At 29.7% G+C, this 56,358-nt stretch carries 62 protein-coding genes; 5 read left to right on the top strand and 57 right to left on the bottom strand.

Annotation, left to right across the window (positions count from 1 at the left end; all coding sequences use genetic code 11):
- The first annotated feature begins 309 nt into the window (after positions 1–309).
- Positions 310–1,071, top strand: a complete 762-nt coding sequence (locus L21TH_RS13130) for an EFR1 family ferrodoxin (protein ID WP_006317394.1) — start codon at positions 310–312, stop codon at positions 1,069–1,071.
- A 44-nt stretch (positions 1,072–1,115) separates the two neighbouring features.
- Here the strand turns inward: L21TH_RS13130 and L21TH_RS13125 are convergent, their stop codons facing one another.
- From L21TH_RS13125 to L21TH_RS13005, 27 genes are all read right to left on the bottom strand, one after another.
- Positions 1,116–1,400 (bottom strand): hypothetical protein, encoded by a 285-nt coding sequence (locus L21TH_RS13125; protein WP_006317393.1) that lies wholly within the window; start codon positions 1,398–1,400, stop codon positions 1,116–1,118.
- Positions 1,401–1,508: 108 nt separating this feature from the next.
- Positions 1,509–4,745: a DEAD/DEAH box helicase gene (locus L21TH_RS13120; protein WP_006317392.1), complete on the bottom strand. Its 3,237-nt coding sequence runs from the start codon at positions 4,743–4,745 to the stop codon at positions 1,509–1,511.
- Positions 4,746–4,890: 145 nt separating this feature from the next.
- Positions 4,891–5,628, bottom strand: coding sequence for an HI0074 family nucleotidyltransferase substrate-binding subunit (locus tag L21TH_RS14995; protein ID WP_006317391.1), 738 nt, complete (start codon positions 5,626–5,628; stop codon positions 4,891–4,893).
- Between the two features lie 196 nt (positions 5,629–5,824).
- Positions 5,825–6,166 (bottom strand): hypothetical protein, encoded by a 342-nt coding sequence (locus tag L21TH_RS13110; RefSeq protein ID WP_006317390.1) that lies wholly within the window; start codon positions 6,164–6,166, stop codon positions 5,825–5,827.
- The gene (locus tag L21TH_RS14400) at positions 6,159–6,374 is read right to left on the bottom strand and encodes a DUF6036 family nucleotidyltransferase (RefSeq protein WP_278244316.1); all 216 of its coding nucleotides are present in this window, start codon (positions 6,372–6,374) and stop codon (positions 6,159–6,161) included. The genes L21TH_RS13110 and L21TH_RS14400 overlap by 8 nt, the downstream gene beginning before the upstream one ends.
- Before the next feature lie 365 nt (positions 6,375–6,739).
- A complete protein-coding gene (locus tag L21TH_RS13100) occupies positions 6,740–7,036 on the bottom strand; it encodes a hypothetical protein (protein ID WP_006317387.1) in 297 nt (98 codons plus the stop codon).
- 113 nt (positions 7,037–7,149) lie between these two features.
- Positions 7,150–9,042 carry a hypothetical protein gene (locus tag L21TH_RS13095; RefSeq protein ID WP_006317386.1) on the bottom strand — a complete coding sequence of 631 codons (1,893 nt, stop codon included), beginning with the start codon at positions 9,040–9,042 and terminating at the stop codon, positions 7,150–7,152.
- A gap of 55 nt (positions 9,043–9,097) precedes the next feature.
- A complete protein-coding gene (locus L21TH_RS13090; protein WP_034430251.1) occupies positions 9,098–9,865 on the bottom strand; it encodes a transposase in 768 nt (255 codons plus the stop codon).
- Positions 9,866–10,051: 186 nt separating this feature from the next.
- On the bottom strand, positions 10,052–11,815 hold the full coding sequence (locus L21TH_RS13085; protein WP_006317382.1) for a hypothetical protein: 1,764 nt from the start codon (positions 11,813–11,815) through the stop codon (positions 10,052–10,054).
- Positions 11,812–14,478 carry a zinc ribbon domain-containing protein gene (locus tag L21TH_RS13080; RefSeq protein ID WP_006317380.1) on the bottom strand — a complete coding sequence of 889 codons (2,667 nt, stop codon included), beginning with the start codon at positions 14,476–14,478 and terminating at the stop codon, positions 11,812–11,814. The genes L21TH_RS13085 and L21TH_RS13080 overlap by 4 nt, the downstream gene beginning before the upstream one ends.
- 12 nt (positions 14,479–14,490) lie before the next feature.
- The gene (locus L21TH_RS13075) at positions 14,491–14,856 is read right to left on the bottom strand and encodes a zinc ribbon domain-containing protein (protein WP_006317379.1); all 366 of its coding nucleotides are present in this window, start codon (positions 14,854–14,856) and stop codon (positions 14,491–14,493) included.
- A gap of 147 nt (positions 14,857–15,003) precedes the next feature.
- Positions 15,004–16,089, bottom strand: coding sequence for a Fic family protein (locus L21TH_RS13070; RefSeq protein ID WP_006317378.1), 1,086 nt, complete (start codon positions 16,087–16,089; stop codon positions 15,004–15,006).
- A 260-nt stretch (positions 16,090–16,349) separates the two neighbouring features.
- Complete coding sequence (locus tag L21TH_RS13065) at positions 16,350–16,550, bottom strand: hypothetical protein (protein ID WP_034430249.1); 201 nt, start codon at positions 16,548–16,550, stop codon at positions 16,350–16,352.
- A gap of 66 nt (positions 16,551–16,616) precedes the next feature.
- Positions 16,617–17,174, bottom strand: coding sequence for a hypothetical protein (locus L21TH_RS13060; protein ID WP_162138503.1), 558 nt, complete (start codon positions 17,172–17,174; stop codon positions 16,617–16,619).
- A gap of 331 nt (positions 17,175–17,505) precedes the next feature.
- On the bottom strand, positions 17,506–18,153 hold the full coding sequence (locus L21TH_RS13055; RefSeq protein ID WP_006317375.1) for a hypothetical protein: 648 nt from the start codon (positions 18,151–18,153) through the stop codon (positions 17,506–17,508).
- Positions 18,150–18,389, bottom strand: coding sequence for a hypothetical protein (locus L21TH_RS13050; RefSeq protein ID WP_006317374.1), 240 nt, complete (start codon positions 18,387–18,389; stop codon positions 18,150–18,152). Before L21TH_RS13050 ends, L21TH_RS13055 begins: the two co-directional genes overlap by 4 nt.
- Positions 18,390–18,439: 50 nt before the next feature.
- Positions 18,440–18,586 (bottom strand): hypothetical protein, encoded by a 147-nt coding sequence (locus tag L21TH_RS14665; protein ID WP_162138502.1) that lies wholly within the window; start codon positions 18,584–18,586, stop codon positions 18,440–18,442.
- Between the two features lie 95 nt (positions 18,587–18,681).
- Positions 18,682–18,804, bottom strand: a complete 123-nt coding sequence (locus L21TH_RS14990; RefSeq protein WP_006317372.1) for a VanZ family protein — start codon at positions 18,802–18,804, stop codon at positions 18,682–18,684.
- A complete protein-coding gene (locus L21TH_RS13045; RefSeq protein ID WP_242826532.1) occupies positions 18,805–19,140 on the bottom strand; it encodes a VanZ family protein in 336 nt (111 codons plus the stop codon). It abuts the gene before it with no gap.
- A 9-nt stretch (positions 19,141–19,149) separates the two neighbouring features.
- The gene (locus L21TH_RS13040; protein ID WP_006317369.1) at positions 19,150–20,124 is read right to left on the bottom strand and encodes an Rpn family recombination-promoting nuclease/putative transposase; all 975 of its coding nucleotides are present in this window, start codon (positions 20,122–20,124) and stop codon (positions 19,150–19,152) included.
- A gap of 466 nt (positions 20,125–20,590) precedes the next feature.
- Positions 20,591–21,496: a hypothetical protein gene (locus L21TH_RS13035; protein ID WP_006317368.1), complete on the bottom strand. Its 906-nt coding sequence runs from the start codon at positions 21,494–21,496 to the stop codon at positions 20,591–20,593.
- A gap of 116 nt (positions 21,497–21,612) precedes the next feature.
- Complete coding sequence (locus L21TH_RS13030) at positions 21,613–22,617, bottom strand: hypothetical protein (protein ID WP_006317367.1); 1,005 nt, start codon at positions 22,615–22,617, stop codon at positions 21,613–21,615.
- Positions 22,618–22,906: 289 nt separating this feature from the next.
- Entirely contained in the window at positions 22,907–24,016 is a 1,110-nt protein-coding gene (locus L21TH_RS13025) for an FRG domain-containing protein (protein ID WP_006317366.1), read from the bottom strand.
- Positions 24,017–24,241: 225 nt separating this feature from the next.
- On the bottom strand, positions 24,242–24,745 hold the full coding sequence (locus L21TH_RS13020; RefSeq protein WP_006317365.1) for a hypothetical protein: 504 nt from the start codon (positions 24,743–24,745) through the stop codon (positions 24,242–24,244).
- Between the two features lie 217 nt (positions 24,746–24,962).
- Positions 24,963–25,598, bottom strand: a complete 636-nt coding sequence (locus L21TH_RS13015; RefSeq protein ID WP_006317364.1) for a YdcF family protein — start codon at positions 25,596–25,598, stop codon at positions 24,963–24,965.
- A gap of 98 nt (positions 25,599–25,696) precedes the next feature.
- On the bottom strand, positions 25,697–26,350 hold the full coding sequence (locus L21TH_RS13010) for a hypothetical protein (RefSeq protein WP_006317363.1): 654 nt from the start codon (positions 26,348–26,350) through the stop codon (positions 25,697–25,699).
- Between the two features lie 66 nt (positions 26,351–26,416).
- On the bottom strand, positions 26,417–27,658 hold the full coding sequence (locus L21TH_RS13005; RefSeq protein ID WP_006317362.1) for a site-specific DNA-methyltransferase: 1,242 nt from the start codon (positions 27,656–27,658) through the stop codon (positions 26,417–26,419).
- A 125-nt stretch (positions 27,659–27,783) separates the two neighbouring features.
- On the opposite strand from L21TH_RS13005, the gene L21TH_RS13000 reads away from it, so the two are divergent.
- Together L21TH_RS13000 and L21TH_RS12995 are read left to right on the top strand one after the other, a co-directional pair.
- Positions 27,784–28,152, top strand: coding sequence for an AbrB/MazE/SpoVT family DNA-binding domain-containing protein (locus L21TH_RS13000; protein ID WP_034430246.1), 369 nt, complete (start codon positions 27,784–27,786; stop codon positions 28,150–28,152).
- Positions 28,153–28,154: 2 nt separating this feature from the next.
- Positions 28,155–28,445 (top strand): type II toxin-antitoxin system RelE/ParE family toxin, encoded by a 291-nt coding sequence (locus L21TH_RS12995; RefSeq protein ID WP_006317359.1) that lies wholly within the window; start codon positions 28,155–28,157, stop codon positions 28,443–28,445.
- Positions 28,446–28,742: 297 nt separating this feature from the next.
- Here the strand turns inward: L21TH_RS12995 and L21TH_RS15155 are convergent, their stop codons facing one another.
- From L21TH_RS15155 to L21TH_RS15150, 17 genes are all read right to left on the bottom strand, one after another.
- Entirely contained in the window at positions 28,743–28,955 is a 213-nt protein-coding gene (locus L21TH_RS15155) for an HNH endonuclease (protein WP_278244315.1), read from the bottom strand.
- Between the two features lie 61 nt (positions 28,956–29,016).
- The gene (locus L21TH_RS14660) at positions 29,017–29,226 is read right to left on the bottom strand and encodes a hypothetical protein (RefSeq protein WP_162138501.1); all 210 of its coding nucleotides are present in this window, start codon (positions 29,224–29,226) and stop codon (positions 29,017–29,019) included.
- Positions 29,227–29,559: 333 nt separating this feature from the next.
- The gene (locus L21TH_RS12985) at positions 29,560–30,201 is read right to left on the bottom strand and encodes a type II toxin-antitoxin system PemK/MazF family toxin (RefSeq protein ID WP_006317357.1); all 642 of its coding nucleotides are present in this window, start codon (positions 30,199–30,201) and stop codon (positions 29,560–29,562) included.
- A gap of 346 nt (positions 30,202–30,547) precedes the next feature.
- The gene (locus tag L21TH_RS12980) at positions 30,548–30,964 is read right to left on the bottom strand and encodes a DUF1492 domain-containing protein (protein WP_006317356.1); all 417 of its coding nucleotides are present in this window, start codon (positions 30,962–30,964) and stop codon (positions 30,548–30,550) included.
- A gap of 2 nt (positions 30,965–30,966) precedes the next feature.
- Positions 30,967–31,179 (bottom strand): hypothetical protein, encoded by a 213-nt coding sequence (locus L21TH_RS12975; RefSeq protein ID WP_006317355.1) that lies wholly within the window; start codon positions 31,177–31,179, stop codon positions 30,967–30,969.
- Positions 31,179–31,565, bottom strand: a complete 387-nt coding sequence (locus L21TH_RS12970) for a DUF7768 domain-containing protein (protein ID WP_006317350.1) — start codon at positions 31,563–31,565, stop codon at positions 31,179–31,181. The genes L21TH_RS12975 and L21TH_RS12970 overlap by 1 nt, the downstream gene beginning before the upstream one ends.
- Positions 31,566–31,774: 209 nt before the next feature.
- Positions 31,775–33,664, bottom strand: coding sequence for a DNA primase family protein (locus tag L21TH_RS12965; RefSeq protein WP_006317348.1), 1,890 nt, complete (start codon positions 33,662–33,664; stop codon positions 31,775–31,777).
- A gap of 272 nt (positions 33,665–33,936) precedes the next feature.
- Entirely contained in the window at positions 33,937–35,628 is a 1,692-nt protein-coding gene (locus tag L21TH_RS12960) for a DNA polymerase domain-containing protein (RefSeq protein ID WP_081627985.1), read from the bottom strand.
- A gap of 2 nt (positions 35,629–35,630) precedes the next feature.
- Complete coding sequence (locus L21TH_RS12955; protein ID WP_006317346.1) at positions 35,631–36,083, bottom strand: DUF669 domain-containing protein; 453 nt, start codon at positions 36,081–36,083, stop codon at positions 35,631–35,633.
- A 32-nt stretch (positions 36,084–36,115) separates the two neighbouring features.
- Positions 36,116–37,714, bottom strand: coding sequence for an AAA family ATPase (locus L21TH_RS12950; RefSeq protein WP_034430241.1), 1,599 nt, complete (start codon positions 37,712–37,714; stop codon positions 36,116–36,118).
- The gene (locus L21TH_RS12945) at positions 37,636–38,001 is read right to left on the bottom strand and encodes a VRR-NUC domain-containing protein (RefSeq protein WP_006317342.1); all 366 of its coding nucleotides are present in this window, start codon (positions 37,999–38,001) and stop codon (positions 37,636–37,638) included. Before L21TH_RS12945 ends, L21TH_RS12950 begins: the two co-directional genes overlap by 79 nt.
- The gene (locus tag L21TH_RS12940; RefSeq protein ID WP_081627986.1) at positions 37,998–39,125 is read right to left on the bottom strand and encodes an SNF2-related protein; all 1,128 of its coding nucleotides are present in this window, start codon (positions 39,123–39,125) and stop codon (positions 37,998–38,000) included. The genes L21TH_RS12945 and L21TH_RS12940 overlap by 4 nt, the downstream gene beginning before the upstream one ends.
- A 116-nt stretch (positions 39,126–39,241) precedes the next feature.
- The gene (locus L21TH_RS12935) at positions 39,242–39,472 is read right to left on the bottom strand and encodes a helix-turn-helix domain-containing protein (protein WP_006317340.1); all 231 of its coding nucleotides are present in this window, start codon (positions 39,470–39,472) and stop codon (positions 39,242–39,244) included.
- Positions 39,473–39,501: 29 nt separating this feature from the next.
- On the bottom strand, positions 39,502–40,296 hold the full coding sequence (locus tag L21TH_RS12930; RefSeq protein ID WP_006317339.1) for a BRO-N domain-containing protein: 795 nt from the start codon (positions 40,294–40,296) through the stop codon (positions 39,502–39,504).
- A gap of 14 nt (positions 40,297–40,310) precedes the next feature.
- Positions 40,311–40,556: a hypothetical protein gene (locus tag L21TH_RS12925; protein ID WP_006317338.1), complete on the bottom strand. Its 246-nt coding sequence runs from the start codon at positions 40,554–40,556 to the stop codon at positions 40,311–40,313.
- 20 nt (positions 40,557–40,576) lie between these two features.
- Positions 40,577–40,900: an HTH domain-containing protein gene (locus tag L21TH_RS12920; RefSeq protein ID WP_006317337.1), complete on the bottom strand. Its 324-nt coding sequence runs from the start codon at positions 40,898–40,900 to the stop codon at positions 40,577–40,579.
- A gap of 199 nt (positions 40,901–41,099) precedes the next feature.
- The gene (locus L21TH_RS15150) at positions 41,100–41,228 is read right to left on the bottom strand and encodes a hypothetical protein (protein ID WP_006317336.1); all 129 of its coding nucleotides are present in this window, start codon (positions 41,226–41,228) and stop codon (positions 41,100–41,102) included.
- 519 nt (positions 41,229–41,747) lie between these two features.
- On the opposite strand from L21TH_RS15150, the gene L21TH_RS13925 reads away from it, so the two are divergent.
- On the top strand, positions 41,748–42,443 hold the full coding sequence (locus L21TH_RS13925; RefSeq protein ID WP_006317335.1) for a hypothetical protein: 696 nt from the start codon (positions 41,748–41,750) through the stop codon (positions 42,441–42,443).
- Positions 42,444–42,470: 27 nt separating this feature from the next.
- Here the strand turns inward: L21TH_RS13925 and L21TH_RS12905 are convergent, their stop codons facing one another.
- The 7 genes from L21TH_RS12905 to L21TH_RS14395 all read right to left on the bottom strand — a co-directional run bounded on the left by L21TH_RS12905 (position 42,471) and on the right by L21TH_RS14395 (position 48,837).
- Positions 42,471–42,953, bottom strand: coding sequence for a VanZ family protein (locus tag L21TH_RS12905; RefSeq protein WP_052002723.1), 483 nt, complete (start codon positions 42,951–42,953; stop codon positions 42,471–42,473).
- A gap of 309 nt (positions 42,954–43,262) precedes the next feature.
- Positions 43,263–44,543, bottom strand: coding sequence for a hypothetical protein (locus L21TH_RS12900; protein WP_006317333.1), 1,281 nt, complete (start codon positions 44,541–44,543; stop codon positions 43,263–43,265).
- Positions 44,544–44,547: 4 nt separating this feature from the next.
- Positions 44,548–44,730 (bottom strand): hypothetical protein, encoded by a 183-nt coding sequence (locus L21TH_RS12895; protein WP_006317332.1) that lies wholly within the window; start codon positions 44,728–44,730, stop codon positions 44,548–44,550.
- A 26-nt stretch (positions 44,731–44,756) separates the two neighbouring features.
- Entirely contained in the window at positions 44,757–46,016 is a 1,260-nt protein-coding gene (locus tag L21TH_RS13920; protein WP_006317331.1) for a hypothetical protein, read from the bottom strand.
- A 243-nt stretch (positions 46,017–46,259) separates the two neighbouring features.
- Complete coding sequence (locus tag L21TH_RS12885) at positions 46,260–47,621, bottom strand: ApeA N-terminal domain 1-containing protein (RefSeq protein ID WP_006317330.1); 1,362 nt, start codon at positions 47,619–47,621, stop codon at positions 46,260–46,262.
- A 39-nt stretch (positions 47,622–47,660) separates the two neighbouring features.
- Positions 47,661–48,626 (bottom strand): restriction endonuclease, encoded by a 966-nt coding sequence (locus L21TH_RS12880; RefSeq protein WP_006317329.1) that lies wholly within the window; start codon positions 48,624–48,626, stop codon positions 47,661–47,663.
- A gap of 55 nt (positions 48,627–48,681) precedes the next feature.
- The gene (locus L21TH_RS14395; RefSeq protein WP_006317328.1) at positions 48,682–48,837 is read right to left on the bottom strand and encodes a hypothetical protein; all 156 of its coding nucleotides are present in this window, start codon (positions 48,835–48,837) and stop codon (positions 48,682–48,684) included.
- Positions 48,838–49,698: 861 nt separating this feature from the next.
- Here L21TH_RS14395 and L21TH_RS12875 point away from each other — a divergent pair.
- Positions 49,699–50,229: a Pycsar system effector family protein gene (locus tag L21TH_RS12875; RefSeq protein ID WP_006317324.1), complete on the top strand. Its 531-nt coding sequence runs from the start codon at positions 49,699–49,701 to the stop codon at positions 50,227–50,229.
- Between the two features lie 35 nt (positions 50,230–50,264).
- On the opposite strand, the gene L21TH_RS12870 is transcribed toward L21TH_RS12875, so the two are convergent.
- From L21TH_RS12870 to L21TH_RS12845, 6 genes are all read right to left on the bottom strand, one after another.
- Positions 50,265–51,659 carry a hypothetical protein gene (locus L21TH_RS12870; protein ID WP_006317322.1) on the bottom strand — a complete coding sequence of 465 codons (1,395 nt, stop codon included), beginning with the start codon at positions 51,657–51,659 and terminating at the stop codon, positions 50,265–50,267.
- A gap of 5 nt (positions 51,660–51,664) precedes the next feature.
- A complete protein-coding gene (locus L21TH_RS12865) occupies positions 51,665–52,195 on the bottom strand; it encodes an ImmA/IrrE family metallo-endopeptidase (RefSeq protein ID WP_006317319.1) in 531 nt (176 codons plus the stop codon).
- Positions 52,196–52,491: 296 nt separating this feature from the next.
- On the bottom strand, positions 52,492–52,974 hold the full coding sequence (locus L21TH_RS12860) for a VanZ family protein (RefSeq protein WP_006317317.1): 483 nt from the start codon (positions 52,972–52,974) through the stop codon (positions 52,492–52,494).
- 54 nt (positions 52,975–53,028) lie between these two features.
- Positions 53,029–53,904, bottom strand: a complete 876-nt coding sequence (gene galU, locus L21TH_RS12855) for a UTP--glucose-1-phosphate uridylyltransferase GalU (protein ID WP_006317316.1) — start codon at positions 53,902–53,904, stop codon at positions 53,029–53,031.
- A 108-nt stretch (positions 53,905–54,012) separates the two neighbouring features.
- Positions 54,013–55,026, bottom strand: coding sequence for a UDP-glucose 4-epimerase GalE (gene galE, locus L21TH_RS12850; protein WP_006317315.1), 1,014 nt, complete (start codon positions 55,024–55,026; stop codon positions 54,013–54,015).
- Between the two features lie 46 nt (positions 55,027–55,072).
- Positions 55,073–56,275 carry a Coenzyme F420 hydrogenase/dehydrogenase, beta subunit C-terminal domain gene (locus L21TH_RS12845; RefSeq protein ID WP_006317314.1) on the bottom strand — a complete coding sequence of 401 codons (1,203 nt, stop codon included), beginning with the start codon at positions 56,273–56,275 and terminating at the stop codon, positions 55,073–55,075.
- Positions 56,276–56,358: the final 83 nt, after the last annotated feature.

Genomic DNA, 56,358 nt, shown 5'->3' with positions numbered 1-56,358 from the left:
CTCGTTCTCTACTACTTCTAGCCTTTTGTTCATACTCTTTGTCTCGTTCTCTACTACTTCCAATCTTTTGTTCATACTCTTTGTCTCGTTCTCTACTACTTCTAATCTTTTGTTTATAGGGTCTAATTCCTCTCTAATAACTGTCCTCAACTGATTTACTAGATTTGTATCCACCTCTTCACCCCCTAATATCACCTTTATTATATCATACTTATACCCTAATCTATAATACTTGTCTAGCATATTTTTACATTATTTGATATAATATTAATCAGAAGTGTAAAATCCATCATCAAAGGGGAGTTAAAATTGAAAGGGGCAATCATTTACTTTTCAGGTACTGGAAATACTGAATATGTATCAAAGCTATTTAAAGAAGAGTTTAAAAAACAAAGTATAGAAATAAAGCTTATAGATGTATCTGATGTAGATAACTTTAGTGATAAACAATATGACTTCTTTGTATTTGGAGCTCCAATACATGTAGAAGTTTTCCCTGAATACTTTATAAACTGGGTAAAAAATAATATAAAAGCTGGTAATAATAGACCATGTATTATATTTTCAACTCAAGCATCAAAATCTGCGCCAGGTCCCTATGCCTTTAAAAAAGATGCTGAAAATATAGGACTTAAAGTAAAAATAATTTCAAATATAGAAATGCCAAATAACTACTATGTGGTAGCTTTTAAACGCTTCAGTAATGAAGATGTAAAAAGAGTAAAATTAGCTGCTAAAAATAAGGTAAGCAAAATAGTTAGTGAGTTCTTAAAGGGTGAAGAAAAATTAAATCCTTCTTCTAATATAAGAAGTATAGTGGGTAAGATATCCTACAAAGGTTTCTTGCTATATTCAAAGGGATGGGCCAAAAGGAATTTATCAGTCAACTATGATAAGTGTATAAAATGTGGTATCTGTGTTAAAAAATGTCCAACTGTAAATATAACTATGGATAATGGTAAAATTGACTTTAAAAACAACTGTATATCCTGTCAAAGATGCATACATTCCTGTCCTGCAAATGCATTTATGTACAAAGATAAGCATTTTGACCAATATAAATTAAGCTGAAAAATTCTGGAACGCTGAACCCGGTTCGGCGTTCCAGAATTTTTTTATTTTATAACTTCTATAAAATTTTTCTTGATAGTAAAAAGCTCTTCTTCATGTTGCGATTCCTTATATTTTAGATAATCGATACTATTAGAAATTTTACTTAGTTTTATATTACCAGCTTCGATGGATTCTGTATTTCTAACTACCTGCTCATATGTTTCGGTTAATTTTTCATCAATTTTTTGTTGCCCTTGTTTCAAATCATTTATTTCAGTTTTTATACCATTTATTTCAGTTTCAATTGAATTCAATTTATCTAAAATTTGTTTAAGTGTATCTTCCATCTAGGATTACCTCCTTCCTTGAATATTTTCTAAACATATTATATCATAAAACCTTATCGAAAAAACTACCAACTTAATAGGAACGCTGAACCGGGTCCATCGTTCCTTTTATATTTCAAATAATTCTTTTATTTCTTCTTCTGTCAATTTAGTTACTAGTGTTTCTCCAGGTTTTATTACTGCATTTATCATTTCCTTCTTTTTCTCTTGCAGCTTAAAAATCTTTTCTTCTATAGTTCCTTTTGAAATAAGTTTCATTACATGGACTTTATTTTTCTGCCCTAATCTATAGGCTCTATCAGTAGCCTGGTCCTCTACAGCTGGATTCCACCAAGGGTCAAAATGAATAACGATATCAGCTCCTGTTAAGTTTAATCCAGTTCCTCCTGCCTTTAATGATATTAAAAACACATTTCCTTCTCCTTCATTAAAGAATTTGACCAGTTTACCCCTTTCCTTTATATCTGTAGAGCCATCTAAATATTTGTAATCTATTCCTTTTCTTTTTAGCATTTCTTTAATTATATTAAGCATAGTTATAAATTGAGAAAATAAAAGTATTCTATGTCCACCTTCTATTGATTCATCTATTATTTCCTCTAAAAGAAGGAGCTTGCCACTCCCTCCCTTAAAGTTTTCTAAAAACATAGATGGATGGCAGCATATTTGTCTAAGCCTTGTAAGGCCTGATAAAATCTTTATGTGACTTTTTTCAAAGCCTTTAACTTTGATTTCTTCACTTATTTCATTCTTTATTTCACTAAGATATGCAAGATAAATCTTTTTTTGCTCTGTTGTAAGCTCTGCTGCTATTTTGTGCTCTATTTTATCGGGAAGCTCCCTTAAAACATCTTTTTTAACCCTTCTAAGAATAAATGGTCTTATTTGTCTACTTAATTCCTGTAAAGCCTGGTCATTCTTATCTTTTACAATAGGTTTTTCATATTTTTTCTTAAATTTACTATGGGAAAATAAATATCCAGGCATGACAAAATAAAATATTGACCAAAGCTCCGTTAAAGAATTCTCTATAGGTGTACCTGTTAAAGCAAAATATCCTTTAGCTTTTATCTTTTTTACTGATTTGGCATTTTGTGATGCTGGATTTTTTATATGCTGAGCTTCATCAAGTATACAATATCTAAAGGTTGTATTTTGGTAAAGCTCTATATCCCTTCTAATAAGAGGATAAGATGTTACTACTACATCATAATCCATTATATTTTCGATATTTTCCTCTCTTTCATTTTTATTACCGGATATAGCTAATACCTTTAATTCGGGAGTAAATTTTTCTATCTCATCAACCCAGTTATATACCAATGATGTAGGAGCTATTATTAAAGAAGGCTCTATACCCTTTTCTTCTTTTTCGGAAAGTAAAAAGGTTAACACCTGCAGTGTTTTACCAAGTCCCATATCATCTGCAAGAATGCCTCCAAAGCCATAGGTGCTAAGGGTTTTTAGCCACTTAAATCCAAATTTTTGATACTTTCTTAAAATTTTATCTAAATTCTTTGGTATTTTGTATTCTATATCATTGGGCTCCTTTATGTTTTGAACTAATTCTTTAAATTGTAAGTTTCTCTCAATTATATTTAAATTTGAATCCTTTATGTGTTCATCAATATAAAGGGCTCTAAATTTAGGGAGTTGTATTATATCCTTTTCTAAATCCTTTTTTGTTAAATCTAATTGCTCTATTAAATTAGATATTTCATGTAATTCATCCATATCAAGGGGAAGAAAGGAGCCATCCTTAAGCTTATAAAATTTTTTCCTTTCTTTTAAAGAATTAAGCACATCTATTAGTTCTGATTTGTCTATACCCTCTATTTGAAAGTTAAACTCTAACAAATCGTTTTCTGTATTAAGCCTAACACCTCCTGAAAATGAAGATGCATCTTTTATTTTCATATTTTTAAAGGCTTCAGAATAATAAATATCAGCTATTTCCTGTAGCTTTGGTATTTCATGATATATAAAATCGTATATCCTCTCTTCGTCACTTAAATATATAAGATTACTTTTTACCTTGAATTCACTTTTTTCAAATATATCTATCAGCTCTTTTTCCTTTTCTATATCTCTAAGCAAAATTCTTTTATCCTTTGAACTCTTTTGTCCATTTTTTGAAAATGGATTTATAATTATATCTCCATATAAAAACTTTAGCTCAGCAGTGATGCTGTCTCCTTCTCTATCAAAATAAACCTCTTTTTTTAATTCTGGTTTATATATAGAGTCTTCAACCTTTTTATCAACAATTACTTCACCTATTTTTTCTACTTTAGGAAACACTTCTGCTATAAAGGCTTCACTATATTCCTTAGGAATCTTCACTACATTATCCTTTTGTCTTATCATAGTATTATAAAATGGCACAAAGTTTCTGCTGTAGCTTTCAGAGTTCTTATAAATCCTATTATTAGTGAAAAAATACTCTCCATCAGTTGTTAACGGTATTAGCTCGTTATCTATGGGATTGATTTTTAATAATAAATCATCTTTTTCCTTATCTAAAGCAAATTTTATTGGGATATTTTCATTATATATGCTAATATTCAAAAAATCTTGACCTAAGATATTTGCATTGAATTTTCTATCCTTCATTATGTCAAAAAATCTTTTTAAAGTATATTGATTTAAAACTACTTTATCCTTTTTTAAAAGACTACCTCTGGCATTATAGTATGAAAATTTATTTAAAATTTCTTCATTTTTATATATTTCCATCAATAAACGAATTATTGGCTTATCTTCTTCTTTGAACATCTGTTTTCTTAAATCAAAGGTAAATTGCTTTCCAAAATATAATTCTTCTATGGAATCAATACTTTCAAGAAACTTCTGTATATTTCTAACTTTATAAAGCTTTTTTTCTCCAATCCTTAAGCTTAAATATGATACATTTTCAATTTTATTTCCATAGGGATTAAATTCATAATTAATCTCTAATTCTAAAGGTATCTTTCTATCAGCATCTAAATTTCTAAAATAATTTATGATTTCCTTTGCTTCTATTGAAGTTTTTTGAACATTAAACTCTTTACGTCTGTCTTTATCTAATATTTCAAATAATACCGCTGCTATATGCTTGCAATATCCCCAATATTTTTCATAGGCAGGACATGTACAGCTTGCATCCTTAAAATAACCTTTATCATCAAATAAAACCTCTATATTATAGGCCCTACTTCCTTTAACTGTTGCCTCAAATAAATTCATTCCTGGTTCATATTTTAATCTTTTCACTTTATCGTTAAAATAATAATTTTTTCCCTTTGTATAAGTATTTATATTTCCACAAATGTCTAATATGATATATTCATCAAGTTTAAACATAATACACCTCTGTTCATTAAATTATCCTAGCCAGACAAGGAACCTGTCCGTCTGCCTGTTTATCTATTATCGACAATTTCATATGTTTATAATACCATAATATTAATCCTTCCTAACATATTGTCAGTGGAACGCCGAACTGGGTTCAGCGTTCCACTGATATTTCTCTTTCCATACTATCTATGAACTTTTCAAAACAGTAAATATACTCACTTTTAACATTATTAAATATTTCTATAGCATTCTCTTCTTCATAAGAATGAGATGTTTTATTTCTATCATCAAGCATTTTTAACCATATTTGTCCATCTTTTATTAATCCTTCTTTAAAAGCCTCTTTTATAGCTTTTCTAGGGCTAGTAGCTTCTAGATTCCCATTATATTCAAGGTAAACTTTCATTAACTTCCAAGACAATTCATACGTAAATTCAAATCTTTGTATCCCTGCATCTAGGACAATATCATCTTCAAAATAATCTCTACTCATAACTTCTTCTAATTTTTTGAAAGCTTTCTTTAAATCTTCAATTTTATCTTTTATTTTATTGATAGTCACCATAACCTCACCCTCTTTATTAGTTAGGAATATAATTTTACCTTCATTGTCTATATATTTTTTTAATTTTTCATTCTGCACTTTATCATAATCTACTATATCAAATGTATATATTATATTTTGTTTTGCAATATCTTCCTTAATGTTGTAAATTTTATCGTTATTACCTCTAAATTTTATAGCTATATCTATATCTGAAGTTTGTTTGTAATCCCCTCTAGCTCTAGAACCAAAAAGAATAACTTTTTCAATTATTCTAGAATAACTTTTTAATATATTTATTAAATTGTAAAATTCATTTTTCGAAAGTCCATATCTATTTTTCATAAATATCCTTCCTCTATTTGTTTCATTTACGCTTTACTAATTTTTTATTAGAGCGTTTTAATACACATATTATACCATAATAATCCTTCTGCATTTGTATATTCATTTTTAATATACTTCACGAAGCTTATATATTCTTTTGCCTTTTCAATTCTCTAAACTTGAACGATGAATCAGATTCATCGTTCAAGCATTCCTAAGTCCAATAGCTTAACTTTAAAAACATACTTATTATCTTCACTTGCTCTTTAAACTCTTCTTCCTCCAATACTCCGTAGTATTTGCCCTTTATTCCCCTTGATTCTAAAGTCCATAGAAAGGACTTAAATCGAGGATAATCATCTATAGATTCTTTAACTAAAAAAATAAAATCCTGAAGTTTTTTATATTTTAGAGTTTCTCTTTCTTTCTCTTTCTTATATTTATCTAAATCTAATATTAATTCAAAAGGGGTCATAATATGATAACGATAATCTTTCTCTGCTTTATCAAAGTCTTTTATATAGTTTTTATAACTTTCACAGACTATCCTATACATCATATCTCTCCCTAAATACCTTCAGCTTTCTTTTAAATTCTTCCTTTTTAGATTCAAATAAATCATTTCTATTTATTACTTCTTTTATTATCTCTTTAATTAAGTTTTTATCAGCTTTTTTTATAAGGAAATCTATATCCTGAAAATCTTTTTCAGACAATCTAATTATTTTGCTTACAATAATATCCTCTATTGATAATACATATATATTTAAGTATGTGAACTACTCACCACTTGCTTACGCTGAAGTGGGAGCTTCTAGTATCATGTACTAGAACTTTTCCTGCTTCCTAGAGTTGTGCCTTCTGTATTAGCAAGGTCTTATTTGACTCTCCACAGGCGTAACTTTCCCTCGTACCGAGGGTAGATGCCGATATTATCGGTTTCTTTAGTGCCTTGGATATTTTACGCAAGGAAGGCAATGCTTGTTTTTCGCTATTTACGGATTCTCCTTGCAACCTTATATATCCAGTTATCAAAGAACTATCATAGCTTTATTATATAATAAAATAAATGATATCGAATCATTGATTTTATGGTGCTTACATCTCCTACTTATAGAAGATAGGAGACTTACGCACAGTGGTTAAATTTTTCTAGTCTCATAGATCTTTTTTTATACAAAGGAGATATTAGTGTACTTTCATACTCTAGCATATCAAAATCTCTTAAATGCACGAAAACCTTTCCTAACTTCGAAGGGTATTCTAAATCTATGAAATCAAAGTCCCTTGTTGCTCTATGGCTATATCCAGCTAATATACATGCAGAACCTCCAAGAAAATATATATCAAAAGGTTCTATACCAAATAATTTAGCCACTTTTTCCATTTCAAATACTTTTTCTTCTAACTGCTTTTTAATATCCATAAGATATCTCCTTATTACCGCAAACTTTTATATTTTTTATTATGGAACGCCGAACCCGGTTCAGCGTTCCAGTTGTTTCTTTCTATCAAAGAGATGGATAACTTTCCCTTCATTTATCGGTTCCTTTTTTTTTTAACTTTCTCACCACATAAGTATTCAAAAACCTTATGACCAATTTCATTTACTTTTATTTTATCAATATCAAGGCCAGTCTTTTTTTCATAGTCATCTACATCCTTGTTTATTATGATATCAACTAATGACAAATAGCTAAAGAATCTAATTATGACCGAATTAAATATATATGCAAACCTCATGCTCTGTATAGAAAGACAATTATTAAACAGATCAAAGAAATCTATTTGTTCACCATTACTTGAATTATTTAGGTTTTCACTATCATGTAAGTTAATAACTTGAGAATACTGATAGCTTTTTCCCTCTTTTAAGCTTGCTAATACTTTTACATAATTATTTCTGTTTTCATATTCCTCTTTATGTTTACCCCATCCACTTGTATCAAAATCATACCATTCACATTTATTCCATATATAGTCTATAAATAAAGCTATCTTTTCTGATGTATCCAGATTTTTATATTCCTCTAACTTAATTTCGTCAACATTTATCTCCTTATTATCAACAATCAATATTGAATAATATAAACCAAATTTGTAGAACAAATGTAATAATGGAATATTATCTTGATTTACAACTTTAGTTGTAATCTCTTGTTTATTCTTCATTAATTCATTTAAAGCAATTACATGCTTTCTTGTTATATATTTATTTATATTAGTTACCTTTACATCATTAGTTAAGATATAATTTATATATGTTTCAAAATCATATATAATTAAATTCTTTTCTTCAGTATTATACTGGTCAATAATATTTTTTATATGAGTATCATACTTTAGTGTATTATCCACTACTTCTCCTAAAATATCATCATAGTACAGTTCATTATCAATATAAGTATCTCCAAATTTTGATTCTAGATAATCTAATTCTTCAAAATACTCATCCTTTTTCTTTGATATATTAGTTATTTTATTGTGTTCTCCTTTAGTGGTTTTTCCCGTTTCATATAGGAATTTGCTATATTTTTTAAAGGTAGTTATAAAAGAAGATATTTCAGATTTTGAACTAATATAATTATCAAATATTCCTGTATAAAGAAAATCATCAATAATACTTTCTGTAATATCCTCTAATGAATACTTAGTTCTAGGAAGATAATAATAATAAAAATTTACTAGGTTCCCTATATGTTTATCTATGGTTTTCTTTGTAAGATTTTTTTCGTAAAGGTGTTTGCAGAACTTATCTATTTGTGTTTCAGATTTGATACTCATTAATGGCATTTCATCTTCTTTGTTTATAACATTATCTACAAAATAATATACTTTATTACTAAATCTTCTTAAATAATCCTTTAAATCTCTTATATCGGGATTGTCCTTTTTTTCAAGTCCATAATCATAAAGAATAGTATTGTATAAGTATTCTTTATCAATATCACTAACCATATGAACTATTCCTACAAGCTTATTATATCCTAGTACATTTCCTATGCGACCAATTATTATATCATCATATATATTCTTTTCTGCTAGATTCTCTTGATAAACCGTTTTTCTTTCTTCTGTAAAGATATCAGTTAATATTAAATTATTTCCTCTTATTTCTTCTACTTCATATAAACTTATATAAGTTTTATTTCTTTCTATTAATATCCTTTTTTCATTATCAGTTAAATTATCTTTATATTCTTCTAAAAAAAGCTCAATAAAGTTTTTATCTTTTTTAACTATATAATCTAAACTAAGCCACACGTTAAAAGTTATCATTTTTTCATGTTCACTGCTGCCATTAAATGAAAATAATATATTATTGTCGAATTTTTCTCTACTTATGTAGCTGTATATATAATTCATCAGCTTACGAGTAACTGCTTCTTGAATCTTCATTGCTTTCTCATGAGATATATTTTTCTTAACCATATAAATCCTCCATTAGTTTTTAACTGTGGAACGCCGAACCCGGTTCAGCGTTCCATCAATGTTTTAATATTCTATTGATAGTAGATTTACTTACTTTTAGTAACTTTGATAAATCGTTATATGATAATGTTGATTTTTCCTTTAACTCATAAATTATACGCTCAATTATTGTTCCCTTTATTTGTCTTGTTTTAGTGTATAAATCATCTAAACTCATTCCATTACTTCTTAATAAATGAATTATATATTCTAATGCTTCTTCTTTAGTTTTTATTTTTCCTTTATCATCTTCAATATCCATAACTGTATCATCAGTTACAATATTAGAAAAGCTAATAAATCTATCTCTAGCATCAGCTAAATCTTCTGAAAAAATCCCTAATACGAAATCTGTTGTTACAATTTTATTATCTATACTTTTTTCTAAATAACAGGAATAACTGCTCCACTTATATTGATTTGGTCTTTTTACTACTTTGGCTTTAACAGGATTGTTATGTATATATCTTGTTACTGTTAATAAATAGTTTAATGTATCTATAATTTCACTTTTATATCTTCCTTGAAAAAGATGTCCAACTCTATCATATTTATTGTTAAAAAATCTAGCATAATTCATATTTAAACTGTGCATTACTTCTGATAAATTTTCATCATATTCTTTTATTAATAGATGCACATGATTATTCATTAAACAATAAGCATATATATCAAACTTCATTTTATCTTTAGTCTTCAATAAAATACCAAGATATCTCTCTCTGTCGTAATCATCGATAAATATGTCTTTCTTCTCATTTCCCCTTGTCATAACATGATAAATAGCTCGTTGGACTCTTTTCTCTTAACATAATTATCCCCTTTACTTAAACGCTGAACTAATTTCTTCATTTAGCGTTCCTATTTTTAACATTAAATAGTACTTTATTAGTTATTCTACATAATTGTGATAATTCCTTCTGGAACGATGAACCGGGTTCATCGTTCCTTTTTTACTTCTGCTTAATTTTTATGCAGGTTCTTCTTCGTTTTCTTTTTTATTATTAATTTTCTTAGCTAGCTCTATTACATGTTTTCTGAATATGATTAAAAGTACAATTAAAATTACAAATACTGCTCCTATAATAATTAATAATGGTAAATTACTATTTTTCATAAGTGTTAACTTGATTTCTATGTTATTATTGTCACCTAAGTTAAAAGTAATCTGCTGATTTTCTCTTTCTTCTGTTTCATTTGTATCTATATTGATTTCATCCCCATTTTTTTCTAGATATAGTATATTATATTTGTTCGGTATGTTTATAGTATAAGTAATGTTGTTATTTACTCTAAGTCCTCCTAGTATTTTATTGAATGTAGAATTATCATAAAATGCATATACGTCTTTTTTAATATTTGATATATCTGACTTTTTATAATACATTAAACTATCATATTTTAGTAAATGCTCTTCCTTCTGTTTGGTATCTCCCGATATCTCTATTGTGTCTTCATAAATTACTTTTGCACCACTTTCAATAATATTTATATCTTCGTTTATTGTTTTAAAGTAATCTTCTAAAGCATCTAATCCAACATCTTCTGCTGTTTCTCTACTAAGAATATATGATACTTTCTTTTCAGCTAATTTAGAATCCTTAATGTCAACTACAACTTCGATGTTGTCTACATAGTATTCTCTCTCCATTGTTAATGACAAGTCTAAGTCTTCATCTTGATAATATTCTGTAGCTATTATTCTCTCTCCATCAACTTCTTCATTTTGATAAATATATCCATTTGAAGAGTGACAGTCTATTTCATATCCCTGTGGTAAGTGAAGTGTATAATGAATATTATTACTTACATAAGTACCCTTTATTAATTCATTAAAGTTAAAGTTTTCTTTTATATTATATAGCTTATGAAGAACATTTGAATTTTCACCTTCATTAACTTCTAAAAAGCAGTCTGTTTCATTAGTAACCGGTGACATCAAACTAGCCATTTCATCTTCAGTTTGAGGAGTTAATGTTACTTTGTATATAACTGTTCCGTCTTTTTCTTCTTTTGTGAAACCATTATAAAAGTTATTTAGATATTTCTTAATCTCATCTTCTCCTATTATTTCTACAATTGACTTTTCAAATGCTACTCTTAGTTCTCTTTTTATATTCTCATCAAAGTTTATATGAGTTTCAACATCTATTCTTTTTATAGGATAAGTATCTTCATACTCATAAGATATATCTCCATATCCTGAATTAAAAGATACAGAATCAATTCCTATATCCACAGTTGTAGTTTCTAGTTCATATAAATCATTTCTAGAGCTATTAACAATACCTGATTGTTCTACAGCATCTATTGCCCATTTTACTAATTCATATAATACATCTGGTTCATTAAATGAGCTCTTAAAGCCAAATAGACTTTTATTCCAAGTATATGTTGCATTATGTTCTGTACCAATTAATTCAGATGTCTTTTTGTTATACTCTTCAATATTATTAAAATCATACTTCATTTCATATATTACGCCACTTTCTACGTTAGTCTTTTTTAGCTCTAATGTACTAGGCTTTGCTGCATTTAATACTTCATCTAACTTTTCAATACCACCATCAATCTCTGATATATTTTCATCGTCAACATATGCATAAATAATCCTTTCACCACTACCATCTTCATTTAATGATATTTGTGAAGATATTTCAGCACCACAACCTACTAATAAAACTACTGCTAATAGCATAACAGACATAAAACCAAGCTTTATATATCTTTTCATTGATTTTCACCTACTTCCATCAATCTCTGTAGTGATTCAATATCTAATGTAATGTTGTTCCATATTCCCTTTTCAAGATTTACTACAAAGAAATCATCACTACGGTATCTATTAACAATCATATCTCCTGTTTTTTCATTACAATCATACACTAATTCAATGTTATGTTCTTTTTCTTGATATTTATCATCTATCTTTTCCAACATATAAACCTGTACATCTCCATTTTCATCTGACTCAAAAGGAGCTCCATATATAACACATGTTTCCTTGTCATTTATAAAGTCAAAATAATAAATATTTCCTTTAAACTCTATTTTTGTCTCACCATCTAAATCTTCAATAAACTGTGCTGTCGTTTTTCCTTCTTCATTAGTAGCTTGAGTTATAAGATAAACTTTTTCTTTTTTAGCAATAAGGTTTAGAGCTGATTTATCAAGGGATTTACTTTCTTCATTATCTAAATTGTATTCATAAACTTGTCCATCCTGTAAGTAAAGAATAGTTTTGTTATCCTTCCATGTAAGATGATCCCCTGGGACCCCTAATTTTTTTGCCTTTTTATTCTTTAAATCTATTAATTCATTTGTGGCTCCTTCAAGTATTAACTTATTATTATCTAAGTTCCAGCTAACTTTAAATATATTCTGTGACAATTCCTTACTAAAGAGTTCTTCACCTTTTAGATTAATAATCTTTATGCTATTTCCAGTACCATCATTTTCATGAATAATAGCAAGCTTTCTAGAGTCATTACTTGGTACTGCATATCTAATATAATTTCCGTCAAACAATGTATCTATCTTATCTGAATTATATAAATAAATTTTATATTCAGTCACAATAATATATGATTTATCTCCTGCAAAGAAGAATTGGTATATCTCATTAGAATTAATGTAATCTATATTCTTTGCTTCTTTATAGCTATCTTCTATGGAATTCGTATCGTTAGTATAAGTATCCATAGAGTTATCATTGTCTACTACTACCTTAAAACTAATAAAGCTTATAACGAAAATAAGTATTGGAGCTGCAATTAATAATTGCTTTTTATGTTTTCTTACAAAATTCTCAACTGCTAATAATTCCTTTCTTTCCCCTAGATAGTATCTTACTAATCCTACTATCAACACAAATATAAGCGTAAAAATAAAAGTCTTAAATACTGATACCCCAGCGTAAAATTGCATTTCAGGGCTAATTGGTATTCCACCGCCTAAGTTATTAAGAATTTGTGATAAAGAACCAAAATCCCCTCTAAATCCAATTTTAACTCTAGTATATAAAGCAAGTATAGCATTGAATAAAGATATGATTACACCAAACTTAGCAATGTTAATAAAGAAGTTCTCTTTTGAAATTCTTTTTATAGCTACATAGATTAATATAGCTGCTCCTATAACTATGATTATGTTCATTAGCATTAGTCCATATATAGCATCAGTATTTCCAAATATAAAACCCGTAGCTTTTGTTCTTATAATTCCATGTTTTATAGCTTCTGTTCCTGCAGTAATACTGAACGAATTACCAAATAAGAATAGATAAACATAAACAATCACGTTGGGTAAAAATACTAAAGTAGATGGCTTACTAAATAATTCTTTAGCTCCTTGTCCAAGTACTCCAAATATACCTAGTAATCCATAGATTACAGATAAACCTAAACTATATATGAAAATATATTTTAAAGCCATAGTAAAAGAATCTAATAAATCCCTTTCTACTATTCCGTTAAATACATCTGAAAGTTTTTCTCTATTTAATAGCATGCTAATTATACTTTGTATAATAAAAGTAATAAAGAATATTGATATCAAGCCACTAAAGAATGCAAACCCAGCCCTTAATGTAAAATCTATATTGATAAATGTATCATTTGATATTTGTACAACCTTATTACTAAATAATAATAGGATATTTGAAACTATACTATATAAAGCTGAACTATATAAATAAAGTCTTATATTTTCCCTTGTAGTTGTGTTTTTAGCTTTTTTATTTATAAATAAAGACCCTAAGAAAGATAATATTGGAACTATAAGTAATAATAAAAGACATATGTTTGAATTCAGATTTACATTACTTCTTTGACTATTATTAACTATACCAGTTATCTTGACTTTAAAATTATTAAGATGAGAAAATCCAAATGCGTCTAACAAATTAAGTTTTAGATTAAATTTACTTGCTGGCATCATTTGTTTTATTTCTTTTTGTGCTTGAACTAAATCTTCATTTATTGAACCAAAGAAAACTACGCTAATTATTAACGACAAAACAATAGCAATAGCTAAAGCTGTTCCTGTATAGATAAGTAAGTCTTTAACAAACCCTTTATCATTAAATACATCTTTAACTTTTTTAATACAATTCTTCAATTGAAAATTCTTTATGTTAGGTATACTTTTCTTTATATTTGACATGTCTATATTACTTAGTCCTTTTAAAGCAAAGCCTTCCTCTAAAGTATATTTATACCCTACTTTACCACACTTGCTACAATAATTACCTTCAATTTTAGCTCCACATTCATCACAATATTTTGATTTATGACTTTCAATCTTTAAATCATCAGTTTGATTCTTTAATGAAGCACCACAATTAGTACAGTAAAGTGCATCTTTATTTAGTTCACTCCCACAGTGCTTACAATACATTCTAATCCTCCTTTAATCCATTTTTCTTCCACAAACCATACAAAACTTTGATTCTTTAGGAGTTAGCTCTCCACATACAGCACATTTGGTCATTTTATTTTCATAGTAATCCTTTATGTTAGTTCCACACTTTCCACAGAACTTTACTTCGCCTACAAGTTTCTCATTACAATTTGGACAATAACTTTCTTTTGTTTCTTTACTAGCAATAAAGATATGCTTGTCCAATTCAGAAATATCCTTAGATATTTCTACTAAATTAGGATTACTAATTTCCCCTTTTCTTATTTTCGCATAAGTCATCTCACCTATTTCTACTAATTTTTTTACTCTTTCATGTTGTAGTTGACTAATAGATTTACCTTTTTCTCCTTGCATCCTTTTAACCTCCTTATTATTTTTTGCACATACAAAATTCTAACATGATATATGCCTAAAATTTGTCGAAATCTGTAATGATAACAAAAAAAACAAGGACTTCAGTCCCTGTGTGGAACGATGAACCCGGTTCAACGTTTCTTTTTTTTACCTTAGTAAATCTAGCAAGTTATAATAATAATACTTTCTATTTCTAATTTTATTATCTGAGAAAATAATATTATTCTTTTCTAAATCCTCTAAATACCTTCTACAAGTTGTATCACTTATTCCTGTCATGTTAACCATTGTTTTTACATTAAATATTGGTCTTTGATACATTGCATTTACTATTTTTATAATGTTGTTGCTTTTTACCAACTTCATTGCTTCTTTTAAGTCTCTTTCATATAGTTCATTGATAGCTTCTATAAGCTTTATGTTTGCTCTTGCTTGCTTATTTACACTCTGCAAAAAAAACTTTATCCATTCATTCCACTTCTCATTAAATCTTGTTTCATTTAACATTTTATAATATTTATATTTATCCTTCTCTAGGGTTTCACTAATGAAAAAGTTAGGACTATCTATTATTTCATAATTATACAGATATAAAGGTATAAGTATACGTCCAATTCTTCCATTTCCATCCAAAAAAGGATGAATTGTTTCAAACTGTGCATGTATTATCGCTATTCTTATGAGAGGATTTAAATCATCATCTGGATTATTAATATACATTTCTAAATTTGACATATATTTATATACTAGCTGAGGCTCTGGCGGCACAAATGAAGCAGTTTCAATAGTGCACCCTTCTGGCCCAATAAAGTTTTGAATCTTTCTATATTCACCCGGTTGTCTACTTGCCCCTCTTACTTCACCACTTAAAAGTATTTTATGCAAATTTTTAAATAATCTCGTTGAGATTGGCAGAAACTTCAAAGCCCTTTCTCCATATTTAAGAGCTTCATAGTAATTAAGTACCTCTTGTGTATCTTCTGTTTTTTCTTTTTCATCTATTTCTGATTCAAGTACTTCATCAAGTGTAACTTGTGTACCTTCAATTTTAGTAGATTGCACTGCCTCTTGTAATATTAATGGGTTTATTAAAAAATCAGGGTTTATTTTTGAATTTCTAAGCATTATTTGATATTTGCCTATATTTGTATTAGCCTCTACTAACTCATTTATAAACTTGAGTTGGTCTATCTTATCTTCTAAAGGCAATTTAGGTGGCTTAAATGGTATCATATTAATATCCCATCCTTCTAATTTTCATTTTCTAATAAAATTATATTTTATTTCTAAAAATTAAGCAATTATTTTCAATAACTTTGATTTTTGAAAATATATATTTTAAATATTACCATTAATTTTTTTATTTATACAAAAAACAAGGAACGATGAACTCGGTTCATCGTTCCTTTTCTATAACTTAAACTGGTCTATGAAGTAAAAGTTCAATAACTTTAACGTCCCTATCTAATGCTTTTTCAAAAATTCTTTTTGCTCTAAATGTCTTTTTCTTTTATTATCTGTTTTTTTAATAATATAGTAGATAGTATAGCTAATATGAACAATAGAAAGTATAATAAAAAGCCCTTTTCAGTTTCAATTCTTACTGAAGTAATGATGCCTATAATACTAGTCACATACATGAAACCTACTAATATTTTGATTACTACATTTAATATATTTTTAAGATTATTCATCTTTTTTATTAACCCTTCCTTATAAATAATAGCTACTTGAATAAGAATATTTAAACCTTTAATGTATTAGCTGTAAGCTTTATTTTTATTTCTATATCTCTGATTAAAAATCTTCCAAATTATATTTTGTATTAGTGGTATAGTAAACATAGGAACAACAAATACATCAACTATAAAACTTAATGGCAACAATACCAAATTCAATATAAAAATTAATACAGCAAAGAAAAAGTTTATACTACTTACATCTTCAAGAAGCCATTCAGTAAAGCTTGAAAGCAAACGTATATCATAATCAGCCGCTATGTTATACATAGTTGTAAAACAAAGAGCAAAATTAATCATCAAAAGAAATTTTATAAAACCTTCACCTAAGACAGAAGAAGACTTATCAAGTCTATACCTTACAATAGGTATAATAATAGTCATAAAAACTACTCCTGCAATAAAGTAAGGGAGATACTTACCTAAGTCCTCTAACCAACTAAAAAACTTAAATATTAATACAAAGATAATAGGAATAATTACGATAGACGCTAAACCTGCTCCAACATCTTCATCACTAAGCATTTCGCCCAATAATAATCCATAAAAGAAATCCATAGTCATCCCCTTTCTTTTCATATGTTTTTATCTTTAATTTATTAGAAGAGGATATTTATAAACCTTATATCCTCTATCTATATACTTTAACATCAATTAACAATTATAATTCAACAATTTTATACTAACATAATATAGTCACTATACATTATACAAGCTATAACTAAATTTTTTTGTCGAACTTTGTCATGTATAAGAAAAATTTCACTTATTTATAACGTTTAGCAATAAAAATCCCCCTAGAGCTAATCTAAGGGATAAGTATTTAGCTAGTTAAGTAATCTCAGTATGGAACGCTGAACCCGGTTCATCGTTCCAGGGTTGTTTATTAGATGTTTAAATGTTAATATTTTTAATCCATTGCAACCGCTACCAACTCGTCTGCAGTTTTACATTCATTAATATATAGTTCTTTTGCACATTCATATATATCTTTCAAATAATAATCCGTCAAATCAATAATAGGCTCATACATAAAAGAATTTACATGTATATTTTCAACAGCCATCATATTAATTTGTTCTAATATACTTATTTCTTTTTCATTAGAAGGATAATGCTTTTTATATTCTTCAATTAATTTTGGGGTTTGATTTCCTTTGAATTTAGTTCTTCTACTCACTTTTTCTAATTTGCTTATCATAAATTTCTCAGCATATAACCTAGAAGCAATCGATAATACAAGTTTATTTTCCACTTTCACACCTTCATGGGGTTCATTAAAAATTTTTTCTGCTTCTTCAAATAAGATACTAAAAACTTTTATGTCTTTATTTTCGAATTCTTTTCTTTCCTTATATACATTGTTAAATACTTCTTCTAGTTGTTCTACAGTAATATTTTCAGAACCATCCTTAATATGCAATAGCTTAGTTAGAAATTCATAATTATCTGATTTTCCATCACTTGTATCTTCTAAATATTCAACAATATTTCTTGTAAAAGGAATAGAAGCTATTAGCTTTCTTCTATCTTTTTGTAGTTCATTCTTCCAGCTCATAAATAAATTTTTGATATATTGCCCTTGTAAATCTCTTTCTTTGTTTCACGATAAGGAAAAATTCTATCTTCAGGTTTTCTACCATTAGCTACGTCATCAAATGTATTAGCAAATGAAGTTTTCATTGTGCCATTTTGCGAATAAATTACACATCCATTACTAGTTTTCAAGTCAAATTTTTCCTTTAATTTTCCTATTCCATAACAGTACTCTAGATCTACTTTAATTGAATCCATTTAATCTCCCCCTTAGCTTTTATTTAGCTAATTTAATATTATTGATATATTCATAAAGGAGCTAAGCTACCCTTTATGAATATATAGTTCCTTCTTACTTTTCTAACTGGATATTTATGATTTGGAAAATATCCTGAAATTAACCTATATTCTGTTCTTTCTCCATATAATAACAAGAATCCTTTGATGAAATTCAACTTATTATGTCGATTACAAAATAAATAAGAGCAGGCACTCTAAAGAAACCTACTCCAACTATTGACAAAGAGCCAAAATAAAAGTCATAGCCAACTTAACCATTAACTATGACCTTCTTAATTATACTAACCATCCCGTACATCCCAATACCAATAAATGCCCCAAAACTATCAAACATTACATCTGTAACTTGAGCACCTCTCCCTAGTACATACAACTAATGGACTTCATCACTTATAGCATAAAATATACAAAACATAAGAGAAAATATAAATGCTTTACACCTTCTTACTTCATTTTTTCTATGAACATTCATAATTAATAATCCAAGTTCTAAGTAAGAAAAGAAATGAACGTATTTTCTTACAATACAATTAACATCTTCATTTCTCTTATCTAGCTCTACTACTTTATCTACCGTCTCCACAATAACTTTAGTAACTTTTTTACTTAGTCCATCAGACTGTACTGCTGGTTGTGATGATAAATAAAATAAAAGGACAAGCCAAAATAATACGCCTGTCCTTTTATTGGAACGCTGAACCCGGTTCAGCGTTCCACTTTAGTTCTTTTCATTCTTTACTTTTTTCTGTATTTCTTTTAACTTACTCATAGGTAATCCAGTTATATCTGCTACAAATTCTAAACTAGCTCCCTTTCTTAAGGCTGATTTTGCTGTTTTTTCCATTCCTTCTTTTATTCCTTCTTTTATTCCTTTCTCCATCCCAACCTTTATTCCTTTCTCCATACCTTCTTTTATCAACTTTTCTGCTATACTCATGATTACCTCGCTCCTTTCAACTGAAATCTCTTTTGCTATGTCATATACTACTTCAATGTCTAAATCATTTCTTGTATTCATTATATACCTTATAAATGTTTCAAAATATTCTATTCCTTTTTCCTGCTTCTCTAGCTTATCTAGGGCTATTATTGATTCCCTTAATGCCTCTATAAACTCCTCATAATCTTTCTTAAATATGTCCCTTAATATTTTTAGAAATATCTTTAGTTTTATATTTCCTTTTATTTCTTCATCTTTATAGTCAGATAAATCATATAAAATATATTCGTAATCTGATATATATTTTGTTATTGTATTTGGTAGCTTATCATAGTTTTCTATTATACCTGATAGTTTTAATGATATATTCCATCTATTTTTTCCATGATGTACTACTAGTGGGATTATTATTGGTAGTTTCTTTTTCTTTTCTTTATTTATCTTTTGCTCCCATATCTTTGTCATATATTTTAGTAATTGAATTGTTATTTTATGAGATGGATAGCTTTTATGTTCAAATAGAAAGTATATATATCCTTCTTTTTCTTTTATTTTTGTTTTGAATAATAAATCCGAAAATGTTTCCTCTAATTCTTTCTCTATATAACTATCTTTTTGCTGTGTTAATGTTTCTAAATCTATTACCTCAAGCACTTCTTTTGGAAGATAGTTTTTCATAAAGTCCTTTGCTGTATTAATATCTCCTAATGTTTCTTTAAAAAACTTATCATGTGGTCTACTTATAAGGCCCATATTTTACCTCTCTTCTTATATATATCTTTATTTAAATTATATCATATCTTACTTCTACTCCCAATTTTATTTCTTTTTTCCTCTCTAAATCTTTTTAGCTTATACATTTATGTAGTAATACAACTTGTCCTACTTTATATATATTAATCCCAGTAACCTTTTTACTCAATCTATTAGACTTTACTGCTGTTTGTGATTATAAAGAAAATATGGAACGCTGAACCCGGTTCAGCGTTCCTGAAATAGTTATAATCGGTTGTTTCTTATTTTAATCATTTATATAATTCTTTTTTATTATTTACAAAACCAACTTACCATCATCCTTATCTTCTAAAGTTGACTTTATAATTATTTTTATAATATCCTTAAATGCTTTTACTGATATAGGGATTTGATAAGTATCTAAACTGTTATTTAAACAATACTTCTTATAACTTTCTTCATAGTTCTCTAGTTTTAAAGGTTCTTAATAAACAAAAACTTCTTTATCATGCTTCCTATGATCTATAACTGCATAAACCGGACCATGTACTGAATCGCTTGAAATTATGGTTACATCTAATCTCGGTAAGTTAAGTGGAGATACCTCATTAATTTGTTCCTCAGTTTCGCTATCAATAAATTCTATTGTATAAGTGCTTGCTTCTGTATTCTTTTCTATATATAAATTTACTATAATTCCACTACTCTTTATTTCTTCATTCTCTTTTAGTTCAAGAATAGCTTGCTTTAGTGAGTTATTAATTAATTCAAACTTGTATCCCCAGAAGGCCGACCAAATGCTATTAGCAAATATCTCTCCTAGTTCAAATAAATCCTGTGCCTTCTCATAAATAAAGTCCATTTCTTTAAATCGTTCATCTTTAAGCTTAGAATAAAAGAACTCTACTATAAAATCTAAAGCTGAATTAATTGTTAGTAGTATATGATGATAGTTAATATCTCTTGCTAATCCCAAATGTGTTAGTTGATTTCTAATCTTTCCTAGCTTCATTAAATTAGACTTTTCAATATCAGTAATGTTGAAATGTTTTTTAAGTAGCCTTATGCACTGGCTATAGCTTATAGTTAGTATATTATTATCATAATTTACGAGTATATCATAAATCATTAAACCTTTTTCATTTTTAATATTATCTTTTATTTTTTCTAATTCTGGTCTAAACCTATCAGGATATATAAGCATTTCGTCTATGTCACTTAATATCTTTATTGATAGAATTTCAATAGCATTCTGAATACTTATAGTTGCTAACTTTAGATAAGTTTCTTGACGGAATTCATAGTTATCTTCATGATCTAAAAACTTTTCATAAAATTTCAACCCACTATTTAGGGAGTCCATTCCATTATCTAATAATTCAAATCTCATATTATCCCCCATCTTGATTAATAACATAGGTATAGCGTTCTAACCAATTGTTTTTACAACTCCATACCCTGGCTGTGGAATGCCAATAAATAATATAAGTCCCTCTGGTTATAATCTTAATACTCAATGTCATCAATATAATGATGATAAAGATTGAACTTTTCCTTAAATATTCGATCTACATCTTCAATCGCCTTTTGTTGTTCATCTGAACTAATATTATCATAATAACCCTTAACTAATTGGAAACGAAGTTTCATTAATTCTTCAACAGTCATGTCTTCAAATTTTGTAACTATAGGTTCCGACAAATTAAATCTTAATGTCATATTATCATATTCAATAAGCATATCTTCAAGATAATATGGATGAATTTCTGTGATATCACTTAAATCACCAATGTTTATAATAAAGTTATCTTCTTCTAGTCCTTTTAATACCTTATTATTCTGCGTGTTAAGGACTATTCTAAGCTCACTTTGATTTATAAAGCGTTTATCTTTTATAAAAAGTTCATATGGTGCAGGACCTCTAAAAAGATACGGTTGTTGTTTATCAATATAATCAACAGGCTTTATTAAAATTTCTTTGTTACTTATACCAATAGACTCAAAGAATTTCAAAATTCGCCTAAAGAACTCATTAGGACTTTTAATAATTATAAATACAGGTTGTTCTTCTTCCTTTAATAAGTTGATTGCTTCTCTACTTTCATATTTGTAAAAATCTCTGAAATAATCAATTTTAACGTAGGATACTTTAGCCCATCTCTTAGTTTCATTGAAGTAACGCTCTTTAAACGAAGAATCATAAAGTCCATATAGACAGAAGGTAGGTAAATCAATAACATTAGCACTTCGCAAATATGTAAGACCGTTTTGGAACTCTGACTCAAGATTATTACGCAAGTTCCTAAATTTCAGAAAGCTTTGTATATCTTTTATTGCGTAACTGCAAAATGCACCTTCAAGCAGATCCCCGCGTCCCAGTCCAACATCTTTTGCATGTTGAACCCATGTTCGTGGTGTGTTTAGTTTTATAGTTCCCTTAGTACAAAAGGAATTAGCATATTTCTTTTCTGTGCATCTAAAAAGCCAGTATATTCTTTTTGAATTGCTCAAAGTTAATTCTCCTTTTAATCTTTCCTTCCTCATTTTCATGTCCTATAAGCTATAAACCAAGCAATGTATGCGAAAATTCATTCTCTATAAATGTAACTCTAATCTTACAATTATTAAATTCACATAAAATTTCATATCCTTTTTTATATTTACACCTTTAAAATTTATCATATAACAAAAAGTCATAACCAACATAACTACTGTCTATCACCATTTCATCTTTATAGACCTCCCGGAGCATTTTGACACAATTATAAAAGATGGTTTTAGTTACTATCCAAACTTTCCATTATGCCTTAGGCGATGTGTAGACCATCCTGTATCCTGGTGCTAACCCCTCCTTCTCAACAAATGATTCTATTGACCATTTTCGATCTATAGCTCTTCGTCTCTGTCTTGAAAGCTTTATACTATTCCCACCAATGCTGATTCCCATTTGATTGTTTAATTCCTTAATCAACCTATCCTTATCCCATACAGAAAATTCCTCTAATGCTACAGTTTCTTCAAAAACTTCTTCCGAAAAAAACTTAGTTGACTGGATGCTATCTAACATATCCTTGAGCTCAGCTAGTGCATCATATTCAAATAAAGTTTTTCCACCGTCAAACTTTTCGTAGATTTCCTTAGATAAATTGGGTGTTCTATTAAAATAATAGATATTAAAATTAGGTTCATTATTTAAGTCAAAATTCTCGTTACCAACCATGAAATACCCATATTGTTTATGACATCTAGAAAATGGTTGATAACCGATTGGATATATGCTTTGTCTATTTTCTATAGCTTCTATATAATCTAATTCACCTATCCGCCAGTAAATCATCCCCTCTTTACCGATATTACTCTCAATATCTTCTTCTGTAATTGGGCGATATCTATTATTCCCTATGTGCATGCATGTTGCAAAGAAAAGTGCAACTTCCATATTACTTGTGATATCCAAATACTTTGTTCTTATCCCATAATGTTGAGCAATCATATATGTGAAAATATCTCCAAATTTCCAGCTTCTAACTTGATGCAGAGGTTCTATCAATTTGTTCAAGGCAATAATTTGCATGCCAGATACAAATTTCTTAAGAAGTATCATTTCTTTTGATTCGGTAAGGGTCCCTCGAAATAATGTAGGTTTACAACTACCATAATCTTTTAGTTGCCCACGATAATAATTTGATGCTTCACCAAAACACATTACTCTTCCATGAGGATATTGTATTATACTACCCTTATTCATTTGCTCGGCCACAAAATCCGACCAGAAATTATTCCCTACTACTCCAGTTTTGGATTTCATTGCCTCACGTCTTAATTTTGTGGCAGCCTCAATATTTCTAAAATGCTGTTCATTTTTTTGACGTAATTCCCTTAGCTCTTTATCGGTTATATATTTTATCATAGCAAATACCTCTTTTATTTAACGCTACTAAAATAATACTTTAAATTATATTCTTTTATCTCTTCTTCATGGATGTCTTTAAATAATCTAAGCTTCATCATATTCCCTTTTTCATCAAACATAATAACTGTGCCAGTGGTATCTAATCTTTTTCCCGCATCAGTACGTAACTTGGCTGTATCAATAACAATTTTTTTAATTCATTAGAATTATTATTACTCATAATTAATCCCTCCCTCTCTTATACGTAGTGTCAAAAGTCTCATTTTTTCTTCTATGAATTACGGTAAGATTAAGGTAAATCTCAAGCAGTTTTGATACTGAATCCATCTTTGCTGCTGCTATAAAATCACCATCAATAATTGTTATATCAAAATTCTCAAACGTCTTTACAGAAATAATTCTTATTCCATAATAGAATGCAGTAATTAAAAGTATGTAAATGAGTACAGTGGTTATAATCTGCATCAATACAACAAAAGTTAAAGGTTCATCTAACATCGATAGAGCACTTTTCAACGGTATTTTATCATATATAGCAATTATAATAGCTGTAAGTACGGTTATAATTAAGCTTGCTCTATTATCGAAGCTTTGCTTTTTATTTCTTTCAATATCATATTCATGTACACAAATACTTAAACACTCATCAACAGAGGTTAAGTCATACATAGCTTTATCATATAATCTTTCTTCATCAATCTTATTGTTTGAAGGTATAACAAACACTTGTATTTTATCTACAGAATATAGAACCTATCAAACATCCCACTATTAAAAAAATAGTATCTAATGTTGGAGTTACTTCATTACTTCGATAAAGAAATACAAATCCCTCCTATATTTTTCATGCAAAATCTTAGGGATATCACTGTAAATTTGTTTTCACTTTACTCTGATGCTAAAAAGGAACGCTGAACCCGGTTCAGCGTTCCACTTTCCTTTTCTACAACTTAAACTGGTCTATAAAGTAAAAGTTCAATAACTTTATCACTTCAAATACTACCTTTTCAATATCTTCTCTATTTTGCCACCATCTATCATGATTAAATTCATCATACTTAGTAGGACGAGAAATAACTTTAACATCCCTATCTAACGAATCCAATGCTTTTTCAAAAATCTTTTTAGCTCTAAAGGAATGATACTTTGAAGTAACTAGTATCATAGAGTTTATATCTTTATTTTCTTTTAAGTAGTATCTTATATTTACTGCTTCGTCTTGAGTACTAAATGTATTACCATCAATGATAGTTATATTTTCTCTAGGTACTCCCATCTCAACTGCAATACTTTTGTTTATACTTGCTCCTACAGGAGTATCGATGTTCTTTTCTTCTATCAACGGACTTTTATATTCATCTACAATAACTATATTATCACTATATCCACTTTTATATAAATCAACTGCTTCTAGTATTCTATCAGGAATACTCCCCATAAGGACTACTATGATGTCACTTTTCTCAACCTCATCTATATCTACTAAGATATTGCCTATAGTGTTTATAAAAACTATAAAGCTTAATATGATTACAGTTACAATTAAATAAATATATCTTCTAGCTTTTAAGTTACGCATCTATTATTACTCCTTCAATACAAATTAGAATAAAAAATAGAGGACAAGCAATAGTACTATGCCTGTCCACCAACCTTACGTGGAACGATGAACCCGGTTCAGCGTTCCTTAAAGGTATATTTTTCATTATCTGTAGGTTTAGCCTTTGCTGAAGCATGTTTTAACTTTTTAGCGTTTTCATTTAGTATAGATACAAACTGTTTATAAACTTTAATCTTTTCAGTATTTTCTTCTTCTACTTGTAAAAAATTAAAATATATTTTTTTATCATAGAAATTAAATTCAATGCTTGGGCAGCTATTCTTTCCTATGTCTTCAAGGGCAGTTTTAAAATCTTCTAAGGTTTCGATTTTAACTTCGTTAATGCCTATGGCAAAATCGTCTTTTACTAAATCTTTCTCAATTTCTAAAGCTTTTTTAATAAGGTCTTGCTTGCTGTAAATCATGTTAACTAGATTTCTTAAGGTTTTTCCACTATGGTCTGCCATTGGTAAAATAATTACTATATCTTCAGCTAGTGTTTCATTAGCTGTCCTAGTTTCTAATTCCTTAGGTTCTACTTTTTCAGGTCCTTTTAATAACTGTTTAAATTGTATTTCTTCTCCTGAACGTTTTATAATTCTCCCTTCTCTGTCAATTGTGTAGGTTTCACCTTCTGTTTCAATTTGGTATGCAAAGCTTGGTGCTCCAAGATACTTAGATTTCACTCCAAAATGTTCACTTAACTTTTTTACTAGTTCCTTTCTATCCATTTAAAATCCCTCCTGTGTTTTTTGTTACTATATACATCACTCTAAACACAGGTAAAGTCAAGGAATTTATTTTGTTATATCCATATTTCTGTAAGATATTTTCTCCCCATCCCTTATTACAAAAACTTCTTCATCAGTGCCAACATACGCTATATACCTTTTAACAATTACATCACAGTATTTTTCATCTAACTCTATCCCGTAACATATTCTATCGAGTTGTTCACAAACGATAATTGTTGATCCGCTTCCTGCAAAAGGCTCTAGAACTATGCAGTTACTAACAGAACTATTTTTTATAGGATATGCTATTAAGGGTATAGGTTTTGTAGTTGGATGTAATTTTGATTTTGTAGGTCTATCAAAATTCCAAACTGTAGTTTCTTGTCTTCCTGCATACCATTTGTGTTTTCCTTTCTTTTTCCAACCAAAGAGGCAGGGTTCGTGTTTCCATTGATAAGGACTTCTTCCTAAAACTAATGAATTTTTAACCCATTGACAAACCCCTGATAAATAGAATCCTGCATCTTCGAAGGCCTTTCTAAATATTAGTCCTTTGGTATCTGCATGAAAAACATATATTGATGCATCATCTGCCATTACACTTTCCATGTTTTTAAAAGCATCATATAAAAATTTGTAAAAAGCATCATTATCAAGATTGTCATTTTGTATGGTTCCTGCAACTCCTTCATATGATACGCCGTAAGGGGGATCGGTAACCACTAAGTTTGCTCTCTTACCTTCCATAAGCTTCTCATAAGTTTCTGCTTTTGTACTGTCCCCACAGATAATCCTATGCTTTCCAAGTATCCATATATCTCCTTGTTTTGATATTGGCTCTTCTTCAAGGGCTGCATCTACATCAAAATCATCGTCTTTTACTTCTTTATCATGAATGTTAGAAAACAAATCTTCTATCTCTGCAGCATCAAATCCAATAAGGTTTATATCAAAATCCAGTTCTTTTAAATTCTCTAGTTCTAGGGCCAATAGCTCTTTGTCCCATCCAGCACCTAAAGCTAATCTGTTATCAGCTAAAATATATGCTTTCTTTTGTGCCTCTGTTAAGTGCTCTACTAACACGCAGGGTACTTCTTTTATTCCCTCTTCCTTTGCTGCAGATACTCTGCCATGGCCTGCAATTATGTTCTTATCTTTATCGATTAGTATTGGATTTACAAACCCAAATTCTCTAAGACTGCTTCTAAGCTTTTTTATCTGCTCTTTGCTATGGGTTCTGGCATTATTAGCATAAGGGATAAGTTCATCTATGGGTAACACTTTTAATTCTTCTGTTCTTTTCACTCTTTATTCACCAACTTTCTTCTTAATTGAATTTTCTTTGTTTCTTTGTTATAATAATTATAAAGAAATAAAGGTTTTGGTATTGTTTTTATAAATTTTGCATATACTATAGGGAGGTTAGAGATATGAATGCAACTGTTATGGAGCGTGATAATATGGATCGTAAAATAATTAGTGTTTCTAAGAAACGTCAGATTACGATACCTTTAAAATTCTATAAACATCTTGGTCTTGATAATCAGGTCGAATGCACCCTTGAAGATGATGCTATTGTAATCAGACCTCTAAATAGAGATTCTGGTGAATTTTCTGTGGAAATACTAAAAGACCTTATTGCACAAGGTTACTCAGGTAATGAATTAGTAAAAAAATTTGAGGCCCAAAGCAAGAATATCAAAAAAGCTATTACTCATATGCTTGAAGATGCAGATGCCATTGCTGCCGGAGAAAAGAAATCTGAAAGCTTTGAAGACATCTTTGGACCGGAGAACTAGATATGTATGAAATACAGTTCAATTCCCAGGCAGCACGTTATTTTAAAAAACTAAAAGAAAAACCTCTAAAAGATGCTTATAAAACAGCTTTACAAAAAATAAGTAAAGATCCTTATATTGGTCAGCCAAAGCGTGGTGATTTATCTGGCATCTATGGATATGATGTAAGATATCAAGGTACAAACTATGAAATTGCCTATACTATCAATGAAGTCAATGGTAAAAAAGTCATTGTACTTCTCGCCGGTACTCGTGAAAATTTTTATGAACAATTAAAGAGATATATTAAATAGCTCTCTTAATTTTAGGAGGGCTATTTTTCTGCATATTTCTCATACTAAAAAAGTACCCTTAAACTGCCCTTTAAAGAGGGATTTTTCAGGTGCTATATTTTCTATAACCCCCTTTATTTCAATGCTCCCAGCCTAACTATTGCCCTTTGACCCCCTCCCCTTGAATTTTGCGAATTAATCTGTGAAGGTCCCGCCCCGTTCCTGTGGTTTCAATGTGTTGAGATGTTATACCCCCTACCCCTATGTAAACTATCCATAAGATACCAACAGTTTATCCACAGAATTATCCACATAAAATTAATATGTATAAACTTTATTTTTTCTCCCCCACCGACCATCTTCTTTTGCTGTTTTTCTATCGTGACATAATTTACAAAGTGACTGAAGGTTATCTTCATTCCAAAATAAAGCTTCATCGCCATGATGGGGTACAATATGGTCCACTACAGTTGCTGGAGTAAGTTCTCCATTCTTTTCACACTCAACACAAAGAGGCTGTTTTACTAACACCTTTTTCCTTAACCTTTGCCATTTACTGCTGTTATACAGCTTTTTATATTTTCTACTTCTGTTATATTTCTTCGTCTCTTCCTTCTGATGTTTCTCGCAGTATCTTCCTTGCGTCAGTTCTGGGCAGCCTGGGAAGCTGCACATGCGCTTTGGTTTTCTTGGCATAACTTTTCTCCTTCGCTGTTTTTTCTTTAAAACAAACAGGGAACATGCAGTACACCTTCTTTGGTGTAAGCCATGTTCCCCATAGACATTTTTTACATTTTCTCATTTTTTTCATCTCCAAAATTTAGGCATAAAAAAAGACCAACTTATGGTTAGCTGGCCCTTTTCAAAAAATAATACCAGGGAGCCCACTCGTGACTCCCCATCTTTGACTTTAATACCACTTTGAGCATTCATCCCAAAGCATCTTTGTATATTATATTTATATCCATTTGTTAATATTATATTCATAAAAAGTAATTATGTTAAATAAATTTCAAAAAAGATACATAGGGACTCGCTCGTAGTCCCCATTTTGAATTAGTATTACCACTATCCCGCTCGTGAATAGCATCTTTGTATAACTATAATAACATTTTTATTCCTTTTTGTCTAGTGATTATTTCAAAAAGGCCTCTCTTATTTGTTTTTCAAATTCCTGCATATCCTCAATCCCAAACTCTTCTTTAATTGAAATAAAGCGATTTAATTCATCTTCTTTCTTAGATAACTCATCTTCCAAAACACTAATTTTGTCTTTAAGTTTCCCTATATACACTACTTTATCATCCAAAATATTTTTCAATTTATCGTAATGACGCTTTATATCAACAGAAATTGCTATAGCTTCATCTACAGCCTCCATCTCAGATGAATCTAGTTTTGTTACAAAGTCTCCTAATCTTGCCTTACTTACACATACTATATTACCTAATAGCACATTACCATCTAAAATAATTTTACCAGATTCGTTATATTTATTAGCAATTGGTACCACTACAGGTAATGTAGATCCCGTATGAGTTATTGGTGCAACTATTGTATTAGGTGATGTAACATTACCAGCATCGCTTTGAAGAATAACACATGGTCTCTCCTTACACTCTTCACTACCAATTCCTAGACCTAGATTACATCTATAAACCTCACCTCTTTTAACAACTCTTTTACTTGCCCTACTGGCATTTGAATCAAGGTATAATTTTGTCTTTAACCACTCTAGGTATTGTTGTGTCTTTGATAGATCAATACTTCTTGCCATATCTTCTCCCCTTTATCTAAAAAATATTTACCATAAATAGTGGGATTTCCACCAACTCAAATACATTTCTACAAATTCAGTATAACATATTTTGCTAAATTCTTTATATTGTTTTATTTTGCATAAAAACCTATGATTTGTACTTTGCTTTAACTTTCTAATTTTCCTGGCATAGAAAAGACCCTCTTCTCTTTAATTGAGGGCCCATTTTATCAAGAATGCTGCGTTTCCTTGGAATCGAATCGATATAACCTCGGCCTATTCAAACAGCATATGGTACTCTTGATTTTTCTATACCTTTACATTTTATATTTTACTACACTTTCATAGTCGCATTCAATCTCATTTAGTCGCAACTTTTTATTTTTTGAACTTCTTTTAATGCTTTTCCATGAATTCTAAATATTGTACTCCTGTCATAACCCATAGCACTTGCTACATCTTCCCAGCTTTTACCGCATATATATCTCATTTCTAAAAGAACTTGGCAAGTAATATCATTTACCTTGTTAATAGTTTCTAGTATTTCTCTTTTTAAATCAACTAATTTATCAATATCATCATTTATTTCATGACTTAAATCTATAAGCTTAACAATAGCATTTTCCATAGGACTTGTTATTTTTTTGCCACATACTTTTTCTTGTGTAATATCTACTGTGACTTTTTGGGCCAAACTTTCTAGCCTTTGTTTCTCTTCAAGCTTATTATTAATCTTTTTATCAAGCCAAATAGCCTGCGATAAATATTCCTTAGCTTTCATGGCTATATCACCTCTATTTTTCCACCATAGTAGGTTTCAATTATATAATCCCTTTTATCTTTATTTAAAGAAAGTATTCTCTCAAGTGCCTTCTTTTGTCCTAGCTTAAATTCTTCCTCTGTTTTATAAAATCCACACTCAGTTCCTTCACACTTGTTTGATTTTAAAATGCTGCATCTTTTATTTTTATAAGCAAAGCAATCTTTCACATTCATCACCTCATCCCTCCCACTGGTTTACAATGAGTATCAAAATATCTAATAGGCATATTAACACTTTTTGCTTTATCTATTTCTACAGCCATTCCCGATGTTACTTTACCACCAAACACCCACAGTTCCTGGCATTTTGATAAAAGTACTAATCCCATAGCTAGTCCTAGTTTTCTTTCTTCAGGCTCGTCCTCACATAAAAACTGTGGATACATGAGATGAGGTATAATGGGTATAGCATTTTTAGTTACAGCAAATCTTCCATATCTTCTTGCTCTCTCTGTGTTTCCCTCAATATCCCCTGCAAAGGGACTGCATATAAATACGATTTTTTTCTCCTCAGATTTCTTTTGCTCTATATTAGTTTCATTTGTTTTTGTTATATTCATAATCTTACACCTCCGATTTTCACGGCAGGTTGATAATTTTTTAACATTGTTACAGATTATATATATAATATATATATTTATTTTATATATAATAATTTTTTATCTACTCTCTTTTTCTCTTTATATAAAGGAATAAACAAATATCTGTAACATCTGTAACACCTGCCTTATTCATTCATTTTTCTAGTCTTTAGAAGTTACAGATGTTTTCACTTATCTGTAACTTCTGTAATATCCTTTATATAAATCCTTATAGTTTTCCCATTAACTCTCTTTACCTTTGATTCAAAACCATGCTTATTAATTTCTCGTCCAAACTCCACATGACTAAGGGGCTTTAACCCATTCTCATAACACCAAGTACTATATTTTCTGTATACATCTTTAGATGGTTCATTTTCTATTTTTATTCCTTCATTTATGAAAGTTAAAACTGGATTATTAACCATTTCATATTCCTTCTTCTCTTTTGTTACTACTGAAGGTTCTATAAATCCTGTGGTTAGTACTCTTTTTAATCCTTCTATTCCAAGTTTTAATAAATACTCCATAGCCGACTTAGTTAAAAGCTTGTCTTTTATAAAGGCATCAAAATCTGAATCCTTTTCACTAAAAACTGCATTAAAAGGAATAATTACAAGTCTTCTCATTAAACCATCTGAAGTGTCATTTATCCTCGGTAGTTTATTTGCACTAAAAAGAAGCTTTGCATAGTTATTAAATTCAAAGGGATCCTTTCCCTTTCTCTCTACATTTACCGTTTCTCCTGTAACTAATTTTTTAAAAATGGCATTATCGTCAATATACTTTTTACTAATGTCATCTCCAATGTTAGCTAATTTGTGAAAAAGCTCTGCAGTTTTAAATCTTTCACCAAGTTCATCTATTCCAAGGGATGAATAATTATCACTACCCAATAGATTTTTAGTCATATCAAGGAATGTGGACTTCCCATTACTCCCACTTCCAGTGAGGATAAAACACTTACCCATTTCATTTCTTCTAAAGAGTAAGTATCCTACTAACTCTTCTAGGAGCTTTCGTAAATCCTTATCATTACAGCATATTTTATCAAGGGTTCTATCTACTACTGAGTCATAGGCACTTGGAAGATAATCATATTCAATTTTATTTTGTAATATTAAATTCGGTGAAAAGTCAGTAATTGTCATAGTATCTATATCTAGTACTCCACTTGCAAGGGCTATATATTTTGCATCTGATGGCTCTACATCTTCTGCTATAAGCTGTAAATAACTATATATCTCATTTCTTTTAGACTTTGTAAGCTCCGGCAAATGTTTAATCATAGATGATTCAATTTCTAGTGGGTCGCTTTTATATATACCATCTCTGTAGATATGAAGCTGGCTATTAATCTTTATGATGTGCTCCTCTGTTTTAAGAAATTTAGCAAACTTATCATGAAGAAATTTTGACTTAATATAAAAGGACTCTTTTAAAAATGCTTCATCTCTTAAAATTTTATCTAGTTCTCTTTTTTCCAGTGGTACCTTTAAAATGTATTGATTGATGATAGCAATAGTGTTTTTTATACTTTCTTTACTAAAACCTTCTGACTGTAAGGTAAGTATATAATTAAAAAGAGTTTGATTCCGCCCATCACCTTCTCCTAGAGCGCTAAAATCTGGGGTATTTTTAATAGGTCTTAACCAATCTGGTAAAAAATCAATATCCTCAATATTTTCAATACGGTTTAGCCATCTTCTCGTTTTACCTTCTACTTTTATTGGTACAAGAGCATTCTGCTCACCAATACCTATATCAACAGATACACCTATTGGTGTTTTCTTTTTTGTCTGTCTTTTATTTATATCCTTATTTCTAAAGTAAAAGTGCAGTCCTCTAGTAGTCCTTAAAATAGCACAAGATATTTTCTGGTCAGTAACTATATTTTTTACAAGGTCCGCTTCTTGTTCATCATCTACATCAATCTGTACCATCCCATCTGCTAAAATTCCAGCAAAGTCACCACCGGTTTTACGGATGTAGTCGTAGGTATAGAATTTCTTTTTCTTTCTGTATGTTTCTATGGGTTTTTTACCTCTTGTTTTAATGTAACCTTTTAAAATGTCCACTTTTTCACCACCTTATTGATTAAAATTGCTAATTAACTGGTAGTTTTTTATACCAATTCATAGGGTAGTTGGTAAGAATTCGCTACCTTTTTATAAGGTTTTCCTACCAGATTTTTAATAAAAAACTGCCTTTCCTACCAACTAACCCCTCCTGAATCAGATTTTTTCTCTCTTAGATGCTGTTTTTAAGGCTCTTTTGGGAACTTACCTCCCAGAAAAGAGCCGATTTTTAATGATTGTAAAATGATTAGGTGTTAGTTATTTGGGATGTATCACTTTGCTTTTTCTAAAAAATCACTAAGTCTTTTCTTTGCTACCTGAATATACCATTCTCTATCAAGTCTTCTAGGTATTCTTTTACCTATAACATTTTCATTTTTAATAAAACACTTCTCTGGTGTAGCAGCTATTTTTTCTACTCTGCCATTTTCCTTTACTTTATAAACTCCATTGTCATCTTCTTTCTTTGAAGCAAATACCCTAAGGCACCTTTCTGATAATTTTTTATTGCCATAAAGAGCATGGGAATATTTATAGCTTATCTTTACTACCTTTTGAAACATTAAAAGGTCCCTACAGTTATTTATGGTTTCTTCTACTGGTACTCCATTAATAAAAAATTCCTTTAATGCCATATTTACAATAGGTAAATCATTATCTATTTCATTTAATTTTTTTACATAGGCTCCTTTAGACTTATAGCTACCATCTTCTTTAATGATGATATAGTTGTTTACATCCTTTTGATAGATTTTATGAAAGAGTTCAAAATCTAATTTCATACGGGTTCTATCTTCCCACTCTTTGCAGATGGATTTTATTTTGTTAAGGTCCCTTTTCCTTTTGATTTTTCCTATTAATCCATCGGTGTTAGATTGAATTAATGTCCAGTAGGGCTCTAGTTTCTCTATTAAATCTAGAAGAAGTAGCTGTCCACCTACGCACACATTATTAGCCTGTCTTGGGTCATAGAGGTTATTATATTTATATTTCATGGCCCCATAGGTACTGTTAAGAACGATTTTATAAGGAAGCTGCATAGGGTCCTTTTGTGCTTTTAACCTTAACCGTTCTTCATAGATTTTCTTGTATAAGTTAGGATCTTCTACGTTTCTTGATAAAAAATCATATTCAAGCATTAGGGATGGATAAAAGGAACTTACATCAACATTTACAAGAATACCTTCATCCTGATACTTGTCCCTTGCTCCGTGAAGCCCTCCCCATGCAAATACATGGGGCACTCCACTTATAGTTGTTTCTAGGGATTTTTCATAACTATGATTGTTTAAGTTCTTGTACCACTCTACTACATGTTTGTATTTTTCAATTTTTAAAGTGTTTGGCAGGATTAAATCAAATTCATCATTTCTATTTACTCTTCTTGCCTTTAAAATTACCGCTGCAAGTTGCGCCTTGGTTTTACTTATATATTTTAGTGGTAGATTAAAGGCCTTTAGCAGAGCCACATGGGAGTCAAATTCTTCTTTTCTATGAAGAAAAATCTCCATAGTCTGCTCTACGTCATATGTGCAGTAACTAACTACTTCCTGTAATTCATTTTCAGTTAGTTTTCTATCTATATTAAAACTTACTGTCGTTTCTCTGATATCATTTCCCATGAAGCCTTCTAGTTCCTTTAGACTATTATGGGTAGTCATTACATCATATTGATAGAGTTTTATTTTTTGAAATAAAGAGCTATACTGCCATCCCTGCTTTTTATCTGTTATAATGTACTTGGAGATACTATGGGGATCAAAACCTAAAAGGATACCTTTTAGAATATACTGGTCATAGTGACGGCTGTTATAGCCTATCCAGATATGTTCTTTATGTTTTTCACAAAATGATGCTAATTTCTTAGCATCATTTATAATCACATGTTTTTGATGATTTGTAGGGTCTATTATGACGAGAAGCCAATCGTGGGGAAAGACTTCTACGTCATAAAATAAAATCATCTTTATTCAACCTCGAATACTTCAACTATTTTAAAGGTCTTGAATCCTTTTTTGGTTTCCCCATACTCCACTGCATACTCATAGGTTTCATCAATGGCTTCATGGATATTAAGGAGCATATTATGGTATTGAGTAAAACTTTCAAATTCTACTTCTATACAAGATTCTAAAGACCTTAAAAATTCATTTGCCATATGAAGTCCATAGGGAGTATGGATAACTTGATTCATAAACAGAATAGAGTTTTTATATTCTCCTTCTAAAATTCTCATCCAACAGCTAACCATAGGTTTTCCGCTCTTAGATTCTGCTAGCTCTAACTTTTCAATCTTTACTTCATAAGTTCCAAGGGGTACTTCCTTGTACTCAGTATCACCTGTACTAATATTTTTTAAGTCTTCTCTTAATCCCTTCACATCAAATTCTTTGTCAAATTTTGCAAATACATTACTCATTAAAAATTCCTCCTTTTAATTTTTATTAATTTTTATTTTCTAGAGCGTCTGCTCTTTCTTGCTGGCTTTTCTGGTTTCTCATTTTCTTCTGTTTCAGATGCATCATTATCTGTAGCTTCTTCTGTTTCTTCTTCAGTTTCATCTGATGTTTCTACCTTTGAATAGGTTTTAATACCTTCTTGTGCTGCTTTCAATGCCTTTATAAACTCTTTTTTATCTAGTTTTACTCTAGGCTCTTTAAACTCGAATCTTCCACCACCAAATATATTTTCTTTCTTCTCAAGCTGTAGAAATCTTTCTTTACCATCTATATAAGCCCTTACAGTTAAATCTACTGTTCCTGCCAGCACATTTGCCACTTTGTCATTAATGTTAGGTTTTATTGTGGTAATTTTATTGCCATTTTTAAGGGTTATCTCAGAGTTTAGTTCTTTTGAAATATATATTATTTGATATCCTAGGTTTTTAAGCCTTTTCATTGCTGATAGAAATTCGGTCCTTACCATATCCCAGCCTTTACCAAAGCCAGCATCTTGTTCATGGTCTATTCCTAATTTTTTATAGTTATAAAGTCTACAGTGTTCATATAGATCCTCTACTAAATCAATACATACCCTTTTGAAAGTATTCTCCTTTTTTTCAAGCTCTGTGACTGCGTCTAGAAACACTTCCCAGGCCATTTTTACTTTTTTTAGCCTTCCTTCATAGGTTACTTCATCGGCAATTTTTATAACTGGAGATGTTGTATTGTCTGTGTTTCCATCGGTATTTAAAAACAGTAGGTCATCAAACTTATCTACAAATGTTGATTTTCCCACATAACTATCGGCATATAGCCACATATCAGGATTTACATCAATCTTTTTCTCTCTTCTTTCATTTTTAGGTAGTAGCATATAAGAAATCTCCTCCTCACAGTATTTTTTAAATTCACACCAATCACATAATCTGCTTGGTGCTTTTTCATAAATTTTTTCACTTTCAATATCTAAGCAGCTATTAAAAAACTCCTCCACCTTCTGGTGCTCATAGGGTATTTCTATAATTTTTATTTCCATGTTAGAGAGTGTTTCTTTAAGCCGCTTTCTAAATTGATAAAGATCCTCTGTTTTCTTTTGTCTGATGTAAGTTTTAGGGATAAAAATAAAACCTAGCTTTGAAACCTTAAGCCCTAATTTTTCTAAAAAGTACTTATATAGATGAAGCTGCTTTGACTGAAGGTAGTGGTCAATATTGTTGCTATATTTAAAATCATAGATGTCTACTGTACTGTCCTTATTATGAATAATCAAATCTACAAATCCTTTAAATTCTGGAAAATCTATCTCGTACTCAAAGGTAACTGGTTTATCATGAATTAAATCCCTAATTACCTCTAATGCTTTTTCTACAAGGATTGTTAATTTAATCATTTCATTAATGTGTTTATCATTTATAACTGGATATTGGTAATAATAATATTTCTCCATTTCATCAATGCCATTTTCCAGTCCCAAGTGCATAGCACTTCCAACAATAAGTAGACTATCTGCACCTGGAGGAATAATAGTGGTTAATCCTTTGATGTATCTAAGATAGAACTGAAACTTGCATTTTTCAAAACACTCCACCCTGCTGTGGGAATATTGCACCTTTTCACCTCCCCTACTAATTTTTTAAATTCCTTAAATCCTTTCGGATATAAAATTACTCCTATACCACCAGCATCATTAATATTTTTAATATTCATCTTTTGTAGCTCAGTGGGTTTTCCATTATCTCCTTTAAGTTCAATGGCAATGAATATTCCATTAATGCAGCAGATTAAATCTGGTATACCTGCTCTTTGATATCCACCTCCCCATACTTTGAAAAACCAAGTGTTAGGTAAGGATTTTAAATACTTAATGACTTTTCTTTGAAGCTGTTTCTCTGTCATCTATCCACCTTCTCAAATAAATCTAGTGTGAAGTCCCTTCTTTCTTTTAGAACCTCTAATATTTTTTCTTCTACACTCTTTTCTGTAATAAAATAGTAGTAAAAGCAGCTCCTGCTCTGACCTATCCTATGAATTCTTTTCTTACTCTGCATCCATAATTCACTGGATAAAGGTAAGCTGTGATAAATAATTTTATTGGCTCTTTGAAGGTTTACACCTGAAGCTCCTGCTTGGTATTGAACTAATGTTACAGTGTTATCTTTAACTTCATAGTTTTTAAGGTCAGTACCTTCTCCATTGATATAGGATACAGGCTTTTCTAATTTCTCACATATGTCTTTAATAATTTCAAATTCTTTCTTGAAGTTATAGAAAACTACCACTCTATCTTCTGTAGATATAAGTAAATCCTTAAGGGCTTGATGTTTGTTAGGATTATAGATGGATGCCAGTTGTCTTAGGTATAATAGTTTGGTTAAAGCTGTATCCCCTACTAAAGTTTCATCATCGATTGTGATGACTCTATCTTTTTTAAACTTCCTATACTCCTTGGTGTTTTTAACTGTTACCATATTTTCAATCTGTTCTGGCAAGTCAAGGACTTCTTCGCTTTTCATAAACACTGCACCGTATTCTTTTAATTTCTCTTTTAACCTATCTACATTTTTATAACCCTTTACAACTGTAATCTGAAATCCACCCATATCAAGTTTTTCTGTGATTGTATAATGCTTATAAAATAGCTTTTTACTTATATTCCAACCTAAGAGTTTTAACTGGGACCACAACTCTTCATACTTACCACCTGTAGGAGTACCACTTAATAAGATGACATTAGTAGGTGCTAAACTAAGGATAAATTTAGCTCTATTGCAGGTCTCGTTTTTAATGTATTGGGACTCATCAAGCATCAGTGTAAAATCCCTTAGTTCCTGCAATTGTTTCCTTCGCCATACTAGGTCATAGTTGATAATTATAACACTGTGCTTCGGAATACTTTCTATGGACTGGTTCTTAAAAATTATTACTTCATAGTCATAGTAGGTTTTAAAGTGCTCGGTCCAGTCTTTGATTTTGGATTTCTGACAGACTAGGAGATTGTATGGAGTTCCTAACTGTTTCATTTTCTCCGAGCCTACAAAAGTCTTCCCAAGCCCAAGGTCCAGGTAGTAAGCTACTCTATTTATCTTTTGAGTTTCTTTTAGGGCCTGTCTTTGATGTGGGTATAGAATTATTTTTATCACCTACCTCTTTTATCAGTTTGTTTACTTTTACTTAGAATAAGATTTTCTAACTTTTCTTCTGGAAACGCTCTAAGTAGACTAGAAATTACTTTTCTGCCTGCACCACGTCTTCCACTTAAAACATTACTAAGTGTTCCTTTAGAAATATCCATCCTTCTTGCAAGTTCGTTTTGGGTCCAGCCATTTTCCTTTAGCTTTTTTTGAATTATTTCTTGATTAATTTGCATTATTTTTCACCATCTAATTTTTAGAATGCTTATATATCAAACTCATATCCATATTCCTGCATTATGGTATCAATAAACTCTAATGATTCAGGTAGCCATACATTGGTTTTAATCTTCATTCCATTTTTCAAAGTATCAGTAATAACCTGACAGTATCTTGTATGGCTATACTTAGCTGTCATAACGTAATATGAATTACGACCATAGAAATTGTTGTCAACTTTTTTAATAACTCCTGCATTTTTCATTATTCTGTTAAACTCCTTTGCTGTTATTCCATAATACATACCAATATCAGAAGCCCTAAGCATTTCATTCAAACGCTGAAGATTTCTAAATAGTTCTAGTTTCTTGTCCTGTTCTTCAACCTTTGCTGTAAGTTCTTGTATCTTTTTTCTTTCTTCTTTTAGTGCCTGAAGTGTTTTTATCATTGTGTCTGGGTTATTTAACATTTCTTCTATTACCTTATCTGCTGCATAAATTCCGTGTTTTCTTATTGAAGGTAATACTTCATCAAAAACCCATCGCTCAAATTTTTGAGCCGTAGGAAGTTTGGATCTTATTATTAATCTATATAAGTCTCCTTCTGCTATAAAATTCATCTCTACTTCTTGAATTGCATCACTTCCGTCACCTTTTTTACCTGTTACTACCCCTACTGAACGTTTCGTGCACCCCCTACAATGATCTCTTATGGCCTTATGTGGATTGGTGTATCCTAAAATTCTTGCACACTCTGTTGCTGGAAAATACTCTTTCCCATCTATCACTAAAACTCCTAGTTCACCAAACTCCGTATTTTTAAAAATTTTTAACTGATTCATGCTCTTTCCCCCCATTATATTTTTTTAGCCTCTTCTAAAACCGTTGCATAATCTTCTGGTTTAACTTCTATAAGCTTCTCTGCACCATATTTCCTTAATAGTGCTTTAATTGCTGTTATCTTGCCTTTTTTCATTTTTTCAGACAGTATAAAACTTATATCTTGAATACTTATCTCATCTGTTCTTATTTGACTCTTGGCACGATATACAGCTGCTAGCTTTTCTAGTTCTTCTGCTAATGCAAGATGTATGTCGTTCATAATCTGCACCTCCTCTCCTATTAGTAATTCAGAGCAAAGTCCTTGAGGATGCTGTTTATCACAGCTAGGTCATTACCAGATAGGCTCGCCCTAAGTCTTTCCAATAATTCCTGCTGTTCAGGCTTTAGGTACTTCCTGTTAAGATAATAACCATCTGCTACTTTTACCCCGCCACCATAACGACCTCGAATTGTTTCTATGGGATAAGAAAGCGATAGGATATCAATATCATTTCTTATAGTCCTAGTACTAACACCAAACTCAAAGGCTAAGTTAGCCATTGTATCTTGTCGCCTTTTGCATAAAACTTCTATAATTTCCATTCGCCTTTCATTTGGTCCCATCGCTTTCTCACCCCCTTTCCTTTGCTCTGTGATTTAAGAATAAAAGTTAAATAGGAAGGTTTTTTTCTTATTTAGAAAAAAGTTTTAAAAAAAATAGCCAGATAACTACTTAAATTAAAAGTAGCTATCCGGCTATTTGGTAGTTCATCTGACTCCGTTGCTCGGTATAGTCTTTTTCTCTTTTATATTTATCAAATATTTAATCTCCAAGATTTACTGTTGATATTTTTCTGCAATGGGGACATTTTATCGATATAGTTCCCTTTGCTTCTCTTTCTTTGTCAAATAACCTACGCCCACAAATTGGGCATTTCACTTTTTCATACATTATCTTTTATTCCTCCCCCTTATAATTTTGTGAAATACTCATTTGGGTTTTATAGTTTAGGACTATTATTAACACCCATATAATAAAATCCATATGTGGCTAATGAACGTATATCCTGTAGTCAATATTTAAGTTTTATTGTTTTCTGTATTGTATTTTAGGTATTGTTTACAGTCAATGGTTTGGGTAAAAAAATATATTTTGTGTAATAGATATTATTTTCTTTAACCCTGAGCGCTCTAAAATAGATTTTAAGTCAATAATACATTCCCCTTTCCATAATATTATAGTAATAATATAAATTTATTTGTGCTATATAATTGGTATGTAGTCATTATCTAAATCTACTTTCATTTAATATTATAATAGTTTTTCTTTTACTGTATATAATAAATATAGCACATTATGATTTTATACACAATAGTATTTTTAAAATTTTTTCAATAAATTTATTGACTGTAGTCAACAATAGGTGTTATAATTAAAATATAAGAATACACTAGTTAGGAGGTGAATTATATGGATACTGAAAAAGTATTTAATAAAGAGTCATTTGCACTTCTTCTTGATAAAGCTAAAGGTGACAGATCTATTAATCAATATGCTAATGAAACTGGAGTAAGTGCTGCGCATATATCTAGGTTTCTCAGAGAAATGATAGATTCCCCTCCAACTCCTGAAACTATATCTAAATTTGCTAAATATGCCGCTAATGGCGTTTCTTATAGAGATCTTATGATTGCAGCTGGATACATTAGTGAGGATTCTATGAAAAATGAAGATTCTCCTAGAAATAGAAGAATCCTTGTAGAAGAAATGGAGCAAAAATTCCTTCAGGTTATTTTAGCAGATTTGTATAATAAAGATTTTAAATGGACCATTCAAAAACCCGAAGGTAGAATGCGATTTCCTGATATGATAATTGATATTGACCACGATGGATATAAGAAGTGGTATATAGAATTTAGAGTAAGCTTAAATAGTAGTCGAATTCATCCTTCTATAATGTTCATTCACCACCTTTATGGTCAAATATCAATGATGGAACTTTTACCAACAGATAAGTTTACAATAGCGGTAAACGATGAAAAGGTATATAAACATATATTTAAAAGACCTCCAGTATCTTTAAGAGCCAATTTATATGTTATGCTTATTAGTTTAGAAAAAGGTAAAATTTTACAAGAAGAAAAATTATGCGACTATTATAAATAACAATAAAGGTCATAACTAGTAAACTGCTTAATTACTAGCTATGACCTTCTTAAATTTACCAATTACTCCATACATCCCAATCCCAACAAAACTCCCTAAATTATCAATAAGTACATCAGTAACCTGTGCACCCCTACCTGGTATAAAAACTTGATGCATTTCATCACTTATAGCATAAAATATACAAAACATAAGAGAAAATATAAATACTCTAAGCCCTTTAACTCCACTTCTTCTAAAAGCATTCATAACCAATAACCCAAGTACCAAATAACAAGTAAAGTGGGCGTATTTTCTTACAATATGATTAAATTTTTCTACTAAATTAATATCTTCTCTATCATCATCCAGCTTTACTACCTTATCCACTGTCTCCACAATAACTTTAGTAACTTTTTTACTCAATCCATCCGACTGTACTGCTGGTTGAGAAGATAAGTAAAACATAAGGACGAGCCATAAAAGTACAGCCGTCCATGAAAGAATTATAGTTATTTTGTTTTTGTCCATTTTATATCAAATCCCCATGTGATTAATTTACAATTTACATTTGACAATTATTTATTGCTTTAAGCTTTTTTCTTTTGTTTTGCTTTTCATTGTCAATTGTAAATTGTCCATTGTCAATTATTTAGCCGCTGCAACTTCCTTATATACATCCTTTAATAAATCACTTTTTAGTAAATTCATTAAATAGCCTTTAAAATCTTCTTTTAAGTATTCTCTTCTTAAAGCAAACTCTACAGTAGCTTCTAAAAATCCTAATTTATTTCCTACATCATATCTTTTAATAAGTTAAGTGCCTGGCACCTATTATTTTTATTCTTCATTAAAAACGAACTGTTCAATATATTGATTATCTCCTTTAGCAACAAAAGTCACCTTAATAACATCACCATCTTCTAAAACTTCAACTTTCTTCTTAACTTTATCTAAATCCTTCATCTTTGCATTTTTGAATGTTTTTATCATTTTAGGAATGTGAAATTCTTTATTAAATATTACAACTTTTACAGGTGCAACTAGACTTAAGTCGAAAGGTTTGTCCTCTAAGTTTTTGATATTTCTAGAAAATTCTTCTGATATTATGAAATCAAAAGTCCCATCTTTCCATGTTCCCTTTATCTCGCCATATTTTAGAGCCTCACCCAAATAATAAATTGCTTCCAAATCATCATCCTCAATTTTTTCGGGAATTTCAACGGTTGTATTGTAGTGCTCCTCAATAAGTGAAATATATTCTATAAAGGTTATTTCATTATCAATATTGCCAAAAGGGTTTTCATAATCAAAGCTATCTAAATCTCCCTCTGCTAAAACAGCATCATATTCTAATGAAATAATTGAAAACTTGTTCTTACTTAATGCACTTTTTGTAAATCTTAAATACTTAAGAAGTGACTTTCTTGTAGGTTTCATATCTTGATTCAATTTGATATTGATAGTTATTTTCTTATTCTTAAGGTCAAAGACAAAGTTGAATTCCGTGTCTACCTCTTGTTCTCTGTTTGATAGAAAAACCTTGTTATCCTCAATCCGAGTGGTCCTTAGAAGGATGTAGTCATAGCTTATATCGCTTCCTTCAATTACTACTTTATATGGCCTTGCTTCAGGGAACTCTTTTGGTTTGAGTTTCCATTCTGTAGTTTCAGAAAGTAAAAGTTCTATTTCTCCTTGATATGGATCTACTTCATCTCCAATCATTTTCATTAATTCTATATTATTGATTTCTATTTCAGTTTGAGTCTTATAAGAATAATCAAGTATATCGTTAATGTTTTTAAAATCTTTATACTTATCAGAAAAACTGATTTTCCCCTTTATTTTAGGAGGATATTTTTCAATAGCTTCTTTGCTCAATGGCTTACTATATGGGACTAATTTATCTCCAATTCTTCTTATCCCCAATGAATAGTATGGATAATTTGGGTGAACTACTCCAAGTGCTTTTTCTTGCATTTCCATTACTTTCATAGCTCCTTGAATGTCACCCGCCATTAAACACTTCATCAGCTCATCATAAGTTGTATTTTTTATTACGACACTGTCTTGAATCATATCACCTTCAACTTGCTTTCCCACCTGCTTATTTTTCCCCATAGTATCACCCCTTTTTAACTTTAGAATTTTGAATCATATCTCCTTTTACATTCTTTCCATTTTGAATATTCGTCACTTTTTTGCCGGTAAAGAACCCGACAACTAAAGAAGCCGCAATGCTAATTATAAACGCTCCCAGAGTTGTTGACGGATCAACTATAGCTATAAACTGATCAATTATATTCATCTCTAACCTCCCAATATCTAAACGTCTCAAAACTTATATAGCCCTTGAATTTTCCAGGGAATTATAACCCATGCACCTTCATTATCAGATGGAATAGCAGGTCCTCCAGTTTCATTCTGATAATTCAATCCAAACTCAAGTGGTTCATCATAAATTTTGTTATTCATTTGCCATTCAACATTTACTAATACTCTTTTAAGAGCAATAGCACGATCTTCTACTTCTACAAGCTCAAATCTCTTATACTCTTTATTCTGAAACAGCAACCTACATTCTTTAGGTCTTATATTTTTATTGCCCTCGTATTTGAATAGGTAATCAAAGTAGAGTGCGAGTTTGCCATAATTTTTCTTTTGCCACATTTCAAACGCTTCTATGAGATGTTGGATGTATGGATAATCACAATAATCTTGTGAAGTTCCTGTTCTCGGGATATCTTTCCCTATGATAATCTCCTTCTTTTCCCAACTTTGTATCTTTTCTTTCACTTCATTGTTCCTTTTTATTCCACTAATTATTTCTTTCCATGATGCTGGTTCTAATGACTGCTCATGCTTTTCTTTTCTCTTATCTTCGTTCTTTTTATTAATCATCCAATCATGAATAGCAAATAATAAAACGATACACTTACACGAAACAGCCTCATTTGAGTAATTCAAGTCCCTACCATGTAAGATTCCATTTCTATATGGTAAAAATATAGGATCAGTATTTGTCCTTTTTCTACTTTTACTATATATTTCTTTTAGCTTCTGTAAACTGTTACTCGAACCAACCAAACAGTCCCAAGCACCAACATCCGTTCCCTCGGCAAAGAATCCCTGATTTTTTGTATAGTCGTTTACCGCACCATCTGCAATCATTAAAAACTGCGGCACACTCGCATGGTATCTTTCAGCAACATGATCCTCAAATGCTTTTTTTATATTATTGTATCTTATAGAAAGTTCTTCATTTCCGTTTTTCAATCGATGCAATACCTGTCCAACTTCTGTCTTATAATAATCTATCAATACTTTTTCTGCAGTACTATAATCACTGTTCTCATATTCTTGAATTGCCTTCTCAATTAGTTTAGAGCTAATTGAATCATACAGCACCCAACCATTATCAGAGAAATATTCATTGAATTTTTCTGCGTTCTCAATTAACTCAGCTATGTTGATCTCCATTTCCTTTAGCTGCTGCCTAGCTTCTTTTCCCGCGATTAATGAAAGTAGCTTCATGGCTTTTATATCATCATGCATTTTCTTATAACTTGGCATTTCCTCTAATATCTTTTTCAAATTACTATCACCTACCCCACATCTCAATATCATTCACTTAGGATAAACTTCCAGCAAAATTCAATCCAGTAAAACCTAAGTTAAGTGCCTGGCACCTATCACCTATAAATTACCCATTTCATTGATTATTCCTCTTTGATGGATGCCAATTCATTCAATAAAGTAGCATTTGCTTCTTTTTTCGTCACCTTCAATAAATACTTATACTATAGGATTGTTGCAATTGATCTTATTCAATTAATATTATTCAAATATATTATAACGTTTATATTTTTCTTCTAATAATTCTTGTGCTTTCTTATTATCAAAGCCAATTTCTAATAATAAGTTAAATTCAATAATAACTTTTAGCATATTGCATAATCTTAATAACTCTGTTCCTTTTGCTGCTTTACCAGCTAAGCTAATGTCATAATGTGTAAAATAGTTTCGCGTATCACAAATCTTACTAATAAAAGATTTTTTCTTTTTTGATGATGATAGCTTTAATAGTGAACTACATTCCTCTAACAGTTCTTTTAGCCTATTTCTTAATGTAGGTTCATTACTATATGCTAATTTACCTTCTAGCCATTTCTTATATTGAGCATCAACTGATTCAATTATAATATTTATTCTATTTTTATGCTCTTCCGGCTCAATTTCATTATTGTTTTTTGTTCTTCTATGATAAGATTCTATAGCTTGTATTAAACTTGAAAATTTTTGTTCTAGATACATATCTGAATTATATAAAGTACCAAAATATAAGTTAAATACCGGCTTTAAAGCTTCTTCTCTATCATACCATTTATTTATAATAATATTAAAATCGTCTTTAATATCTCTTAAGTTAAATAACATATTTGGAGGCAATATCGGCTTATAATCCTCTGATGACTTTTTAATGCAAAAATAAATTGTAACTTTAGGATATAGAATTTTTCCATCGTAATCTTCTTTATTTTCTTCTGTCTCACCGATCACATCTATAATTGTTACTGGTTCACCTACTCCCAAGCTAATAAAATTCTGCATGTGATGTAACTTATCTCTATGTTCTTCAAATGAATTAAGTTTATTGTTTATCACCTTAACATATATTTTTTGAATGATACTTGCCTCTTTTTGAACAATACAATGAGATGGAGTCTCAGCACTAGGATAAACTTCAATTACATAATCGTTTTTAATTTCTGCACTTATCTTAGGTGGTAACTTATAACTTATTTCTAACTTATCAGCTGTTGGTTTATCAATTTGTATTCCATTCATCCAAGCCCATTCATCAAGATTGGAATAATGACAAGAAATTTCCTTAAACTTTATGTCTTCCTCCGTATTAAAGTGAACTCCTTCAAATGTTATATTTGCAAAAACCACTGTTGTTGGAAATCCACTGTTATTAAATTTCTTTATTACTTCAAAACATTTATACAATGTAATGTTCTTTCCATCCGATGTTTTCCCTAGAATGATATTAGCCTCAAGTTCTTCATAACCAGATAATTGCCCCATTAGTTCTAAATAAGCTCCATCCTCAGGATTGAATTTTAAAATTCCCGGTATATAGCTTTCTTTATTATCAGGCAACCACCAAATGCCTTTCCACTCAAAACTTTTCATAATGTATCACCTATTTCAATTATAAGTATATGCTAACCCTTAAATATTCTGTTTATCCATATATTTCTTTCTTTGATTCTCAATTAATAGATTTAATCTTTTATACCAATCACTTCCAATATGAGCATTTAGAAGTATAATAATTTCTTCTAAAGTCCAAATTTGTATCCTTGTATCCATATTTTTTATATCATCATTTACATAACCAGTACAAAATAAAACTCCCCTATTTATATTATCTTTATTAATTATATACCCAAAAGCTCTAACAGAATCCTTAGTAAGTTCCGTTGTTTTATATAACTTACATTCAACATATACCTTTTCATTTCCATCTTCTCTATCTATATAAGCAACAATATCTTTACCACCATCTCTAGTTGAAGGTGTTAATTCTGTTTGGTATCCTATATCTTGATATAATATTTCTATAAGCCATTCAAATTCCCTTGGTTGTAATTTTAAGATATATTTTTCTAGTCCAATACTATTATTTATATATTTTGCTTCAATAATATCTATACATTGCTTTATTCCGATAATTCTATCGTCAGGCAAAAAACATACTTCAGCTTCCAAATATGAACTTAGTGCTTTGATTGCTTTAAAAGGCCTAAAAGGTAGAAACTGCAAAACCCATGTTAATCCTTCCCATGCTTCTTGACCATTTTCTATCCTTTTATACTTTTCACATTTAAGACGAGAATCATATATTCTCAACAGCTCTTTATTCCTATTCTCAAGATTATTGGTATCTTTTGATGCTTTATAAAATGCTTTGTAATTTTCTATATCTATTACTCTTGTAAATGGCTGTAATAATAATCTTAAAAGAGTTTTAACTTCTTCTTCATCTATATCTGCTATATTTTCTAAATATATACCTAACCAATCTTGATAAGGTATTCTAAATCTTGGATAGACATCTTCACCTTCTTTGATTAACTGAATCCATTCATTAAGATTTTTATAGTTATTAGTATATAAATATTCAAGAAACTCCATATTTCTTCCTCATTTCTCTGTCTAACTTTGCTTTCATTTTACTAAACCTATACTTCTACTTTTGTTTTTCATTTGATGCCATAGTATCCTGTATCAAATCTTCTTTATAAGCTGGTAACATTTTAATGTTTCCTTGCTTAATTTCATATCCTATAAGCAATAAATTAAGCAATGCATCCGAAAATTCAGAGGAATGTATCAATAAATTCAAGCTTAATGCATCCTATTTTTTCATAATTTTTTGATAACTAAAGTCAATATGAGCTAAGTAAAATTCTGTTACATTAGCATTGTTTATATCAAATACAATATGTTCTTTTGATTTCTGTTTATAGTTTTTTAACCACAAATTTCATTGGTATCTCTAGTTTCATAAATGGAATTGGAAATTCTGTATGTACTGACGGGTATTTTAACCTATGTATTGAATAAAATTTATATTCTGAATTAGATTTCTTTTACTTTAAATGTATAACAGTAAGCTTTAATGTAGTACTTATATGATATGAAATTATCTCAACTGCTCATATCATCTAGCTTTTACAGAAAATAGAACCTATCAAACATCCCACTATTCAAAAAAATAGTATCTAATATTAGGGTTACTTCGTTACTTCGCTAAAAAAATATAAACTCCTTCTATATTTTTCATATTTTGTGATTTTTTATATTTGCACCTTTAAAATTAATCATATAACAAAAAAGTTATAACCAACGTAACTACTGTCTATCACCTTTTCATCTTTATATTATCAAAATAAGCCTAATACTTGTTACATTATCTAGTAAATCAACTTGTCCTACTTTATATAATAATCTCAGTAACCTTTTTACTTAAACATTAGACTGTACTGCTGGTTGTGATGATATGTAAAATATAAGGACAATCCAATGTATTGGAACGATGAACCCGGTTCATCGTTCCATACTCATTAATTATATTTTACTTAATAAACAATGAAGACAATTCGTCGTTCTTTTGATATAATTAAAAAAGTCTTTCAATTAAATGGCGTTTAGAAAAATATATAATTATAAATAAGGTTAGCAATCAAAGAAAGGGTGGTTTTTTATGGAAGATAAATTAAATTCGGTTTATAACGATATATATAATTGGCTAATATTTGCAGAAGCAAAAAATGCAGCTCTTCTTACTTTAAACAGTTCTTTATTATTTTTTTCATTTAAATTTATTAATACTAAAGTTTCATGTATTCCTGTTTTATTAATATATTTATTTATAATTTTAATATTAATTTCTTCAATCATTTGCTTAATAACATTTATAGCTAAACTATATCAAAACGACTTTATAGAAAAATGTATTATCAATAAACTAGGAACCCCTTCTTTAGAAGATAATATATTATATTATAAAGATATAGCTAAATACTCAATTGATAATTATTACAATACTTTCTTTAAAAAATATAATGTTAATAATAATTTAAATACAAATGAAATAACTTATCTAAAAGACCTTATTAATCAAATAATTATTATCTCCAAAATAACTTACAAGAAATATTTTCTTTTTAATATTGCAATTTGTTTTACTATAATTCCTTTTATAGTGTTACTTTTTTTATTAATTTTAGCTTAAAATATTTAAAGCTTATGTGTCTTTACTGCGATATACTATAAATTGTTTTTATATTTTTCGTATAGACTAAAAGCTTTTTCTAAAGTATCTTTAAAATCAGGAACTGCATCTTCATTGAATTGATTTATTTCATCTTTGAATAAGAACTTATGTTCTTTATGTTTTTCTGTCAATTTTATTGAATATTTTGCTCCATCAAAAACTCCCAGAAATATTACTCCTTTATGTAAATAAGGGGATTTTGGAATATTATAAACAGCTATTGGTTTTGGTTGAATATCTTGTTGTCTATCTTCATCCTTAATTAGACTTATTTTAATATTAAAATCATTATAATATTCATCTATTACTGATTCTTCAATTGATTTTATCTTTGTTGCTTTAGCACATCCAAATTCCCACTTTTGATCTAGCAGTTCTCTATCTTGTCTTTTAACTATAAGTGCTTTATCTGTAGAAATATCTATACAAACAACTGCAAAATGTAACTCAACTAAATGTTCATCTTTAAGAGGGAAAAATTTATTTTCTTTTTTAGCTGATTTTATTATATCTTCCATTGCTTTAACTTTATCTTTACAACCTATTTCATCAAATATTTTGTTTATTTTTTCCACCGGCTGGGTTTTATATTCTTTTTCTTTTAACTCTCTAACAATATCAGACATTTCATGTTCATCATATAAATACATCGACTGTGGATTTGACCAGTTTTTATGATACCATATAATTGGATATAACCTATTATTCCAAATTCCTTTTAGTTTTCTATACCCTACTATTCTAATTCTATCTTCAACAACATAATCACACAAATGATAAACTTCATCTTTATACTTATTCATCAAATAAGCTATTTTAGAATCAATTACTAGTTTGTTTTGAGATGTATATTCAGATAGTCTAAATCCTTCATCTATATCCATCCCAATAAAATCTGTTAGATTTTCTTCAAAACCAAGCATAACATTTTCAATATCTTTATTTTTCTCACTAGTATCATATTCTGATTTCACTGCAGCTCCCCATATTGTAGCTTTAAAATACAAGTTATTTTTTGCTATAGAATTTCTTTGATAAAATATATTTTGACACTTTTCCATCAGCTTAAATATATCTGAAGGTACTCTTAACAAATCTTTAATTTCATATATTTCTTCATAAAAAAGAACTTCATCTCCAATATTTTTCCATACATTTATATTATTCTTTTCTTTTGGGAACTCAGTTTTTAAAATGCCATAAAAATCAGAAAAAATATCTACCCATTTATCATTATTTTGTTTAAAAATAGTAGAATTTACAAGGTCAATAGATGTAAAAATGAACACTTTTTTAAAGTGTTCATTTTTATTTGAAGCCCTTTTAAACTTTTCGAAATTTTGGATTTCTTTTATAATTTCTCCCCATCTAAGACTTTTATTCTTCACTATAATCACTCCCAAATCCCCAATATCCTACCTCTAACCTTAACAGCTTCTTCCGAAACATTAAATCTATTAGAAATTTTATCAATACAATAAAAATTATCTTCACTAGTATCTTCAGCTACTGTTAAAAATCTATCTTTTGGCATCAAAAAAGCACCTGCAAATTCATTGGCTTCTTTTTCTAGTTTAGAATATGGTATGTTAGTATTTCTATTATACTTATTTCCTAAAGGTATTTGTTTCCATTGTTCTTCATTAACTTTATATTTCATGTGCAGTATTAAATGCCCTATTTCATGTGCTATAGAAAACCTTTTTCTTCTTTCATTTGTGATAAAAGGATCTAATATTATTTCAAAACTTTCTTCTCCTGATTTTATTACACAAGCTTCATCTATTGCAAAAGGATCAACAACTAATTTTCCTCCTAATTCTTTAACAACTTCTTCTATATCGAAATTGTCTTTATTAATATCTAGTATTTCTCGTACTTTATATGCAATTTTATTAATAATTTTTCTCTCTTCATATCTCATATTTTCACCTCTTTCATACGGTGAAGTATTTTTTACTTATTAAAAAATTAAACTATTTTTTGTGCATATTATATCAGAGTTAAAAGTTAAAATCAACTATTTTTAAATTTATTTGTGATTAATTTGTGATAATGTCACCTTTAGTTTATACTATTCATATAAAAAACAATGTATACGATCTAACGAGTCAAAAAACAATTGAATACATATAAGGTTAGCTTAAAATATCAAAGTAAATGATTTAGAGCCATGTTACAGTGAATCGGGTTCATCGTTCCACAAAAACCATAGCCAACTTAACAACTAGCTATGACCTTCTTAAATTTACCAATCACTCCATACATCCCAATCCCAACAAAACTTCCTAAACTATCAATAAGTACATCAGTAACCTGTGCACCCCTACCTGGTACAAAAACTTGATGCATTTCATCACTTATAGCATAAAATATACAAAACATAAGAGAAAATATAAATACTCTAAGCCCTTTAACTCCACTTCTTCTAAAAGCATTCATAACCAATAACCCAAGTACCAAATAACAAGTAAAGTGGGCGTATTTTCTTACAATATGATTAAATTTTTCTACTAAATTAATATCTTCTCTATCATCATCCAGCTTTACTACCTTATCCACTGTCTCCACAATAACTTTAGTAACTTTTTTACTCAATCCATCCGACTCTACTGCTGGCTGAGATGATAAGTAAAATATAAGGACAAGCCAAAGTAATACGCCTGTCCATGATAATATAATTTTTATTTTGTTTTTGTCCATTTTCTATCAGTCCTTATATATTTTATGGAACGATGAACCCGGTTCAGCGTTCCTTTATTCATTTTCCTTTAATAAATTCGTTAAGTAGTCTTTGAAATCATCTCTTAAATCTTCTCTTCTTAAAGCAAACTCTACTGTAGCTTCTAAAAATCCTAATTTATTTCCAACATCATATCTTTTACCTTCAAAGTTATAGGCATACATAGCTTCTTTCTGTGCTAACTCTTTTAATGCATCTGTAAGCTGTATCTCTCCACCTGCTCCTGGTTTAGTATTATCTAGTATATTGAAAATTGCAGGAGTTATAATATATCTACCTAATATAGCTACATTTGATGGAGCTTCTTCTACAGCTGGTTTCTCAACTAAATTATTTACTTTATACACTCTATCTTCAATAAATTTACCATCGACTATACCATACTTACTTACATCCTTATCATCTACAGTTTGAACTCCTAATATAGTAGTCTTATACTCATCAAAAGCGTCTATTAATTGCTTAAGACAAGGCTTTGATTCATTATATACAATATCATCTCCAAGTAATACAGCAAAAGGTTCATTTCCAACAAAGCTTTTAGCACAGTTTATAGCATGTCCTAATCCTTTAGGCTCTTTTTGTCTAACATAATGGATATTAACCATATTAGAAATGTCTTTAACTAAAGTTAATAACTCTTTTTTATTTTTCTTTTCAAGTGCTAACTCAAGCTCTATTGAGCGGTCAAAATGATTTTCAATAGCTCTTTTATTTCTACCAGTAATAATAAGTATCTCTTCAATACCTGAATCTATAGCTTCCTCAATAATATACTGTATAGTAGGCTTGTCTACTATAGGAAGCATTTCTTTAGGCTGTGCCTTTGTTGCAGGTAAAAATCTAGTACCAAGACCTGCTGCTGGAATTATTGCTTTACGTACTTTCATTAGTAGTTACCCCCAAGTTAATTTACAGTTTACAATTTACCATTAACAATTATTAAGTTTTTTTATTTTATATTTTTTAATTGTCAATTGTAAATTGTCCATTGTCAATTAAACATCGTATCCATTCGGATTATTCTTTTGCCAGTTCCATGAATCTCTACACATATCCTCAAGATTTTTTTCTGCTTTCCATCCAAGTTCTTTATAGGCCTTTGTAGGATCTGCATAACATTTATCTATATCTCCCGGTCTTCTTTCTGTAATAACATACGGTAATTTTTCACCTGTAGCTTTTTCAAAATTTTTCACTACATCTAGAACGCTATATCCTACTCCAGTCCCTAGATTATATGCTTCTACACCTTTAGTAGTCATAATCTTTTCTAGGGCTTTTAAATGTCCTTTAGCTAAATCAACTACATGGATGTAATCCCTAACTCCAGTACCATCATGGGTGTCGTAGTCACTTCCAAATACACTAAGTTTTTCTCTTTTTCCTACTGCTACTTGTGTTATATAGGGCATTAAATTATTTGGTATACCATTAGGGTCTTCTCCTATTCTCCCACTTTCATGGGCTCCTATAGGATTAAAATACCTAAGTAGGGCTATACTCCAATCATTATCTGAAACATATACATCCCTTAGTATTTCTTCTATCATAAGCTTTGTACGACCATAAGGATTTGTGGCACTAAGCGGAAAATCTTCTGTTATAGGCACACTTTTAGGCTTTCCATATACAGTAGCAGAAGAGCTAAATACCATTTTCTTTGCATCGTGTTTTTTCATAACTTCACATAATACAAGGGTACCAGTTATGTTGTTATGATAATACTTAACTGGAATCTCTACTGACTCACCTACTGCCTTAAGTCCTGCAAAGTGAATAACTGCCTTTATATCATTTTCTGAAAATACCTTATCAAGTCCTTCTTTATCTAACATATCTATTTCATAAAACTTAAAATCCTTACCTGTTATTTCTTTTACACGTTTTAAAGCTTCAGGTTTACTGTTAGAAAAATTGTCCACAACAACAATATCATAACCTGCATTTAAAAGCTCTACACATGTATGACTTCCTATGTAGCCTGCTCCTCCTGTTACTAATATAGACATCTCTTACCTCCTTCTTTTTTCTAAAATTAATTATTGTCAATACTTTTTAAGCTTTTTTCAATAGTTTCTTAGCTGAACTTAATAAACCTGTATTTTTTAATAATCTATATATTAAAATCTTTGACTTCATTTTCACTATAGTTGTAATACTATCTGTGCAATATTTTTTCACTAATCTGTCAAAAGGTTCACCATTATTTATTTCATTAAAGAAATCTATCCTTTTAGGATTATATTTAACAGATTTGATAGCTGCAGAATTATATTTAACAGCTTCGTTAATATCTACTTCATTAAATAAGATTTTATCCTTTAGTTTTTCAAACATAGCCTGTCCAGCTATGCTATTTACAAAAACCAATGAAGTTCCTTTATCATCGTCCATCTCAGGTAATATATTTTGAATGCCCCAAAAATCTGCAAGGGTTATATCACTTTGCCTATATATTGTTTTAAATTGACAATCATAACATGAAGGTCTTAAACAGATATCCTTTAGAAAAGCTCTCATATATGAATCCTGTCTAAAGATTTGTCGATACTCTGTATCATTCTTAAATATGAATGATACAGAGTATCGCTTCCAGCCTTCATCCTTTCGTCTGAAAGCGATTCTCTTCGTTGATGAACCAGCTTTTTCTTCTCTGTATATTATGTACTTTTTCCAAACCTCTGGCGATGGTACCCCATGACATATAATATCAGCACAAAGTAAGTTTTCATAAGCTTTTCCTAAGAAAGTTTTTAAACCAGCTATTTGACACGGTGTTCCAGTAAATACAACTTTTCTTCCTAATTCTAATATATTTTTAACCTGTTTATAAGTTTCTCCAATCTTGCTTTGGACATATTTTGAACCACGAAATCTTTCGAGTTCTTCTTTAGTTTCTACATAACTGTGAACCACCTCAAAATTTTCATTAAACCCTGCTCCAAAAACTACTCCACCATTTTCAATAATTTGTTCTGCAAGCAAAGTAAATACTCCACCCGAAGAACTTTTCAATCTAATAGATTCATCTTTATTTATGCAAGCATAAGCAACTGGCTTATTTTTAACAGTTTTATGATTTATAGTTGGACATACATCAATACATTTACCACATTTTATGCATTTATCATAATCAATCTTTGGATACCAGAAACCTTCTCTATCACTTATCATTGAAATACAGTTAACAGGACATATATTTGCACAAGCATAACATCCCACACAGTCTTTTTTTTCATTGATTTTTGTATCTATCATAAGTTTCACCCTTTTAATTATTAATTATAGCTCGTTGCAGAACTCTACAACTCGCATAAATACTGCATTTTATTTATTTAAAT

Origin of the sequence: Caldisalinibacter kiritimatiensis (assembly GCF_000387765.1) — a bacterium.
GTDB lineage: Bacteria > Bacillota > Clostridia > Tissierellales > Caldisalinibacteraceae > Caldisalinibacter > Caldisalinibacter kiritimatiensis.
The sequence above is the reverse complement of the archived record's forward strand: the minus strand, read 5'-3'. Positions and strand labels throughout refer to the sequence as shown.

Excerpts from the sequence above, each read along its gene's own strand:
- L21TH_RS13125 (WP_006317393.1), bottom strand. The coding sequence starts at position 1,400 with ATGGAAGATACACTTAAACAAATTTTAGATAAATTGAATTCAATTGAA.
- L21TH_RS13120 (WP_006317392.1), bottom strand. The coding sequence starts at position 4,745 with ATGTTTAAACTTGATGAATATATCATATTAGACATTTGTGGAAATATA.
- L21TH_RS14995 (WP_006317391.1), bottom strand. The coding sequence starts at position 5,628 with ATGAAAAATAGATATGGACTTTCGAAAAATGAATTTTACAATTTAATA.
- L21TH_RS13110 (WP_006317390.1), bottom strand. The coding sequence starts at position 6,166 with ATGTATAGGATAGTCTGTGAAAGTTATAAAAACTATATAAAAGACTTT.
- L21TH_RS13100 (WP_006317387.1), bottom strand. The coding sequence starts at position 7,036 with ATGGATATTAAAAAGCAGTTAGAAGAAAAAGTATTTGAAATGGAAAAA.
- L21TH_RS13095 (WP_006317386.1), bottom strand. The coding sequence starts at position 9,042 with ATGGTTAAGAAAAATATATCTCATGAGAAAGCAATGAAGATTCAAGAA.
- L21TH_RS13085 (WP_006317382.1), bottom strand. The coding sequence starts at position 11,815 with ATGAAAAGATATATAAAGCTTGGTTTTATGTCTGTTATGCTATTAGCA.
- L21TH_RS13080 (WP_006317380.1), bottom strand. The coding sequence starts at position 14,478 with ATGTATTGTAAGCACTGTGGGAGTGAACTAAATAAAGATGCACTTTAC.
- L21TH_RS13075 (WP_006317379.1), bottom strand. The coding sequence starts at position 14,856 with ATGCAAGGAGAAAAAGGTAAATCTATTAGTCAACTACAACATGAAAGA.
- L21TH_RS13070 (WP_006317378.1), bottom strand. The coding sequence starts at position 16,089 with ATGATACCATTTAAGCCACCTAAATTGCCTTTAGAAGATAAGATAGAC.
- L21TH_RS13065 (WP_034430249.1), bottom strand. The coding sequence starts at position 16,550 with ATGAATAATCTTAAAAATATATTAAATGTAGTAATCAAAATATTAGTA.
- L21TH_RS13060 (WP_162138503.1), bottom strand. The coding sequence starts at position 17,174 with ATGAAAAGAAAGGGGATGACTATGGATTTCTTTTATGGATTATTATTG.
- L21TH_RS13055 (WP_006317375.1), bottom strand. The coding sequence starts at position 18,153 with ATGAGCTGGAAGAATGAACTACAAAAAGATAGAAGAAAGCTAATAGCT.
- L21TH_RS13050 (WP_006317374.1), bottom strand. The coding sequence starts at position 18,389 with ATGGATTCAATTAAAGTAGATCTAGAGTACTGTTATGGAATAGGAAAA.
- L21TH_RS13040 (WP_006317369.1), bottom strand. The coding sequence starts at position 20,124 with ATGGGCCTTATAAGTAGACCACATGATAAGTTTTTTAAAGAAACATTA.
- L21TH_RS13035 (WP_006317368.1), bottom strand. The coding sequence starts at position 21,496 with ATGAGATTTGAATTATTAGATAATGGAATGGACTCCCTAAATAGTGGG.
- L21TH_RS13025 (WP_006317366.1), bottom strand. The coding sequence starts at position 24,016 with ATGATAAAATATATAACCGATAAAGAGCTAAGGGAATTACGTCAAAAA.
- L21TH_RS13015 (WP_006317364.1), bottom strand. The coding sequence starts at position 25,598 with ATGCGTAACTTAAAAGCTAGAAGATATATTTATTTAATTGTAACTGTA.
- L21TH_RS13010 (WP_006317363.1), bottom strand. The coding sequence starts at position 26,350 with ATGGATAGAAAGGAACTAGTAAAAAAGTTAAGTGAACATTTTGGAGTG.
- L21TH_RS13000 (WP_034430246.1), top strand. The coding sequence starts at position 27,784 with ATGAATGCAACTGTTATGGAGCGTGATAATATGGATCGTAAAATAATT.
- L21TH_RS12995 (WP_006317359.1), top strand. The coding sequence starts at position 28,155 with ATGTATGAAATACAGTTCAATTCCCAGGCAGCACGTTATTTTAAAAAA.
- L21TH_RS14660 (WP_162138501.1), bottom strand. The coding sequence starts at position 29,226 with ATGAGAAAATGTAAAAAATGTCTATGGGGAACATGGCTTACACCAAAG.
- L21TH_RS12985 (WP_006317357.1), bottom strand. The coding sequence starts at position 30,201 with ATGGCAAGAAGTATTGATCTATCAAAGACACAACAATACCTAGAGTGG.
- L21TH_RS12980 (WP_006317356.1), bottom strand. The coding sequence starts at position 30,964 with ATGAAAGCTAAGGAATATTTATCGCAGGCTATTTGGCTTGATAAAAAG.
- L21TH_RS12975 (WP_006317355.1), bottom strand. The coding sequence starts at position 31,179 with ATGAATGTGAAAGATTGCTTTGCTTATAAAAATAAAAGATGCAGCATT.
- L21TH_RS12970 (WP_006317350.1), bottom strand. The coding sequence starts at position 31,565 with ATGAATATAACAAAAACAAATGAAACTAATATAGAGCAAAAGAAATCT.
- L21TH_RS12960 (WP_081627985.1), bottom strand. The coding sequence starts at position 35,628 with ATGATTTTATTTTATGACGTAGAAGTCTTTCCCCACGATTGGCTTCTC.
- L21TH_RS12955 (WP_006317346.1), bottom strand. The coding sequence starts at position 36,083 with ATGAGTAATGTATTTGCAAAATTTGACAAAGAATTTGATGTGAAGGGA.
- L21TH_RS12945 (WP_006317342.1), bottom strand. The coding sequence starts at position 38,001 with ATGACAGAGAAACAGCTTCAAAGAAAAGTCATTAAGTATTTAAAATCC.
- L21TH_RS12940 (WP_081627986.1), bottom strand. The coding sequence starts at position 39,125 with ATGAAACAGTTAGGAACTCCATACAATCTCCTAGTCTGTCAGAAATCC.
- L21TH_RS12935 (WP_006317340.1), bottom strand. The coding sequence starts at position 39,472 with ATGCAAATTAATCAAGAAATAATTCAAAAAAAGCTAAAGGAAAATGGC.
- L21TH_RS12930 (WP_006317339.1), bottom strand. The coding sequence starts at position 40,296 with ATGAATCAGTTAAAAATTTTTAAAAATACGGAGTTTGGTGAACTAGGA.
- L21TH_RS12925 (WP_006317338.1), bottom strand. The coding sequence starts at position 40,556 with ATGAACGACATACATCTTGCATTAGCAGAAGAACTAGAAAAGCTAGCA.
- L21TH_RS12920 (WP_006317337.1), bottom strand. The coding sequence starts at position 40,900 with ATGGGACCAAATGAAAGGCGAATGGAAATTATAGAAGTTTTATGCAAA.
- L21TH_RS15150 (WP_006317336.1), bottom strand. The coding sequence starts at position 41,228 with ATGTATGAAAAAGTGAAATGCCCAATTTGTGGGCGTAGGTTATTTGAC.
- L21TH_RS13925 (WP_006317335.1), top strand. The coding sequence starts at position 41,748 with ATGGATACTGAAAAAGTATTTAATAAAGAGTCATTTGCACTTCTTCTT.
- L21TH_RS12905 (WP_052002723.1), bottom strand. The coding sequence starts at position 42,953 with ATGGACAAAAACAAAATAACTATAATTCTTTCATGGACGGCTGTACTT.
- L21TH_RS12900 (WP_006317333.1), bottom strand. The coding sequence starts at position 44,543 with ATGGGGAAAAATAAGCAGGTGGGAAAGCAAGTTGAAGGTGATATGATT.
- L21TH_RS12895 (WP_006317332.1), bottom strand. The coding sequence starts at position 44,730 with ATGAATATAATTGATCAGTTTATAGCTATAGTTGATCCGTCAACAACT.
- L21TH_RS12885 (WP_006317330.1), bottom strand. The coding sequence starts at position 47,621 with ATGAAAAGTTTTGAGTGGAAAGGCATTTGGTGGTTGCCTGATAATAAA.
- L21TH_RS12880 (WP_006317329.1), bottom strand. The coding sequence starts at position 48,626 with ATGGAGTTTCTTGAATATTTATATACTAATAACTATAAAAATCTTAAT.
- L21TH_RS12875 (WP_006317324.1), top strand. The coding sequence starts at position 49,699 with ATGGAAGATAAATTAAATTCGGTTTATAACGATATATATAATTGGCTA.
- L21TH_RS12865 (WP_006317319.1), bottom strand. The coding sequence starts at position 52,195 with ATGAGATATGAAGAGAGAAAAATTATTAATAAAATTGCATATAAAGTA.
- L21TH_RS12860 (WP_006317317.1), bottom strand. The coding sequence starts at position 52,974 with ATGGACAAAAACAAAATAAAAATTATATTATCATGGACAGGCGTATTA.
- galU (WP_006317316.1), bottom strand. The coding sequence starts at position 53,904 with ATGAAAGTACGTAAAGCAATAATTCCAGCAGCAGGTCTTGGTACTAGA.
- galE (WP_006317315.1), bottom strand. The coding sequence starts at position 55,026 with ATGTCTATATTAGTAACAGGAGGAGCAGGCTACATAGGAAGTCATACA.
- L21TH_RS12845 (WP_006317314.1), bottom strand. The coding sequence starts at position 56,275 with ATGATAGATACAAAAATCAATGAAAAAAAAGACTGTGTGGGATGTTAT.